Raw genomic sequence first — 56,657 nt, forward strand, 5'->3', positions numbered from 1 at the left:
CAGATTCCACCTCGCAGTGGACACCCTTGCCGTTAGCTATGGGCTTGTCGCTACTTACCGCCCTCGGGACTTTCACCCGTTAGATTAAGTGCCATGCCAGGCACACAAAATAGAGCCCTGGCAGCGAGTTAACTGTCAGGGCCTTTATTTTGATTAAAAGTAGGGAAAGAGTTAAAGAACCCGCTTCAAGAACGCGCGTGTACGGGCTTCTTTCGGATTAACGAGCACTTCTTCGGGCGAGCCTTGTTCAACAATGACGCCGCCATCCATGAAAATGACCCGATCGGCGACTTCACGGGCAAATGTAATTTCGTGAGTGACCACAATCATCGTCATTCCTTCTTCGGCGAGGCTTTTCATCACCGCCAACACTTCGCCCACTAATTCCGGGTCCAATGCTGATGTCGGTTCATCAAACAAAATCACCTTCGGATCCATCGCAAGCGTGCGAGCAATCGCCACGCGTTGCTGCTGACCGCCTGAGAGGCGCACGGGATACTGGTCGGCCTTATCGGCCAAGCCCACACGGGCGAGCGTTTCATGAGCGCGCTTTTCGGCCTCTTCTTTAGACTTGCCGCTCACCACCATTTGGCCCAGCATAACGTTCTCGAGCACGGTTTTATGCGGCCAAAGGTTAAAGCGTTGAAATACCATACCGAGGTGTTCACGCACCTTATTGATATTGATTTTTCGATCGGTAATTTCCTGACCCGAAACTTTAATTGAGCCTGAATCGGCGTCTTCCAGGGCATTGATGCAGCGAAGCATCGTAGATTTACCGGAACCCGAAGGTCCCAAAACCACCACTTTTTCTCCGCGACGAACCGTTAGGTCAATGCCTTTGAGAACTTCAAGATCGCCGTAGTTTTTATGAAGATCGGTAATTTGGACAACAATTTCTTCACTCATTTGTCATCTCCCTTGCCCAAACGTTTTTCCATTTCACGGATGAGATAAGCCAAAGCCAACGTCATGACCCAGTACATTAAGGAAATCGTGAGATACGGTTCCCAATAACGGGCCGAAGCACCCGCGACCGTACGGGCAGCGTAAGCCAATTCCGTCAAACCGATAGCGGAAACAAGCGAGGAGTCTTTCAAAATAGCAATAGCGTTGTTGCCGAGCGCAGGCAGCATCCGACGAAAAGCCTGGGGCATGATGATGTGACGCATGGTCTGCCACCAGGTCATACCGATTGAGCGGGCCGCTTCCGTTTGACCTTTGTCGAGCGATTGAATACCGGCGCGGAACACTTCACTCATATAAGCACCGGCGTTAAGGGTAATGGCCACAAAACCGGCAATAAACGCGCCGTAGTTGCTGCGAAGCTCACGAGCCAATTCGCCGTCAATGATTAAACCGTCGACCGGATGAATGAAAATCGGCAGCACGGCAAAGTACATGAGAAAGATCTGCACAAAAAGGGGAGTGCCGCGGAAAAAACTCACCCAAATGGTCACAGGCCACCTTACGCCGTAGTAGAGAATCGACTTCCAGGGATCGTGCCGAGCGCTCGCCATACGGGCCATACCCAAAATCATCCCGAGCACCACGCCGCAGCACACGCACCCGATTGTCAGTTCAATCGTAATCTGTGCGCCTTCGACAAACAGCGGCCAGTACTCAGCCAATACGTCAAAACGAAAACCGCCCATCGTTTCTTACCTCTTATTCGAGAAAAGCCCGACAGCGCAAGAGGCGACTGCCGGGTTTTCATTTAACGTGTCTGCAAATTACTTGATCGGCAAAACAGGAACGGGGGTGTTTTCACCGAACCACTTCTTGTAGACCTTGGCATAAGCGCCCGATTCAATGGTCTTCTTTAAGCCCGCATTGATCTGATCGAGTAATTCCTTGTTGCCCTTGCGGACAGCGATACCGAAGTATTGATCTTCAAAGCTCGGATCACGCGTCATATTAAATTGCTTATCGGGGTTTTGAGCAGCATAGTAGGCAAACACACCCACGTCACCGATAGCGGCATCGACGCCGCCTGCGGACAATTCTTCAAGAGCCAAGGGCGTATTATCAAAGCGCTTGATGTTCTTGCTTGCCTTGCCGAAAACCTTCGTAGCAGCGATATCACCGGCAGAGTTGGCCACCACGGAGATATTCTTGCCCTTTAAGTCATTAATCGAATTGACCTTGAGATTTTTTTGCGTCAGAATCAATTGGTGAGCAGCAAAGTAGGGGAGCGAAAAGTCCACCGCTTCCTGACGTTGCGGCGTAATCGTGATGCCGCTCATGATCATGTCGCGATCGCCGTTTTTAACCGATTCAAAAATCACACCGAAGAGCGTGTTGATGAATTCCACCTTAAAGCCTTGAGCCTTGGCGATTTCTTTCATCAAATCGATATCGAAACCGACGATTTCCTTGTTGGGCGTTTGGAATTCGAAGGGGCGATATGTTGCACCGGTGCCCACCGTATAGGTCGGAACCTTAGCTGCGGTTTCTTGGGCTGCGATCGCACCGCAAGAAAAACCCGCACACGCCAAAGCCACCGAAGCAGAAACGATAAAGTGTTTAAGCGACATGTTGAAAACTCCAAGATTGGTCATTTATAAATCCGATCGACAAACATTTTGTTTGTCCTGTCGGGAAAATTATGGTGATTTATAAAAATTGCTCAAGTGGAAATTTTTCTTACAGATCAAAAATTTAGGGAGTTTTGCCTAGGTCGGAAAATGAAAACAAATAGTCGATTTTTGTCGACTTTTTCGACTCTTTAGCCGTTAAATTATTTTGTTTTAAAAATGAATAGGTTAGCCTTCTATCTCTGTTATCCGAGTGCCATTGTTCGACAAATCTGTGCTACTGTGTCGACAATTCGAGATTGAATTTTTGAACGTTAAAACTGAAAACGTTCGAAAGAATTTTTATGGCTTCTCTGACAAATTCGGGCTACAAATCGGGCTTAGCTTCTGCAATCGGCGCGTACTGTATTTGGGGGACGATTGCGCTCTACTGGGCGTTGTTGTCGGCTGCGGGCGACGTGGAGATTTTGGCTCACCGCATCGTCTGGTCTCTGATATTTATCCTGGGCCTTTTGATAACGAAAAGACAGCTGGGAGCAACGTTTCGTCTTTTCATTGATCTATTTAAAAATCCGCGCGAAAACAATACGTTCCTTTTGATTCTGGCAACATTGTTTGCCTCGGGCAATTGGCTTATCAATATTGTCGGAGTCACCTCAGGGCGAGTCGTGGAATTAGGCATGGGTACGTTTCTCACGCCCCTTATGACGATGGCGATCGGTATTGTCTTTTTCTCTGAGCGTGTGAGCAAAGTCCGGGCCGCCGCCATTGCCTTAGCGGCAATCGGTGTTGCCGTCCTTGTTGCAGGACTGGATCGTTTCCCCTGGATTGCGATCCTGGTTTCAACGACCTGGGCCACCTACGGAGCATTAAAAAAGAAAATCATCATTGATCCGCTTAAAAGCGTCGGCATTGAACACATTCTGATGGTGGGCCCCGCGCTCATCTATCTTTTGAGTTTTGATGGGGCGCTCGTGAGGCACTTCCTTGAGAGTTTCACCTCGGGCTTAAGCTGGGCGCTGATGGGAACGGGGATTGTCACCTCGGTTCCCATGATTTTGTTTTCGCTTGCTGCGCAACGCCTTCCCATGACCGTCTTGGGCATCATTCAGTTTTTAAGTCCGGTTCTGACCTTTTGCCTGGGCGTTTTCGTCTTTAAGGAGGCCGTAAGTTTTGCCGAAGTCATCGCTTTGGGCTTTATTTTATCCGCCGTCCTTTTATATATCCTTGGCAACGTCAAACATCACAGAGGTCCTTAAAACCGCCAGGTTGCTTCAACACCGCCCGCAACCGCATGGGTATCGCTTGATTCCCACTGACCGTCGACTCGGGCGTTAAATGACAGTCCTTCTCGGTTTTCAATGCCGAGCTTCAAACCCGCACGGAATCGGTTCTTGCTGTCCCATTGAACCGTTCGGTCGAATGACCCCTTAAGATCAGAAGCCCTGAAAGCAGCTTTCATGTCGCCCGCGTCAGACAAAAGCTCTCGTCCATAAGAGGCATGTAAGCGCCAATAGGCCGTTTGCTCTGTGAAAGCAGCGCCTTCGGCTGTAACGCCCACTCTGGCTTCAAGCGTTCGATAAAGACCGGAATCCACGTCCAATGCAGCTAATCCCTCGGAATCTTCACTATAAGAGGGGGAGTACAGGAGGCTTCCTGCCAATTGAGCATAGGGTTCAAAGCGGAAATTGTCATTGACATTGAACGTAAGCCCTGTCTTAACTGATGCGCCGAATGACCAGCGCTCGATATCGGCTTGAGTTGAATCGTAAAAGTCGCCGAATGTTAGCGCACGTTTTTCATCGGCATTCATATAGCCCAAGCGAAGAGCACTTTCCCAAAAAACTTCAGGTATCGCTTGAACATCATTGCGAATGAAAGCAGATAACCAAAGCCCCTTGGCATCAAGTTCGTGCGCTTCCTGACTCTTGCCTTCACTATCTAAAGCGGCAACGGAGAAACCGACCGTACAGTGTTGAGACTTTTTAATCCAGCCGCCCGCAAGGCCCGCGACATCAAAACGGGTTTTATTGCCCGCCAGCACTGAAGCGGTTGCTCCGAAAGGATTCACCCAAACGTACTCGCCGTCGGCCTGAGCAAACGACAATTGCGGTCTCAAGGCCTCCTCAGCAATACGCTCAAGCATCAGGGTACCGGCTACGCCGTCCGTTACACCTTTACCGCTTAAAGCGTCTGCCGCCTCATTGATGGCTGCGCCCTCAGTATCAGACCAATCCATATAAGCAAAAAGCGTTTGAGTTAAATCATTACTTAAAGTAGCAGCTGAAGCATCAAAAATTTGAGCCACTTCACGAGCTTCTCCGCTCACATACTGTGAGTACGCGTTGTCTTTCCTTTTAATGACGAGACCGTCCGTTGTGTTCTCAATGCTCAGAGTCGGGGAGGGGGACACATTTTCTGCTGTAACCCAATCAAGCGTTATCTCTCCCAGGTTCATGTCATCTGCATTAATGATCGGGGAGTCTGCATCAACACTGATCAGCCCGTCGGCATGCCATCCGCCTTCAGGCGTTGCAATGATGTGAGCGTTATCTTCAACAGAAGCTTTACCTTCAACGGTCATCGGGACAAACTTTCCGTCGCTCACCGAAAGGGTTAAAGAAGCACTTGAGCTTTGGTGATAATTGCCGCTGATGACAACCGGACTTTTAACCGTGGACACAACCGTACCTGAATTTTGGAGACTCCCGGAATCAGCAACATTTTCTTTTTCACTAAGATTGAAGTAACCGCCTTCAAGCGTCGCTCCGGGTTTGACGCTCACGCCCAATACCGTGGCTGCGCCATTGAATTTCAAAGTGGTGCCCGAGACATTCATCACCATACTCTGGTTACTCCAGATGATGTCATTGAACTCAATGACTGACTCGTTTGATCTTTCCCTGGAATTTCCGAATGTCAAGGTGGTGATTAAGGGTTCCTTACCCTCATAGCCCATGTGTTCCGTCCCGTAAAGAGTGGAATCCGGGTTCCACAGCGACAAAATGTCGCCTTCGATCTCTGCACCCGGTGTCACAACAATCTCTTTTACATAGGCATTGGGGGAAATGTAAACGGAGGCCATGTCCCCTTTGACACTTCCGCTTAAAGTAAAGCTTTCAATGAGTGCGCCTTTTAATTCGTCGGGAATATAGTAGTTATTCTCAACAATACCCGTATCTTCGAAAAATCTCGTTGAAGTGTAAGAGCCCAGATAGTTCCAATTGTCACCTAATACATTGGAACCGAAATCAAAGGCAACGGCTACACCGTCTTCACCGAGTGCTGTCACAGAGGCTCCTTCTTCAATAGTGAGGCGATGATTCTTTCCCCAGGAAAAGAGGATCCCTTTGCCGCCGTAGCCGTTGGCTTCAACTGTTGTTCCGGAAGCAATCGTCAGATCGTTGCCCACACCGTCAACACGCACACCGATTCCATAGTGGCCGTCAGTCAGAATGTCAGCTCGTTGACGCACCGTATTGTCTGAGCCGTAAACATGAAGACCGATTCCCCAAGATTGATTGGAGGGCATTCCGTAGACCCAATCGGTTCCGTCTTCATTTCTTGCCCAATACCCGTGGTCATTGTCGATCGTAAGGCCGCTTCCGTAAACGGAATAACCGAAGAAGCGCTTACGATCAAAATTAAATCCCAGGTCCTGTAAAAGAGCGAGTTCTGCCTCCATGAGCACACCCCAATTTCTGTATGTCTGGTGGCTCATCAGACTGTTTTGAAGCTCTATATGTGAACCCTCAAAAAACACCGATCCGTCATAATTTAACTCCAAGCCGTTGATGGGTAAGCCGGGAACCGAGGTCATTGCTTCCTGATAATCGGTCAGATCATAATCCACATCCGTCGCCGAACCGATTTTTGCACCGTCAAGCGCGTCAAGAACATTCGGACCTGAAAAATACATCCCGCTGTAGCGACCGCTTGAATAGATATAAAAGCAGTCGGGTTCTAGGGGCTCGGTCGGTATCTCATCGCCGAGATAGAGAACCTTTACCCGTATACGGCGATCGGTTGAATTCATCTTTGCCAGATCGGCAACACTTCGACCGTAAGCATCGTGTAACAGCAACGTGTAGCGATTAAGATCGTCTTTATCAAAAGAATCGCCTAGCAAAGTGGTTCCCAGTCCAAAAGCGTGGAAAAGCTCATGTAGTATTGTTCCGGGCAAATCACTGTTGATTCCCTGAGCAGGCAAAACAGGCAATGTATCGGTATACCACTGATCGGCGTACATCGGCCTGTCGAGTCCGATCACTGCGACATTACCGTCCAAATCGGCTTCGCCCTTCCAAGCGGCTGCTAATTCAGTTAATTCAGAATAGTTCAGACTGAAAGCAAAAGCATTATCATCCCTGACTGAATAAGGAACTATCAGAATTTGAACCGGCTTTTGTGCTTGAAAATCCCCCTTGAGAATATCCCAAAAGTAACTCAAGCCCAAATTCATCGCTGAAAGCTCATCTTCAGAGACCTCACGGTCGGCCGATCCTAAGTCCTGATCGAAGTATTTTTCATCGTATTCTCCGGGTTCGAGAATATTTAAATCAGCAAAGTGCACCCTATCTTCTGAATGGACAGGCACAGTAATGACCGCTTGGGAAGCTGCAGGGAGCATCAGCATGGGAATGAGCGCCATCCTTACAGCCATTGAAACAGATTTCTTGTGGAATTTATTACAGAACATAAAACGACTCAGACATTTATCATCAATATTTCCCATTGTAATCGGCCTTCGCGATCGTCTACACAAAAAAGACTGAAAAGGTCGTTCGTATCAACCGTTTGGTGTAAGTGTTTTCCCACCTTGTATCTAAGCAAAAGTTCCTAGACAATAGTTCCGATCGGGAACATATTTTTTACCCCGTCTCAACTCAACAAACGAGGAGCTTATATGATGAAAAAGACTTTGCTTGCAGCTGCTCTGGCTTTATCCCTGGCCGGCAGCGCTTTTGCCGCACAATTACCCAATGTGGCTATTCTCGCCACGGGCGGCACGATTGCCGGTACCGCCTCTTCCAGCACCCAAGTGACGGGTTACAAGGCCGGTGACCTCGCCATTCAAACGTTGATTGACGCGGTTCCCGCTATTAAAGAATTTGCCAATGTCTCCGGCGAACAGATCGTGAAGATCAGCTCCAACAACATGACCGATGAAGTGTTGCTCAAGCTTGCAAAGCGCTGCAACGAACTTCTGGCCGATCCGAAGATTTCCGGAATTGTGATCACGCACGGCACGGATACCTTGGAAGAAACGGCTTACTTCTTAAACCTCACGGTTAAGAGCAAGAAGCCTGTCGTGGTTGTAGGTGCCATGCGCCCGGCAACGGCCATTTCTGCTGACGGCCCGATGAATCTCTTAAACGCCGTGAAACTCGCCGCTGACCCCAACGCTCAGGATCGAGGTGTGTTGATTGCCTTAAATGACCAAATCAATGCAGCACGAGAAGGCACCAAGACCAACACCACGAACGTCGATACGTTCCAGGCTCCAACCTTAGGTCTTTTGGGTGTTGTCGCAGGCGGCAAGAACTACTTCATGCGTGATACAACGATGAAGCACACGCACGAAACGGAATTTGACGTGAGTAAACTCGATAAACTTCCGCGCGTCGATATCGTTTACTCGCACGCAAGCGATGACTCCGTATTGGTCGATGCAGCAGTGGCTGCCGGTGCCAAGGGCATTATTTCTGCCGGTTCCGGTAACGGCTCCATTCACCAAGATGCTGAAGTCGGTTTAGCCAATGCCGTGAAGAAGGGTGTGGTGGTTGTTCGCTCAAGCCGCACGGGTAGCGGTATCGTCACCCCTGCCGGTGCTGACAGTGACTACGGTAAGGCAGGCTTCCTTGACGGTTATTCTTTGAATCCGCAAAAGGCTCGCTTGCTCTTGCAATTGGCCTTGACCAAGACCAACGATCCGAAGAAGATCCAGGAAATGTTCATGAAATACTAATTAAATCATATAGTTAGTATTTTATGCTATCACTGAAAGGGCTCGGAATCGAGCCCTTTCTTATTTGAGAGTTTTAATTTTTAAGGAGCGATTTCTTTAAATCTGAATCAATGGCTTTTTCTCCAAGCCAGATTTTCAATACAGTCCGGTAGAGCGCTTCTCCGCCGATCTTCTCACCAATTAATTTTCCATTCACAGTCACGCTGGTTTCATGTGTCTGTGAATAGTCGAAATCCACAATATCGCCTTTTTTAACGTCGCCGATTTTGTTCATCACTGCAATCAAGGATTGAAGTTCAGTACTTAATGCCTGACGTTCGTCTTCCGTTGTATTGTCGAGAATGCCTTCATTTAAGGCATCGACAAAGTCACCCGCATCCACATCACGCAAAAGTCCCAAACGAACGGTTTTGTTTCCGGCCATATTAATCACGTCCTCAGCTGTCGAGGAGCGCTGCGGGAGATAAAGGCCGGCCGCGTAGACATCGACTACAAAGATTTCACGAATACCGGCGCCGTTAAGCTGCAGTTGTGCACCGTCTTTTTTCAACGTATCGGCATAGACAATATCCGAAACAGTCGTTGAAGCCCAAATGGGCGAGAGGCTTAAAAGGCAGCCCAATGCAAAAATAGTCTTTTTCATATTTTTTGAAATGTATTGAAACAAAGTCATGATTTTAGAGAGGTTTTAAGTCAAATTCTCTGTTCTACAATCCAAAAAAAGAGGAGGCCAATCGGATGAGTACTCATCTTTTAGTGTCCGGGACACACTCGCAAAAAATTTCTCAATATACAACAGGAGAGGAAATTGCCAATGCCGTCACGCACGGTGTGGCTGCTTTATTGAGTGTGGCAGGATTGGCCATACTGGTCGGTTTCGCCGTTGCTTACTCCGGTACTCCGACGGTTATAACCGCGGTCAGTGTCTTCGGCGCAAGCATGATTTTTCTATATGTCGCCTCAACGCTTTATCACGCGATTCCGAATCCAAAAGTCAAACCTATTCTGCAACGCCTCGATCATTCAATGATTTTTGTTTTGATTGCGGGTAGCTACACACCGTTTTGCCTGATCACTCTAAAAGGAGTGACGGGGATTATGCTTTGCGTTGCCGTTTGGGTAATCGCCATCTTAGGCATCGCCTTGCAGGGTATTCTTCTTAAAAGGAGCAAGTGGCTTAATTCGCTTTTGTATTTAGCAATGGGCTGGCTCGTGGTTCTTGTCATTAAACCATTAATTAACAACCTTCCAACAGGGGGCTTGTGGTTGCTGGCAGCCGGCGGCTTAGCCTACAGTTTCGGCGTTATTTTTTATGTCCGGAAAGCGATTCCATTCAGCCATGCAATCTGGCACGTGTTTGTTTTTGTCGGAACAGTTTTGCAGTTCCTATCCGTGCTGTTGTACGTTATACCTGTATTTAGTTAAGAATCGTTCTGACTATTTAAACTGATTCCCAAGCAACAAAACGACGTTGTTCGGCAGAAAACACTAATGCAACGCGAATAAGTTCTTTGTTATCAGTTGTTTTGCCATAGTGATTGGATTGAACTTGAACAATCGCTTCTTTTAAAAGCCTGTCAGTTTCGTTAGATGATCTGGCGTATTTAAACTCGAAAACCCAATGCCGCCCATTCACTTCTACCTCCATATCACTGCGACCGAAGGCGTTGTGTACCTCAACTCGAGGCACTAAGGCTGCTCCAATTAAAAGAACCTGTAAATATGCCCGACAGGCCGCCTCGCTATCAACAGGATAGCGGACATAATCAATAGAGGTGAGTGCACGATTGAAATAATCGACCACTGTTTCCGGTGTCTCTGAAGTCAGAATTTTTGCAAGAATAGGAACGCCGGACTGGACGAGATTTTGTCCACGAAGCAGCTCAGACGCATAAAGTTGCGCCATTGAACGAGACACTTCTTCATTAGGATAACCTAAACGAACGTAATCACCGCCGACCTGTTCTTTAATAGTTAAATAACCAGCCTGAGTTAACAGTGCTTCGATGGATATTTCATCATATTGACGGCTAGCGCCCAAATCCGATAAAGACACTAAGACCGGTTCGTCATAAACCGTTGGAGATTTCAGTGCGTGACTGGTCAAGTACTTCATTAGAACTGTGGGCTGTCCGCCGCTCGTATACCAATAATTCTGAAATCCTTCCGATGGTTTAGCAAAAAAATTCAAGACCGACCAAGGGCAGTAAACATGAGTTCGAGCCTGTCTATCGAACGAAAATCCGTCATACTGCTCACGCAACAATTCCAATAATTTTTCTTTGCTTAATTTAAGTTCGTGAGCTGCACTGTCAAGATAGGAAGAGAAGCAATGACTAATTTCTTCCTCTGTATAACCCAAAAGTGAGCCGAACTGAACATCAAGAGAAATGTCCTGAAGATTGTTAAATGCTGAAAAAATACTGGTATTACTGAACTTAGTAATCCCTGTCATAAAGAAAAAGCGCAGACAACCTTCGTACTGTTTGACAGCGGTGTAAAACTCACCGAGGCAGTCACGAATTGTATTAAAAACTTCAGGGTCATCGAGATGATTCGTTAAGGGTGCATCGTATTCATCGATCAACAACACTATTGAGCTTGCCGGCAGAGAGGACAGCCACATTTTAAGTTGGTCAATGAAAAGAAGATCTTTATTGTCAGAGTTAAATTTAAAGCCTAGCGGAATAAAAGCTGATAACAGCAAACTGTGAAACGCTGTTTGAAACTGTTCCAAACTTTTGAATGTTTTTAAACTGGAAAAGTCCAGTCTGGCAACAGCGTAAGTTTTGTCTTCCCATTTATTTTCAATTGCAAGACCTTGGAAATGTGTAAGACCATTCTTAAATAACGATTCAAAAGTAGAGACTAAAAGCGATTTGCCGAAACGTCGGGGACGAGCCAGAAAAATTTTGCCGCGGTGTTGAGCCAAACGAAACACCAAATCCGTCTTATCGACATAAATTTCATTATTAATTCTCAAAGATCTGAAATCTGAAGTACCTAACGGCAAGGCTTGTTGCATGATTTTTTCCATTTAAGTCAAAATTGACTAACCTAGCCATTTTAACGAATTACAATCCTGGTGTTTAGCTAAAACAACTTTAATTTTTAGCTCTTCCCGCAAAAGTCAAGCAGCATTTCCGTGACTTCGCCGAGTCGGCGATTTTCCAACCAGATATCGACGACATCGGCCTCTAGACTAGGGAAGGAGCTTGTGATTCTCGTTATTAAGAAATTTCCCAATGGGGGATTGTGGCTCTTAACGGCAGGAGGACTTAGCTACAGCCTGGGAGTTATCTTCTATATCTGGAAGAGCATGCCATACAACCATGCGATATGGCATCTCTTCGTGTTTACCGGAACAATTTTGCAGTTTCTATCCGTACTGCTGTACGTCATACCGGTTTTTCGCTGACTGATACAATTCGGCCCGAACTTTTAAATGCTCGGGCCAAAATTAAATTACTTTTCAGGATGAATCGGTATAACCCGTTGATTAGTACTACCGAAATACTGTCCTTGTTCTTTGACTTTGAGTTTTTCTACAAAAGGACCATCCACCAAGGTATCAATATACTGCATGATTTCATGGTCCTTAAAGTGTTCATACTTGCGACCTGTCCACACCCAAATCGTTTTACCCGGGCAGGCAGCTTTCACTTTTTTGCAAAGTTCGGTAACAGGTCCGATATTGGCCTCTTCAAAAGGGTCGCCGCCCAAAACGCTCAAGCCTGACATGTACGGGCGATTGACAAGATCTGTTATTTTTTCAATCGTCTGATCCGTAAAATCCTCTCCGGCATTAAAGTCCCAGGACTCGGGGTTAAAGCAACCCTTACAGTGCAGGGTGCAGCCCGAGACAAAAAGCGAGACTCTGACGCCGGGGCCATTTGTTGTGTCAAATTCGCGCAATTGGGCGTACTTCATAGAAAAAGTTCCTTACTACATTGAGACGCGGCGCTTGATTTCAGCCATCTTGCCGTCGTTCATGCGGGATTGACCGTTCACGTTACTGTAACCAAGGTAGCCGCAGACACGACTGATCACGGACAAATTATCGCTGCCGCAATGCGGGCACTTAAACATCACGTTTGTGGAGTGCTTGCCGCAATTGTTGCAGTAGGCCGCATCAAAATTCACGCCCTGATAGAAGCCCATTTCCATACCACGCTCGATAATCGCTTTGTCGGCCTGGTAATTTTCAGGGTTGGTGAGGCGCACATACTGGATGTGGCCGCCTTCGCACAAGTGGAAGCACTTGAATTCGTGATCCTGCTTTTCAAAGGGCGTAATGTCCTCCGTTACGTTCAAGTGGAACGAATTCGTGAAGTACTCGGTGCTGTAGTGTTCAGCCGTTGCAAATTCGTTGACCAAGCCCATTTCCTTGCAGTAGTCATCGTACTGACGGGCCTGCGTGGCGCAAAGGCTTTCAGCAGGCGTGCCATAAATGGCATACAGGTAATGGTCTTCGGCCTTGAATTCGTTTAACTTTTGCTGCAGGTAACGCAGCACTTGAACAGCAAAGGCAGAATTGTCTTCAATCATGCGCTTACCGGTCCAAAGGTAAGTAGCATCATCCAAAGCGGTGATACCGAAACTCGCCGTCATGTAGTCGACCAAGTCACCCACGCGGTCATCGGGATCCTTCGTGCCCTTATAGAAGCCACCCTGCGTAAAGGCGAGGGGGTTGGAGGAGCAACGTTGATTGCGGATCACGTCATAGCGCTTCTTTAAGAAGTCGCGAATGACTTGGAGACGGTCATCCAACAAATCCCAGAACTTTTCACGCCAATCCAAGGGATGTTCGGTCATCGCCACCTTGATCATGAGCGGAATGTTTAAGCTCACGGCACCGATGTTGCAGCGGCCGATCGTTACATACTTGCCGGTTTCCGGATCCTTCCACGGAGAAAGGTAAGCGCGGCACCCCATCGGGCTCGTGATCACGCCTTCTTCACGGAAAAGACGCGAGACCGTACCGTATTCACTCGAAATACTCAAGTAGTCCGGGTACATGCAGGTCGATGAAGTCTTCACGGCTTCATCAAAAAGTTCGGCACTGTGCAGATCGTTTTGCACCTGGTTCTTGTCATAGAGGTACACGAGCTTCGGGAAAACGACGGGCTTGTGGTCAGGACCGTGGCCGTTACGACGAACACGAAGCATCACGGAGTTGATCAAAGCCATCAAGCGCTTATCTTCTTCAGGCCACTTCACATCCCACTGACCGAAAGAGATCGTGGTAAACGCAAAGTCACCGCGGCTGCAGGGCACCGTATTGAGCTTTAATTCAAGCGATTGAAAACCCTGTTCCAATTCACGCAAAAGGGTCTTATCGGCATAACGGTGAGCAACATCTTCGTTCACACCGAGCTCATTAATTGCATCGTTATAGGCTTTGTCCCAGGTCTTGTGTGCGTAGGGTAAGAGCACTTTATCGAGTTCAGCCAAGGTAAAGCCGCCGAACTGTTGAGCCGTGGCCACAAGCGTGATGTCACCGATCACCTGAAGGGCAGACAAGACAGTCTTCGGTTCCGTGTACTGCACATTGGACATTTCAAAGCCGCCCTCAAGAACGTGCTTGATGTCAAAAAGGCAGCAGTTCACGCAACCCAGAATCATGTCGCGCAGGTCATGGATGTAAATGTCGCCGCGTTCAATAAGCTCTTTTTCCTTAGCAGAGAGATAGAACTGCTTGTAGAGGCTCTTTGTTAAATAGCCTTTGATCAAGGAGCCCTTGGTGGAAACCAAGGAGCTGTCGAAATTGGCGTTTTCGCGGTCACCCAAGCGAAGCACGTCGTCGGCATCCTGGCGCAGCTTTTCAAAAGTCTTGGCGTAGTTGGTCTTATAGTAGCGGTACTCGGCGTAAGCCTTGGCTACGTCTTCAAAACCGGTTACGGACAAAACGGCAATCACCAATTCATGGAGTTCGGCCACGGTCACTTGATCGCGCTCTTTGATACGACGCAAAATCGCATCCACGATCTTTTGACAAGACGCTTCATCGACCGTCTTATCGCAGCGCATAGCGGCTTTATTCACGGCAACCGAAATTTTTTGCGGGTTGAAATCTTCAAGCGTCTGATCTTTTTTCACGACTTTCATGGCACATCCTTGGTGATTCGGCAGGCAACGCCGATAGAAGAAAATTTACTCAACGAGAGTGTGATTGTAATCGCATCGGCCCGAAAATCAAAGCTAAAAAATACAAAATTTTGGAGCATAAAAAAGTCATACCACTATATGTAGGATGTGTAGAAGTACTTCTTTTAGAAAAGTGAATGTGATCAAAGAGTTAGGTTTTTCGTTTAGTACCTAAAAATTTTTGTAACCGTCACCAAAACAGACCTTTGACTATCGAGTGCATAAGTCTTATCTATTGAGATAGCATTTTCACGATTGACAGATTCGGCATTGTCTTCAATAATAGTCTGAATGTATCTTAAAGCTTGATAACAGGTTGATTTTTATGGATTCCGGTACCGTATCCAACATTTTCAGTGCGATTCATCACGCTTTTATAGATCAAGACATTGAATGCCCAAACGAGGCTTATGCGCCGAGACTTATTGTCAATGATTCTCAAAGCGGTCAAAAACTACTCAGTGTCATTGAGCACGAACTCCAACACTGTACCGAATTTGCCTTTAGTGTGGCCTTCATTACCATGAGCGGGCTGGTCGGTCTGCTTCAAACGCTAGACGAGTTAAGAAAACAGGAAATCAAGGGTCGAATACTTACCACTGACTATCAGAATTTCACCGAACCCCGAGCGTTGGAAAAATTATTGGAATTTCAAAATATTGAGGTACGTTTTTTCCAAACCGGGACTAATCTGGGCTTTCACACTAAGGGGTATCTTTTCGACGAAGGCGAGGCGTTAAAAATCATCATCGGAAGCTCCAACCTGACCGATCATGCGCTCACTGTCAACAAAGAATGGAATATGCTGATGGTCTCCTCACACAAAGGAGCCGTAGCCTCAGCCATCTCAGACGAGTTTAATGAGTTATGGAATCATCCGGCCAGTGTTGAACTCACCCCAAAGATTATCGAGACCTATCGGGAGCGTTACATTCAAACTCAAAAACAAGGTTGAAACGTTCTCCGAGAAGTTATCGAAAGCAGTCAAAGTCTGGTTCCGAACTCGATGCAGCAGACTTTCATCAATGCGTTAAACGGATTAGTCATCAAAAAGGAAAAACGCGCGCTTTTGGTTTCTGCAACGGGCACCGGTAAAACCTATGCGGCAGCCTTTGCGATGCGAGACCTCGTCTATCCTCCCGAACGTGTTTTGTTTTTGGTTCACCGCGAGCAAATCGCCATTCAAGCTTTAAAGACCTTTTCCAAAGTGTTCCCGAAGGGGAAAAAACTCGGCTTGCTCAGCGGTAATCACAAGGACATTGATGCCGATTTTGTCTTTGCGACCATGCAAACCGTCAGTAAAGAGGATGTCCTCAAGCTTTTTACGCCCGAAACATTCGATGTCATCATTATTGACGAGGCGCATCGAGCGGGTTCTAAAAGCTACAGCGAAAAGATCATGCAATACTTAAAACCGAAGTTCTGGTTAGGCATGACAGCCAGCCCCTCGCGAACCGACGGTTTTGATATCTTCTCTTTATTTGATCACAACATCGCGCACGAAATTTCACTTAAACAGGCACTCGAAACCGATTTACTATGTCCATTTCATTATTTCGGTGTCACCGATCTGGATTTGGGAGAAAAAGAAGACGATCCTGAATACCGGGATTTCAATAAATTAACCAGCATTGTCCGGGTTGAACACATACTGTCAAAAGCGAAATATTATGGCCACGGTCAAGGACGACTCAAAGGACTGATTTTCTGCTCACGTAACGACGAAGCTCAGGAACTGGCGCGCCTGATGCGTCAAAAAAATATTCGTTGTGAAGCTTTAAGCGGTTCAGACTCTCAGGAAAAGCGGCTTGAGGCCATTGATCGATTAACCGGTGATGACAAAGATGAACAAGGTTTGGATTACATCATCACCGTGGATATCTTCAACGAAGGCGTAGACATTCCCGATGTTAATCAAATCATTATGCTGAGACCGACTCAAAGTCCGGTCATTTTCGTTCAACAATTAGGACGCGGTTTGCGAAAGGCTGAGAATAAAGATTTCTTAGTGGTATTGGACTTTATCGGAAATTACCGCAATAACTACATGATTCCGATTGCCTTATCCAGTGATCGGACCTATAACAAGGACAATATGCGCCGCATCGTCGCGACCGGTAACAGTATTATTGCCGGGCCGTCCACCATTCATTTCGACGAAATCGCACGAAAACGTATCTATGACTCCATTGATCGGGCCAAGACCAATGACACACGACTTATCCGTGAGGCCTACGAAAATCTCAAGTTTAAATTGGGTCGTATTCCAACACTTATCGATTTTGTTGAAAACGGAGCAATAGATCCGATTAAGATTTTCGATAAATTCGGGTCCTATTACAGTTTCCTATCTAAATTTGAAAAGGACTATGAGCTGAAAGGATCTCTGACAGACGATCAGGTTTTAATGCTGAAATGGGTCAGTCAGAAATTTGCCAAAGGTAAGCGCCAGACAGAATTACGACTGATTGAAGAAGCCATCTTCAAGGCACAAAGTCACGATGTTCGGCCTTTCAATTTCGCCCGTTGGGTGAATCAAATTGCGCAACAATACGGTTTCAGAACAGGCGTAAACCACATTCTTTGCCACACAAAACAACTGCTCGGTGAATTTAACGGCAGTAAAGAGAAAGACTTGGCATTCATTCGCCGTAACATCAATGGCGATTACGAACTCGATAGTCACTTTACCTATTGGATTCAAAACAATTCAGTTTTCAAAGAGAATCTCATGGAAACTCTTCGCTTCGGGTTAAGGCGAAATCAAGACAATTTTTGCAATCTCTACAAAGATACAGATTTTGTTCTGTACGAAAAATACACCTACGAAGACGTGCAACGACTCCTGGGCTGGAATCGCAACATGAACGCTCAAAATATCGGCGGCTATTTTTACGACAAAGACACAAAAACTTTACCTGTCTTTATCAATTACGTAAAAGAGCATGATGCCATCGCCTACGAGGACCGATTTATCTCACCTACAGAATTAATTGCCTTATCCAAACATCCTCGATCAAAATCATCTCCCGATGCTGATCATATGTTTAAACGAACAGCTGAGGATAGGGATAATCGGATATTTTTATTTGTGAGAAAGAATAAAGACGACAATGAGGCTAAAGAATTCTATTTTTTGGGAGAGATTAATGCGCATGGCGAACCCGAAGAGGTTACAATGCCGGCAACCCAAGACAAGGCCTTTGAAATCCAGTACAGATTAGAAGTACCTGTCCGAAACGACATTTACCAATATATTACGGAAGGATAAAAACAAAAATGAAAACAATTGAAGTCGTCGCTGCGGTCATTCGCCATGAAGACAAAATTTTTGCCACTCAACGCGGCTACGGTGATTTCGAAGGCGGTTGGGAATTCCCGGGCGGCAAGATGGAAGCAGGGGAGACGCCTCAAGAAGCTCTTGTCCGCGAGATCATGGAAGAGCTCGATACCGAAATTGAAGTGGGCGACTTAATTGACACAGTGGAATACGACTACCCGAAGTTTCATTTGAAGATGCATTGCTTTTTCTGCACCATCAAAAGCGGACACCTGGTGTTAAAGGAACATGAAGCCGCCAAGTGGTTAACGCTTGAAACGCTGGATAGCGTCGCGTGGCTTCCGGCCGATCAGGGGCTTATTGAAAAAATCCGCACTGTTTTGACAAAGAAAGCCTGATTTTTGAAGTGAAAGAGGCTTTTTCAGATAAGTATTTCGCCCAAAAATGTGATTGACTTCAGAAAAGTCGCTTGGAAAACGTTAAAAATTAAAAAAAAGTCGCTTTAGATAACCTATTGAAAAAGCACTACTTTTTGTAAGGCAAAAAAAAAACACCGTTCGAATAATTAAAAACAGGCAGGAGACTGAAACAATCCGCCTGCCTGATCGGCTCAATAATACGACTGATTATTGAAGAGACAACGTCACAATTTTGTTGTGATCAACGATTTCAAAGCGATCACCTTTCTTGACCAAACCGCGAATATCGGTTAATTCAGCAGGCAAACCGTAGGCAGCCGTGACTTCTTCACGGGCAATATCAATGACGATGAGCGTATTGAAGTTCTTAGAGACAGCATAGAGTTTGCCGTCTTCGTAAACCATACCCGTCACATACAGTTCGCCCAGCGTACGACCATCTTTGAGATCAGCAGCAGGAACGAATTCCCCCGAGAGCATCCAGTCAGCCATCAAAGCCTTGGAGATCACGAAAGTCTTCTTATTCTTATTATCCGGCAAAGAGGCCGTAAAGATATAACGACCGTCGGTTGCTGAAGAATGGATGTAGGAATACTTTGCACGTTCGGTATCGATACGGGCGCGTCCTAAGCCGCCCACGGCTTCAACCTGCGTGCGACCGGCCGTAAAGTTAGCCCAGCCTTTGACATCATCAGCATTCGGATTCAAACGAGCACGCAAAAGTGATTTATTCATACCCATAATCACGAAAGCATCCTCTTGATACTCGGTAATACCGACGATATCAAGAACATTGGCAGAGAACCAGGGGTCAATAGCAGCAGAGACAACAGGCTTTAATCCATCATCGAGAACCCAAAAGTCGTATTTAGAAGCCACAAAGTACTGACCGCGAACTTCGCTGATCATGTTAATGGGCTTATCAATACCTTGGATTTCACGGCTTTGAACCACTTTCATCTGTCCATTTAAAACGACAGGACTCTTGGCAGCATCATTATCAAAGGTAATACCAAGCTTTTTCGCATTGGGAGCATAGGCAAAGTCCGGATCCTTCACATCACGGCGACCCAGGAAGTTGATGCCACCCCACATGCCTTTCCAGCTCGAGTCGTCCCAGATGACGTATTTCGGGTTAAAGGAGAAACGCACCGGATCACCTTGACCCCAGTTAGGCGGAACACCGGTAGACCATAATGCCTGGAAGCAGTTGGAGGCAACGATGAAAGCCACAATTCCGAAAGACCACTTGTAGAAAGCGGTGAGAGGACGCCATGGTTTGCCTTTCATTTCGGCCAACAAAGCGTCCACGCGGGGAGCGAGGAAGCAAGCCAGACCGAACAGCATCACCACGCACCAGAAAACAATTTCAGCCCACATTTGGGTGTGAATGCCGAAAACGTCAAGACCGAAACCTTGACCGACGTCACGGGCGGCGTGATTACCCAAATGGCGGAAGCTGGAATAAAGCCCCAAAGCGGCCATCACGAGCATCGTGGCGAGATACTTGGGCTTAAAGCCGTAGCGCACCATGAAAAGTGCAACCACACCGATGTAGGCCATCTGTTGACGCTGCCCCCAGCAAAGTGTGCACGGACTGTCACCCATCATGTAACCTAAGATAATATTGGCAATACCGACAGGCAAGAGCACAATCAAAAGACCGCCCCAGCAGACAATATCGTAGAACGTTTTTGCTTTTTTCAAATCGCCATCATTAATCGGACGAGTATGGTCATACAAAGACATTTTTTCTTCCTTTCGTTCGATCAGAGGTTAAGAGAGCCCAAAATGGCGGTAGAGACGTGACCAACGTACATAAAGACAACTACAAACCAGCTGCCCACCGTAAGCCACCAGGCGAGTTTTTCTTTTTCCGGCTTCATAATGATTAACATCACGGCCGCAAAAAGAAGGAGAAATTCAAGAAATTCCATCTTGACGATCCTTTCAATTAATAATAATTCTCACTTCTAAAAAGAAGTGGCCTGATTGTACGCTATTGGAAAGAAAAAGATAAAGCTTTTCTGAATAAGCTTAAAAAAGTTTTCGATTGCCGAAAGCGTATAGGGCCGATGCACCCCAGAGGAATACCGCCGTCAGCATAAAGGTGGCAACAGGCCACCAATGGCCGTCACCTTGATAAAGCAGGCCGCAAATAAAAGGACCGAAACCGGCCAAAATATAGCCGATTCCCTGAGCGAGACTTGAAATAACCAAGAGTTCAGAAAGATTATTGGTCTTTTGTGCCATGAGAATCATAGCCATGCTGAAAGTAATGCCTTGAGGAACCCCAGCTAAGACGCAGCCGAGAAATGACCAGACTCCGCCCATAAGCCAAAGCATAATTCCTAGCGCAAAACTGACAGTCATGATGGCTGCTGCCTTTCGCTCACTGCCGACTACTTTGATAAAAGCAGCAGTCAAAATGCTTGCCGGTGCACTCACGAGTAAAAAGACCGCAGAGCCCAAACCCGCAGTGGAAGCAGAAAATCCTAAAGTACTCAGAATAGTCGGTAACCAGGCAACCGTCGTGTAAATGGTGAGCGACTGCATTCCCATCACAAAAATAACTGCCCAGGTAAGGGGCTTTTTCAGAAGCGACCATTCAAAGGCGCCGCCCGCCACCGAGATTTTTTTACCGCGCGGAGTCAAAAACCAGGCAATCAATCCCAAAGTGGCCATCAGTACCCACAAACCCAAAGGAGCTCTTAAAGATTCAAAGGCGTTGAAAAGGGGAACGGAAAAATACGCGCCGATTGATCCTGAAAATCCGATAAAGCCGGTGAAGACCCCCATCACGAGAGGGATATTATTCGGAAAGTAATCCCGAAGGAGGACCGGCATCAGTACATTGAGCACGGCAATACCAATTCCGATCAAAGCGGTGGCGATGAGCATCACGGGGTAGGAAAAAATCAGACGCCCCACCGCACCCAAAAGAATCAACACCAGACAAATCAGTACGGTGGTAAGAAGACCGAAGCGTTTGCTCATTGCGGGCGCTGCGGCACAAAAAAGTCCGAAACAGGCAATGGGTAGAGCAGAAAGGAATCCGTAAGCGGGATAGCCGATATCAAGTGCACGAATAACTTCATCGGCAACGGCACCCACACAGGTAATCGGCCCGCGCATGACCAGAATGGTCAGAAGCAAGGCGACAAAAACAATAATCGGCGGGTAGATTCTTCGTTGCTGTTCGGTCATCGATTCAAAAAAACAAAAAGACCCCGAAAGTTTAATCCCTCGGGGTCACGTTCTCAAAATGAACGGTTAATGTTCAAGCATCAGTAGAGCTTGGAGATCACCTCACGGGCAAAAACGTCCTGAGACTTGATCAGTTCGCCCAATTGCTTGTCATCCTTAAAGTCGATCGTCAGACCGCCTTTTTCGTGAGCTTCTTTCACAGCCGGGTCATTGAGCACTTTCTTAAAGGTGTTCACCCAATACTCAAGCACGTCGGCCGGAACGCCGGCAGGCGCGACAATGGCGCGGGCAGAACCGTACCACTGATCGTAGTAGCCCAATTCACCGAGTGTCGGCACATTGGGATAAGCTTCCAAGCGCTTCGTGTCAAAGACACCCAAGATGCGAAGCACGGGCTTATCGCCTTCGACGAGCTTGGCAACGTCAGCGATCTTAGCGCAGGAGAAATCCACTTCGCCTTGGCGCAAAGCCATCAATTGGTCAGCCGTGCCGCCATAAGGAACCGCTTTGTACTTAAAGTTTGCACTCTGAGCCAGCAATTGAGCAGCGGTATGGTTGGAAGCCTTCACGCCGTTGGTGGAGCAGCGAAGCTTGTCATTTTTCTGAGCTTCGGCCACCAATTCCTTCAATGACTGCCACTTGCTGTCGGCACGCACCACCACAACACCGGTTTCAGTGAGGTGGTTGGCGATCGGCGCAATCTGCGTTACCTTAAAGGCAGCGTTCTTTTCATTGGCAAGTGTCGTAAACGTCGGCAGGTTGATGTAACCGATCGTGTAGCCGTCTGCCTTGGATTTCACCAAGCGGGTCCAGCCGATTTTGCCGTCTGCACCGGGAAGATTATTGATGATCATGGCCTTGCCGATTTCCTTTTCGGTCAGGGTCATCAAAAGACGGGCTCCCGTATCGGTGCCGGAACCTGCCTTATAGGCCACAATCACGTTGACGTCCTTTTCGGGCGTCCAGGCCTGGGCAGAAAGCGGAATTGCCATGGCCACGGCCAATGCTAAGGCTAATTTTTTCATTTTTTAACTCTCCTTTGATGAGTCATCAATTCATTCTTCCGGGCCTGAAATGAGAAGCGTGCGATGAAGGTCCGGTATTCATAGCACGCCGCAAAAAGTTATTTATGTTTTTCCACCATGTCTTTTTCCACTCTGCCCATGAAGAGCGGCGAGAAGATACCGAGCACGCACAGAGCAATCAGCATCCAGCAAAGCGGTGTGGCAAAAAGAATGGAAGGATCGCCGTCACTGAGCATAAGCGAACGGCGCAGACCGTTTTCACCGATCGGGCCCAAAATGAGACCCAAGACGATAGCTGCAGCGTTTAAGTCAAACTTACGAACCAGATAACCGATCACACCGAAGATGCACATAATGATGACTTCTACAATGTTATTGTTGATCGCGTAAGAACCGACTACACAGAGCACCACAATCGACGGAATCAGGATGCTGTCAGAAAGGCGCGCAATGTTGGCAAAAATCTTGCAGCCCCAAAGACCGATCGCAAGCATGGCAAACTGCACAAGCACAAAGCCTGCAAAGAATGTATAGGTCATGTCGGCGTAAGTCGTAAAGAGTTCCGGCCCCGGTTGCAAGCCGTGAATAATGAGACCGCCCATCAAAACGGCCGTCACCGATTCACCCGGAATACCCAAAGTAAGCGTCGGAATGAGCGAGCCGCCCGTCACGGCATTGTTGGCAGCTTCGGAGCCCGCCACGCCTTCAATGGAACCCGTGCCGAACTCTTCTTTGTGTTTGGAAAAGCGCCGGGCTTCGTTGTAGCCCATAAAGCAAGCGATGGTGGCGCCGGCTCCCGGCAAAATACCCAGAATGTTGCCGATAATCCACGAACGGGTAATAGTTGGCATGATGCGTTTGACTTCACCCTTGGTAAGAGTGAGCTTATCTTTAATCTTGGCAGCCTTTGCGCGTTCCACAATCTTCTTTTCAGCCAGAATCAAAACCTGGGACATAGAAAAAAGACCGATCAAGGCGCAGGTCACATTGACACCGTTATAGAGGGTGCTCACGCCGAACATATAGCGCTCGACCCCTTCCATCGGGTCCATGCCGATAGTAGAAATGAGCAGCCCTAAAATACCGGACATCAGACCTTTAAGAATAGAGCGGCTCGAAACACCGGCAATGATAGTCAGACCGAAAATGGAGAGCCAGAAGTATTCCGGGCTCTTAAACTGCATCGTCAGTTCTGCCAACAGGGGCGAGAAGAAGTAAAGCGAAATGCAACTTAATAAACCGCCGCAGAATGAGGCAAAGCAGGCCACCGTCAGGGCTTTGGCTGCCTGACCTTTAAGCGTGAGCTTATAGCCTTCAATAGCGGTCGCTGCAGAAGCGGGGGTACCCGGCGTATGAATCAGAATTGCACTGATGGAGCCCCCGAAAATAGCCCCGCAGTAGATGCCGCCCAACACGATTAAACCCGTGGCCGGATCCATGCCGAATGTCACAGGCAATAAAAGTGCAACGCCCATGGCGGCCGAAAGCCCCGGCAAGCAACCGATCGTAATACCGAGAGCCGTTGAGGCGATCATCGCCAAAAGATTCATCGGAGAGCAGGCGCTGATAAAACCTGCACCCATCATGGATAAAGTCTCTAACATGTCCTGCTCCTTTTATCCGAAGAGAATGCCCGTCGGAAGCGGGACTTTGAGGAAATAAGAGAAAACCACGGCCACCATGATGATCATGACGACAATGGTCATCAGGTTGTAGCGAACCGGGACTTTGAGGAAAAGGAGTGAACCTGCCAGGTACAAGACCGTTGCAATGTAGTATCCGCAAAAATACATCAACACCAGATAGACGATGATTGAAAGGAATACTCCGAAAAATTGCTTGAACAGAAAACCGTTAAAGACAATCGGATAATCGTTTTCAATCCGGTGATCCTGACGGTACTTGAGGAATGTTCTGATCAGGTAAAGCGTGTTGACAAAAATAAGGGCGGTAATCAAAACCATCGGATAGACTTGAGCCGCCTCAGGCAGGTTTAACGTCATGATTAAAAATGCAATGGCAATTGCATAGATAATGCAAACGACCGGTACGTCAGATTTTTTCATGATGACAAGAAAGAGTTGACAGGATTAAACATCGTATTCGCACATAGCCAATTTCGATATATGACATGAATATGACACGAATATGACATTTGGGGCCCATTTTAGAGCAGTTTCGTGATGGATAACAGATAGATAACCCTAAAAGAAAGCGTAAAACATCCTCAATCACAGCTTCTTTGCCAAGAAAAATGTGAGTGAATGTTAAATCTTGTTACCGTCGCTACCAAAGAAAGAAGCTATAGAGACGCGTGATATCCCGTTTTTCAGGCCATTGAGCAGATTTATTTGATTTATAAAATAAAGTTATCAATATCTATGTTTATAGATTATTGGACTAGATATCAGATTTTCAGCAAGATTAACTTAACGATTGGTTTTAAAGCGAGTCTTTGCTATGAAAACAACAGTCTTAGTCCTATCCGCTTTGGCGGCGCTGTCCACCTCTGCCTTTGCCGAGCAAGCTCAGCCTACGGCTATTGAAATGGTCTCGATCAAAGGCGGGGAGTACATGATGGGCAGTCCCGATCAGGAATTTGAACGTCAAAAAGATGAAGTGCAACATAAAGTTAAAGTCAATGACTTCATGATTGCCCGCTACGAAGTCAGTCAAGCACTTTACCGTGACGTCATGGGCTCCAATCCTTCAGCGCATTCAGGAAATAATTGCCCGTTGAAAATATTTCCTGGTTTGATGCCGTTCGCTTCTGCAATGCCTTAAGTAAACGCGAAGGCCTCACTGAAGCCTACACAATCAACGAAAAAGACGGCCAGGTGGAAGTCAGTTGGAACCGCGCTGCCAACGGCTATCGACTGCCCACTGAAGCAGAGTGGGAGTACGCTGCACGAGCCGGAACGGCAACGCCCTTTAACACAGGGGAAAACATTTCTGCCCAACAGGCAAACTACTACGGTACCTACCCTTATAAAGACGGTCACTCGCAACTGTACCGCTCCGATACCGTTCCTGTAACGAGTTTTAAAGGCAACGCCTGGGGACTTTTTAATATGCACGGCAATGTCTGGGAGTGGTGTTGGGATCGATACGGGCGCTACAGCGCTCAGACTCTTGCGGATAATCCGACCGGAGCCGAAAACGGGCGCTTTCGCGTCAATCGCGGGGGCGGTTTCAATGATTTCGGCAAACACTTAAAAAGTGCTTATCGCGCTGCTCACAATTCGGATAACAAAACATTTAATATCGGCATGCGCTTAGCTCGCAATGCTCAATAATGAAGGAAAGACCATGAAAGCTACTCGTCGTCAATTTCTCAATATCGCTGCGGGTTTGAGTTTGTCTTGCGCCGCTGCTCCTTTGTTGGCACAGACCGCTGCATCAGGCAAAAAACTCATCGTTTATTTTTCCTGGTCGGGTAACACCCAATACGTGGCTAATCTGATTAAAGAGAAAACCGGAGCCGATATCGTTGAACTTGAACTCGTCAAACCTTATTCGAGTAACTACAGTCAGTGTCTTGATGAAGCCAAACGCGACCAACGGGCCGACGCCAGACCCGAACTTCGCACTAAAATTGACAACATTGCCGAGTACGACACTATTTTTATAGGTTATCCGAACTGGTGGACCTCGATTCCGATGCCGATTGCCACCTTTTTGGAAAGTTATGACCTCTCGGGCAAAACCCTTGCGCCGTTTTGCAGTCACGGAGGGGGGCGCCTCGGGCAAAGTGTCACGGCAATCAGTAAACTCGCTCCGGCTTCAACCGTCACCGAAGGCCTCTCGGTACATTATCGGGGCGGATCTTCGTTACCGAACGATATCGATAAATGGCTCGCAGCCAATAAACTTTTATAGGAATTAACCATCATGTCAGGCAACGGGATGAATTGGGTAAAAACGGGGAGTTTTCTATTGCTTCTCTTTGTCCTTTTCATCCTTTGCCTGGGTGCTCGGGTCACCGGAATCATTGAGCACGAAATCTTGGGCCTGCTGCTCTCTGTCGGTCTTCTCTTACACGCCATCCGACACGGCTCGTGGTTTTTTAACTTCGGTCAGGGTCAATGGGGGCTGAGACGGTTGCTATCCACTGCAGTCAATTGGCTCTTGGCCGCAGGCTTTATCTTTTTGCTCGTGACCGGGATTGCGCTCTCTCCCGATCTCTTCAGTTTTTTAGGCATTGAGTCCGGAATGCTCACGCGCCAGCTCCATTCGGGCGTGGCTTTCTGGCTATTAGTGCTGATGTCCGTTCATCTCGGATTACATGGGAAGATGCTCGCCAAAAAAATGGGAAATCTTCTCGGTCGCCAATGGCTTTTACCGCTGTCGATTTTTACTTTACTGCTAGGCGCCATCGGCTTTATTGACCGTATGCTTTTTGAAAAGCTCTTTTTGGGGTTTTCGTTCGACTTTTGGGATCCGGCCCGTCCTATCTCGCTTTATTTTATCTTCTATGCTGCAGTCGCTTTAGCGTTAACCGTCGTGGTTGACGTCTGCATTGCTTCACTTGAACCAAAAGATGCGCTTGTGCCTAAAAGTGCGAAGCATCACTGAAATCATTAATCCTGTTTTTCTTCGGAGCTTAAAACCAACCGACGGTTTTCCTCAATGATTTTCTTTCTCAGCGATTCGAGAAACACTTCAGTCACCAATCTTTTTGCACGTACCCGAGGCCAGGCAATCACACAACCGACCTGGAAAGCCGGCTCCAACGGCAAAAACATCAGCTCATCATCTTCACCGATAATTCCGTCCAAACATAAAGCGTGCTGTCCGCCCATCCTCACAATGCGCGATACGTTATAGAGCAGGTTGTACCGACCGATGATATTGAGTTCAGCAAAGGGATGACCCAACCATCCGGCAAAACGGTTCTCAAACGGTTGACGTGAAAAGAATAGGGGAATATCCTTGAGATCCTCTGCGTGGATTCTTGTTCTCCCTTTAAAGCAACCGTCTCGTCGGGTTAGCACTCCCCATTGATTCAATCGAGGAATTTCCAAATACTCAAAACCATCCAAATCCGAAGGCAACATCATTAATCCGAAGTCAGCCAGGCCCGTGCGAAGACGATCGGCCGTATCTTGAGAGTTGGCACTGATAAAGCGATACTGCACGGATGGATGAATCGTTAAAAACTCATGAATCACTTCAGCCACGATATCAAAAGACGGGGTCTCGGCTGCGCAGATTACAAGTTCACCCATGAGTTCACTTTTACTCATCGCTTCTTTTTTTGTCCGATCGAGCAGCGCCAGGATCGACTCAGCTTGACGCAAAAGGTATAGGCCTTTTTCCGTTAAAGTCACTCGGCGAGTGCTGCGGTCAAACAAAACCTGCCCAAGCTCTTCTTCAAGTTCAGCAATTTGGCGCGATAGAGTCGGTTGCGTAACAAAAAGACGTTCAGCCGCCAAAGTGAAACTTTTTTGATGTGCAATTTCAACAAAGTAGCGCAGTGTGCGAATTTCCATAGCTTTATTTATAGAAAATCATTATCAAATCTGTGATTAATAAATCATTGGTATTTATTCTAATCCACTTCTAAAATGGGTACAAAGGAAAGACTTCTTAGGAGAGACTATGTTATTGAATCGTATGATTTTTACAACCTTTTAGCCTTGGTATTTTTATCACCTTTGTCCGACGTCTCCGCCGCAAACAACTTGGAAACATCTCAAGGTGCAATCAACATCAAGCATTTGATTGAATCACAGATTGTGGCCGGTGAGAGCAAAGTACAGATTGCCGAAATCGATGTGGATCCGAGTCGTATTGAAGAATTCCGAAACCTTGTCTGGACAGTCGGCGAAATCAGCACACAAACCGAACCGGGCGTTTTGTTGCTCTTTGGCGCAAGCAGCAAGGAAAATCCCGCGCGATTTGTCGTGGTAGAAGTTTACAAGGATCAAAAGGCGTACCAATCAGAATAACCTGCAGTCAAATGGATAATCAGGAGTTTGGTAGAGATTGGCGGGGGCACTTGGAATCGAACCAAGATACCTCGGTTCAGAGCCGAGTACACTAACCATTGTGCTATGCCCCTACCGGAGATCTAACGAACGTTAGGGCGAGAATTTTATCAGGTTACAAACCATTTTTGTGCATGCGAACGAAGTTTTTTTTCTCAAAGTTTTAAACGCATGCGAATATGCGGAATCCCGTCTTCGAGAAATTCTTCGGATTCAGCGACAAATCCCAAAGACTCATACATCTTTCTGACATAAGTCTGCGCTTCAATTACGATTTCTTTAGCCTGAAGTTTTTCCTGAGCTATGCGGATCCCTTGCGCCACGATCTTGGTGCCAAGACCACAGCGGCGCTTAACGGCAATCACGCGTCCCAGAGAGACTTCCTGACGAGCGACTCCTGCAGGAATCAGCCTCAAGTAGGCCTGGATACCCTCATCGTCCTCGAACCACAGATGATAAGCCTGAGAATCGATATCATCGACTTCCTGATAGGCGCATTTCTGTTCAACCACAAAAACGGCCACCCGTAATTTGTAGATCTCAAAGAGCTCACGGGTGGTCAGTTCAGAAAAATGCTTGGCAAAAAATTGCATTTGAAAATACCGTTAACGAACCTGATCAGCAGCATGAAGTCCCAAATGATACGCTTGCTCCAGGGCACCTGTTTCTTCAATACTTCTAACCGCCAAGCCGGTCGCCAAGGCATGACCGCCATCGCGCCAATGCAAAAAGCGAAGGAAGCAGTCAAACTGAATCACGATGCCGTTCATGCTCCAGGGAGCCGGGCCCCCGCAGTTAGCGAGCAAAATCGCAGCCTTCGATTGCTTCATCAACTCTTCTCGTTTTGAATTGAAGTGATCGAGCACGGCTTTAAGTTGTGCGGTCATCCCGTAGTAATAAAGGGGAGTGGAGAAAACGACAACTTGAGACTCAAGGATGCTTGCCAAAATCTTTTGCATATCCCCGGTATCGGCCTCAACGCCTGCCTCGATCTTATCAAAATAAGCCTTGGTACACGGTTCGATATCCATTTCGGCAACGTTAAAACGCACGACTTCGTGACCGGCCTCCAAGGCACCTTTTGTAAAGGCACGAACCATTTTGTCATTGTTGCCGTCAACAAAGGGGCTACCCATTAACACGGTTATTTTCATGATGACCTCCTGAATTGAACAGCTCTATTATGACTCTGTTGAATACTAAATTCTTCTCGTATTGCCTTTCAAAGACAAATAGGCAGAAATTGGATTGAATTCAAACATTTTTTAAGAGCAGGCTGCGTAATAATTTTTCAATAAATATCAATATGAGAAGGAGAAGGTACCATGCCCGTGATTACTGTTGAAGCCATGCCCATGACAACCGATGCCAAACGAGAACTCGTCGCAACTTTAACGCACGACGCTTCCCGCATCATGCAGGTTCCTGAAACCTCAATCTATGTCTTTATTCGAGAAAATCCTTTTGACGACATCGGTGTAGCAGGAAAACTTTTAAGCGACATTAAAAAAGAGAACGCTTCAAAAAAATAGGAGAAAACCATGAGTGGTATTTCTAAAAGAAACTTTTTGAAAGCGGCCGCCGCTGTTGGAGGCGTGGGGTGCTTAAATTCCGCTTTTGCCGCGGGCGCTCAAAAAGCCTTAGCCCAAGAACCGGCTACGGTCTACTACATTAAAGACTTGAGTGTAGAAAGCCTCATCAAAGCTTTTAATGCCGTTAAAGCGCCTCTGAACGGCAAAATTGCCGTCAAACTCCACACCGGAGAACCCAACGGTCCCAACATTCTGCCGAGAGCTTGGATTCAAAAGCTTCTGCCCCATGTCCCCAATTCAACTATTGTAGAGACCAATGTTTTGTACGGCAGTCCCAGACAAACGACCGAAGGGCATAGGCAGACACTTAAAACCAGCGGCTGGACCTTTGCTTCAGTAGATATTCTCGATGAAGACGGAGACGTCAATTGGCCGATTGACGGCGGCAAACACTTAAAAGAAGTCGCTGTGGGTGCGCACTTGGCTAACTATGACTCCATGCTCGTGCTCACCCATTTTAAGGGACACGCCATGGCAGGTTTCGGCGGTTCGCTTAAAAATATCGCGATCGGCTGCGCCTCCGGCCGCAACGGTAAGCGTCAGATTCATCGCAATTGGGATACGGGCAGTCAGTTCCTTGAGCGCATGGTTGAAGGCGGGAAAGCCGTCACCGATCATTTCAAGAACAAGATTGTGTACATTAATGTGCTTCGCCGCATGTCGGTTGATTGCGACTGCGCCGGTACCTCTGCAGCTGAACCTACTGCGCCTGACCTGGGCATTCTTGCTTCAACCGATATTCTCGCCATTGATCAAGCCAGCATCGACATGGTCTGGGCGCTCCCTGAAAAACAAAAGCACGATCTTGTCGAACGAATTGAGTCCCGCGAAGGCTTGCGTCAGTTAAGCTACATGGAAGAGCTGGGGATGGGCAAGAGAGCCTACAGACTCGTTAAGCTCTAAATAGTTTTCGTGATTTTCACTAGCGGCAAAGCGCTTTGAGACTTTGCCGCCTGAGTTGTCCTCAAATATTAAATCAGTGGTGTCCCTTGTCCTCATGGTTAACAATTTTGATTGCTATTTGCGTCAATGTTGCTAAAATTGAATTTAGATTCGTATTACATTTGTATTACAGAGATCGATATGGCTACTGCAATAATATCTTTTCGAATTCCCACCGAAATTAAAAATTCTGTGAAGCCGATTCTTGAGGCTAATGGAATGAGCGTTTCTGAACTCTGTCAGAGTGTTTTGGAATATGTCGCTGAAACGGGAAATATTCCTGTTAAAAAAGAGTTACTGAGTGAAGAGGACAGAGAATTGGTCAAGCTTGCTCGAGAGCGTCTGTCAGAGATTGGCTCGATTCCTGTCAAACTTGAGGATCTCTGATGACTTATTTGCTTGAATTTAAACCAACTGCACTTAAGGAATGGAGCAAGTTGGACAATTCTGTTAAATCAGCTTTCAAGAAAAAATTGAAAGAGATTTTGGAGAATCCCAAAATTGAGTCGAATCGATTGTCTGGTTTACCGAACTGTTACAAAATTAAATTGCGTTCTGCTGGTTATCGGTTAGTCTATCAGGTCAATGATGATCGGATCGTAGTTTTGATATTAGCAATAGGAAAAAGAGAGCGTTCGGAAGCTTATGAAAAAGCAATGCAACGCTTGTAATATAGACAGAAAAACATCTGATAAACATTAAATCAGATAGCTTTTTCCTTTGGAATCAGTATATTACATCACTCGTATCCAAACCGAACTTTAAAAATGCAGCTAAATTCTGTTCGTCTCCGGTAAGGAAATTACGGACAGAAAAATGGCGGTTTTCTCTGTCGAGATTTTTGAAGTTTGTGAGGTTAAATCTTTTGAGGTATGAAAAATTAGATGTGTGGATTAATCGCCCGGATTTTCGAGTTCAGAAGCAATCTCTACCTAAAATGCAGCGACAAATGATGCTAAATTTTGATTGAGATGATCGGGAGGACCTACTTTTAAAGGGATCTTAGGGAAACCATATGTTTATCGAGAAGAGGCTCCCCAAACTACCCTACGCATATTTTTAATTTGGTCAGCACAGATATTAAATAGAGACAGTTTTCAAAAAAAACTCTTAACTGTCCGAAATCGAACGAATATGTTCAGATAGGCCCGAGTAAGTCAGATCCAACCAAGGTTTGATGTGGGAGTCCAAAAACTTCAGTGACAACTGATGCATTTGATTAACTATCATTTCAAAGCCTTTTGAAGGCGTCACAATCCACTGAGTTCGCTCAATATTAACAGTGGGAATAGGCAAAACCTGTATCTCTCGCGTCCAATGTCTTCCTTGCCAAATCCCTAAAGCCGGCATCAATGCCCAACCCAACCCTTGAGCAACGAGCCCGACCATCGTAAAACTCGATTCGACCCCGATAGATTCCGTCTGTTCAATATTGAGTTTTCTGAAAATTCTCTCGCTTTGTACCCGGTCGGTGCTGTCAACGTTATATCGGATATAGGCTAAACGTTGCGCTAAGTTTCTTAACTCTTTGAGTTGAGTCACCGGTTTTTCATTTTTCGGCAAAACCAAAAGATAGCGCTCAGACCATAAGGCTCGCCTGAAAAAACTTTGCTCATTATCGAATGACTCGGGAGAAATGAGGATATCGAGTTGCCGACTTTCCAGCTTCTCTTTCAATGTCTGAGTCATGGCGGTTTGTACGGAAAAGTTTTTGACTGTATTGAAAAGAGAGCCGCAAAGTAGGGGAGAGAGACTGTGACTGATTGATTCAGAAAAACCGATTTTCAAATGAATATTTTCAAGATTACTTGTGCGAAGAGTATCGGTGAGGCGATAGGCATTTCTCAAGAGTATTTCGCCATCATTGAGAAGCATTCGTCCGGCTAGGGTCAGTTCCAAGGGGCGAACCTTTCGATTAAAGAGTTGTACGCCCAGCTGTTTTTCGAGGTTCGTGATAATTTGCGAAACCGCCGAGACAGTCAAACCAAAGTGCTCGGCGGTCTTTTTCATGCTTTTTCGAGAACTGAAGACCAGAAAAACTTTTAAGCCGTCCAGATCAATCAAGTGAGAACTAATACTCATATTAAAAATTTTAAAGTCTAATTTAAGAATTATTAAAGTCAGTATACAGATCATTATCCGTTCAACACAATAGACATACCTGTTTAAAAAGGAACTCAACCATGAAAACCCGAATTGAACGAGATTGTTTAGGCGAAATGGAGATTGATGACGCCTCCTATTTCGGTATTCAAACACACCGCATGATGAAGGTCTCCGGCGCCGCAGGCTATCCTGTTATCGCTTATCCCGACCTGCATCGGGCACTCTTTCAAATCAAAAAAGCCTGTGCTAAGGCTAATGCTGAGGTAGGAGCGCTTGATGCACAGGTAGCTCAAGCCATTGTCAGCGCCTGCGATAAGCTACTTGAAGGCGGCTACGAAAAGGAATTTCCGCTTGATATGTTGCAAGGCGGCGGATACACGTGCGTTAATATGAACGTCAATGAAGTGATCGGAAACCTCGCAAACGAAATTCTCACCGGCCACAAAGGCAGCGACCAAGTGCATCCGAATACTCACGTCAATATGGCGCAGTCGACCAATGACACCATCCCTTCGGCCACTCATTTGGCTATTGCTCCGAGGCTTGATGTAATCATTGAAAGACTTCAGGCTCTGCATTCAAGTTTTGAAAAGAAAGCCGATGAATTTAAGGACGTGGTTAAAGTGGGCCGCACCTGCTGGCAGGATGCTCTGCCTTTGACGCTCGGTCAGGAATTCGGCGGATACGCCTCCTTAATTGCAAGACTTATTAAAAAACTTCAGGCAGTCAGACCCGGTTGCTTTGAACTCGTGATGGGCGGCAGCGCGGTCGGCACCGGTTTAGGGGCTTCGAGCGGTTACATGCAGGCGTTCTATAAACATATCAGCTCAGATTTAGGTGAAAAAGTCAGCCCGCAGGCCAATATTTTTGACGGTTTTCAAAACCCTGACTTTTTTGTCACAGTCTCGGGATTGATTAAAGAAGTGGCGACATCGCTATCTAAAATCAGCAAAGATCTTCGACTGATGAGCTCGGGCCCTCGCTCAGGTTTTATGGAAATCACGCTTCCCGCATTGAGTCCCGGAAGCTCCATTATGCCGGGCAAAATTAACCCCACCGTTCCGGAAATGGTCATTCAGATTGCCCACCAGGTAGTCGGAAACGATGTGGCGATTGCCATGGCCTACGATGAAGGGGAGCTCGACTTAAATGTTTGGGATGCGACCTTCTACAAGTGCCTTTTTGAAAACCTTCAGTTGGTCGGCGAAGAAATTTTGATTCTCAAGCGCGACTGTATTGACGGCATCACAGCCAACCGCGATCGCTGCCGGGATGAAGCCCAATCGAGTTTGGCCATATCCACGGTTGTCGCGGCGACCCAAGGTTATCCGTTGGGTGTTAAGGTGGCCCACTATGCTAAAGAAAAAGGTTTGACTGTCAAAAAGGCCGTGCTGGAGATGGGACTCATGACCAAAGCCGAGGCCGATCATTTACTTGATCCGATGCTACTGGTTGATCCGGAAAAGATGGCACAAGCCATTGCCGAATGGAGAGCCGGAAAACATTGATTGTGTCGGAGATACGACTTTAAATCATCCCATATCTGAGAGCGGCACATGGCCGCTCTCAGTCTGCCAGACCTAATTTGTTCTTATTTTTTGTAATGGTTTGACTCCACCAATCCAAAATTTCCGGACTGACTTCGCCTCTTTTACTGCGCAATACCAAACGTTCGGCTTCAAGCGAGAATGGGGAAACGATAGTCTTGACCGCTGCCCGGAAAGCAGACTGTCCGACCAAAAGAAATTTCGGCAATATGGCCCAACCGACCCCTCGAGCGGCCAGTCCCAACGCCCATAGACCGCTATCGACTTCCCAGTGATCGGTGTTCACAATGCGGGGCGCCACAGAGTCGGGGTCACGCGCATAGACCACAATCTGACGGTACCGCCTTAAATCATCGACAGTGGGATTTTCCAGAGCTGCGAGCGGATGATTTTTAGCCACCACAATCGATAACGGGGAGTGACCGAGCACCCGTTCATCACTTTCAAGTGCCGGTTCTGAGGAGAAAACCAAAGCCAGATTCATGCCGGTTTTCGTAAAAAACCAACGTGCCTCCGATGCTGAAATGTTTTCCACCTGCAATCGTACTGATGGGAAACTCTTCGCAAAGAGTCTCAGCCAATCGATCATGACAGGGGCTTCAAGCGCCAAGTCAATCCCCATATATAGAGAGGGAGTTCGGGCATCGGACAAAGCCAGGGCACGATTTTGCAGACGATCGGCTTCAACCAGAACACGTCTGGCACTGATTAAAAGTTCCGCACCTTTTGCGGTCAGCACAGGCTTGGGTGTTCTTTCAAAAAGCTTATAACCGAGCTCGGCTTCAAAACCCGATATATGCATGGACACTACCGATTGAGCCCGGTGCAACAATCGGGCGCCAGCCGAAAATGAGCCCGTATCAGCCACGGCCACAAACGAGCGAATCTCATCAATTTTCATACTCATGACCACTTTTCCAATCTATCAATATATTGATAGATTCTAACTCGAATATTCAGATTTTTGATGAAATAATACCTCTCAAGATAAACTCCGTTTCAAGTGTATATGGCTCTCGACTCTTTAAAACGCAAACCGGCCGGTGTCTCCAGTGCCGTTGAGCACGACTTATCCGCTCTTCACACTCATCAAGATGACATTCCCTTCAGTGACAAAACCCATGCGGCTAACCGCTCCGCTTCTCAAGCAGTCTCAAAGCGCGAACTTTGGGCTGCCCGTATCGGTTTTTTCACAGGAGGCTTTACCGTTGCGTCCTGGGCTCCTTTAATTCCGTTTGTTCAATCCCACCTGGCACTCGAACCTTTTGTATTGGGGATTCTGCTCTTAGGCTTGGGAGTGGGCTCTTTTGTCGGCATGCCGTTAGCCGGAACCCTGACACAAAAAATCGGCGCTCGAAATGCCATCGCAGCCTCAGGACTCCTTTCCTGCCTACTTCTGGTCCTATTGGCCCTCATGCCGGGGTTTTACTTTGAATGTGCAGCGCTTTTACTTTACGGTGTAAGCCTGGGCTGCCTGGAAGTGAGCGTCAACATTTACGGCACCTATCTGGAAAATCGCAACAAGGCCCGATTAATGAGCGGCTTACATGCGGCTTACTCAATAGGGGAAGTGGCCTCGGCCGCTGCGTTAACGGCACTTTTTGTGAGCGGTGCCACGCCCTTGGGTGCCGTCACCACGTTAATGCTGATCCTGGGTATTGCACTCATTACGATCCTTCGCCGGATTAAAAATCACAAAATTGACACCCCTAAAAAGGAAAAGAAACAAAAGAGCGCCTTATCTTTAAAAGGTCCGGTCGGCATTTTGGCCATTATCTGCGCAGTCATTTTCCTGACCGAAGGCGCCATGCTTGACTGGAGCGCCATTTACCTTCGGGATAACGCAGGTGTTCCCCAAGAAGCGAGCGCTTTCGGCTATACATTGTTTGTCATCGCCATGGCGATTTCGCGACTGATCGGCGATCGTCTCACGACCCGACTCGGTGCTCTTAATATGCTTTTGATCGGTACGACGATCATGTTGGCAACGCTCTTGACCTTAGTTTTCATTCCCCATGCCGTGACAGCTTTTGCCGCGCTTTTTGTCATGGGACTGGGCATTGCCAATCTGGCTCCGATTTTGATTTCTGCAGCCTCAAGAAGCACGACTATGGATAGTGTGAAAGCCATTACGACTGTCACCACGGTCGGCTACGGTGGGCTCCTTGCCGGTCCTGCTTTGATCGGTGCCATCTCATCGGCCATTTCTTTGCAAGGTGCGTTTCTCTTTATTTGTGCCCTGTTAGTAACGGGATTGGTACTGATTTCGCGCCATCGAACGGTTTTTAATTAACGAACACATGGCTCTCTTTCTGATGATCGGGAGCCATTTTTCGATACCTCTCTGATTCAGTTAACATTTCTAAACAACTTCAACAAAAAATAGCCTTTTGGTCAGCTTTTTAACTTGGTACTAACCCTAATATTTTTTATACTAAAGGCAATGGAATGATCCAATTCCCCCTCATATGCCCCCAAAGTCAAGCGAAGCTTTGTCGGGGCATTTTTTTTGAGCCTTCATAGTCTTCTGTTGGAGCTGAATTTTCAAAATTTTCCCCAAAAATTAAACGACCGCCTCCTGCCGGAAACGCGGTCCCATTAAGAAAAAACAGACAAATTCAATCCCGTACTGACAGACCGAAGCGTCGAGCAGCCTCAGGATAGCCGGAAGCTTTAGTCATGGAGGGCGTTCCGCAGCCGGCGCCCAGGATCATGCCTTCGTCCCTGAAGTTCAGATAGCGCACCAACGTTAGATAGTGCGCTTTAAGCGCATCAAAGGTCCAATCAGCGCTATTCCATTCTGCTGCAATCAGTGCCGAGCGCATATGCTTGGCGTGCAACGAGGAATTAAACGCACAAAAGCGGTCAATTACGATTTTGAGTTGTGAAGAGAAGCCGTAGTAATAAAGTGGAGTGACAAAAACCAGCATATCCGACTTCAAAATGTCTGCTTTGAGTTTTTTCATGCCGTCTTTTTGTGCACAAGGTCCTTTGTATCCGCAACGAATGCAACCGAGACACGGATGAATATTGGCATGGGTCACGTCAACAAGACGCACGTCGTGTCCGGCTTCGCTCGCTCCGTCCGCAAAAGATTCGGCGAGTATCGCAGACGAGCCGTGGATATTCGGACTGCCTTTTAACATCAAGATTCTCATCGTCGCACCTCAAGCGAATTAAATATCGAGCGACCGGACCCACTGCGCCGCCGCACGACTTGAAGTTAAAAGCTTGACGCTTTCAACATGGAGTTGGGGGTAGCGGGACTTAAGGTCTTTAAATGCCTCCGAAGAATCGCTGCCACCGGAAGTACAGAAAGCTATGACACGTTTTCCGTCCGTTTGAATACTGTCAAGGAATGTATCCACCGGACGGGGCGCCACGCCCCACCAAATCGGAAAACCGACGATCAACACGTCATAGTCGGTCAGGTCAGCCGTCTTAAAGGCCAGAGCCGGGCGACAGTCAGGATCCTTCATCTCTAAAGAGCTTCTGCTTTGAGGATTGGTCCAATTTAAATCAGCCGAGCTATAAGCTTGAGCAGGTTTGATTTCAAACAGATCCGCCCGACAAGCGTCCGCCACCGCACGAGCGGCTTTAGCCGTCGTGCCGGTCGCGGAAAAATAAGCAACCAAAATCTTGCTCATCAGAGGCTTTCCTTTAAAACCTTAACGATTTCGCCATGATCGAGCACCTTGTAGCCGCCTTTGAGAATCAATGTAGCGCCCGCAATGCCTTCAATCATGTCTTCAGTTGCACCCAATTCCGAGATGCTCATCGCCAGACCCAATTCACGCATCCAGCTTTCCATAGCTTTCAAACCTTCTTCGGCCACTGCCTCATCGGTCTTACCGTCAGCGCTGACACCCCAGACGTTGATGGCAAAGCGCTTGAATTTAGCCAAACCGTAAGGCAGGATGTGACGATAGTAAGGCAGTGACACGGCAGCAAGCGTCATGCCGTGCGTAGCATTAGTATGGGCACCAACGGCCTGACCCAACATGTGAACCATCCAGTCCGTGCTCTTACCCTTGGCAATCAAAGTATTCAATGCCCACGTGGCCGTCCACATAATGTTGCTGCGGGCTTCATAGTTTTGGGAATCCTTATTGGCAATACGGCTTGAATGCACAACAGACTTCATTAAAGCTTCGGCAATGTAGTCGCTTGTATTGTCATCGGTGCCCGAAAAATATTGCTCACAGATGTGGTTGAAAATATCGTAGATACCGGCCACCATCTGGTAGTGGGGCAGGGTGAGCGTGTAGCGGGGATTGAGGATAGAGAAGCGAGGCATGATTTTTTCATCAGAAAAAACATGACCGACTTTCATCTTCTTTTCGGTATTGGTAATCACCGAGCCCGCATTCATTTCTGAGCCCGTGCCTACCATCGTCAATACGCAACCCACTGGAATCGTTTCACAATCAGGCTCTTCAAAACGAACGAAATATTTTTCCCAAGGATCGTCAGAGCAATTGACAGAAACCGAGACGGCCTTCGCGTAGTCGCAAACAGAACCTCCGCCCACGGCGAGCAGTAAATCAGCCTTATGAGCACGGGCAATTTCAATGCCTTCATAAAGTTTAGCCAACGTCGGATTGGGCATTACGCCTGCAATTTCTGCAACATTTTTACCCTTAGCCTTCAGGATTTCGATCACTTCATCGTAAATGCCGTTTTTCTTAATCGAGCCGCCGCCGTAAACCAAAACCACATTCTGACCATACTTTGGCAATTCAGTATTCAGATATTGAAGAGATTGATCACCGAAATAAAGCTTGGTGGGATTGCAGTAAGAAAAGTTTCCTAACATTGATTCTCTCCTAAAAAAACAAACTCAATGACACTAAGAGACGCTGATTACTATAGTGCAAACTGCCAAATCAACTGTGACTGTTTCTCTAAATTGTTTGCACAAAAAAGGCATTTTTCCGGGAATAATTTTTAAGTTATAGATGCTCAAAGAGAGAATTCATCAATAATTCGGTGCACTTATGGAAGAATGATTTCAGCTCTTAGGAGAAAATAAACTTGAAAACGATCTCAATAGGAGAATTCTGATGTTCAAACACATTCTCCCTATCGCTTTAGCAATGTCTTTAGCAGGAGAAACCATGGCTGCAACAATTGAAATGGTTGTAGACGATAAAGTCTATAACGTTGAATTAGCCGATCACGCTGCGGCTCAAGATTTAATGAGCCGGCTGCCGATGACGCTCACCTTTGAAAACTTCGGACAAACCGAACGTATTGCTTATTTAGAAAATGCACTCAAGCTCGGCAATGCGCCGACTTCAACGACACCCGTCGTCGGTGATTTTGCCTACTACATTCCCTGGGGCAACGTTTGCGTATTCATTAAAGACTTCCGTCATTCTTCTGATTTAGTGCCGATGGGGAAGATGTCCGAAGAGGCCACCGAAGCCGTTCGTAAAAGCGAGGATCGGCCGGTGACTTTCAGAGCGATCCAAAAGTAACTCTATAAATATAGAGGTCAAGAGCTATGAAAAGAAGAACTTTCATTAAACAAACGGCCGGATTGGTTGCGGCAGCAGGACTGCCGGGACTGTCGTTAGCCCAGACGAAATTCACTGTTGATCCTATCGGTCTTACCCATAGGGTAACGGACGCCAAAGCGCCTGTCGTATTTTTTATTCCGGAAGTTTCTCAGTCAGCCATCGTTAAGGTCTACGATGCACTCAAACAATCCCTAAAGGGTAAAGTTGGTCTGAAAATGACCTTTGAAACACCGGGTGGACCGCATTTGGATCCTCAGCTTGTCAAAGCTTTAGCTCAACATACCCAGGCAACACTTATTGACAACAATTGCTTCTCGCCCAGAGACACAACGGAAAAACACCTGGCGGTTGCTAAAGAAAACGGCTTTGACGCATCCATCGCTCCGATTGACATTTTGGACGCTGACGGCCATATGGATCTACCGGTCTCCAAGGGCTACCACCTGAAGTTTTTGCGTACAGGCAGCCACTTTGCCAATTACGACACATTAATTTCAGTGGTTCGTTTCAAGGCTCATTTCCTCGATTTCTACGGCGGCACACTCAAAAATCTCTCGATTTGTATGGGAACCGGGGTTGAAGGAAAGTGTCACATACATAGTGCCGGCGAAGTGATGGATCATTTTTCTTCCCGTGACGATCAAACAGCCTGTGAATCCATGTCTGATGCGGTGAAAGCCTCGATGGAAGCTAAGCCCGGTCGCTGGGTCTTCATTAATGTCATTGATGCCTTTGAACCGCAGGACGGTTGCCAAAGTGCACAAAATTTAGGCAATGTGGGTATTCTCGGAAGCTATGATCCCGTAGCTGTCGATCAGGCCGCCATTGACATTACGTTCGGCGCTGCACCCAATGCGGAAGTCAGAGCTCAGTGGGAAGAACATCATTCAACGATGCTCACAGCGATTGCTGAGCGTAACGGTATAGGAAAAACTCATTATCGACTGAGTGTTATTCAATAGGAGATAGGAGGTCGCGGATTTCCGGAATCTGCGACCTCTCTGCCTAACAAATTAAATTTCATCGCGTTGCGGTTCAGGCAAAAAGAACGCACCGATTGTGCAAAGAGCCGCAATCACTACCAACAACCACATCACGAGCGTAATACCGTAGGCGTCAGCCACCATACCAAGCAGGGGAGTGAAGATTCCGCCTAAACTGCTCGATAGTCCCAGCGTCACTCCGGAAGCAAGGCCGACATTTTTAGCCAAATAGGATTGTCCCAACACTACAAAAGCGGCATAGGTACCGTTCAGCGTAAAGGCGATCACCACAATGATCGGATACACCCACCAGACAGACGGTGCAAATAAGAGCATGGCAAAAGCCGGAGCCATCAGAATGTAACCGAATTTGCAGGCTCGAACCAAACCGATACGGTCAGTGATCCATCCGCCCAACACCGTCATGAAAATGCCGACAATGGAAAGAAACGACAAAAGGGTGCCGGCCATGCCTTCAGAGATTCCGAAGCGGTAAATACAAAAGAGGGGAAGGAAGGCCAAAATACTGGTGCTTGCCACACTTCTGAAAAGAATGGTGATTGCTAAACGGGAAAAACCATGCCAATCGTTTTTTGCACCTTCTCTGGCTTTTTGGATGGATGATCTTGTTTGAGTTTCAGCAGTCTGAACAAAACCGAGCATCTTGGGTACCGCCCAAAGCATCACCGCTGCCATCACAATACCAAATACGGCAAAAATCACTGTAGCCGGAGTTCCCCAGGCGGTTAAGGCCGCCGCAGCAATCAAGGGACCTACACCGAAACCGGCATTTCCGCCCACCGAGAATATTCCCATACCGGTCGCGCGGCGAGCACCGGAGGTGCGATTGACAATGCGGGCCGCCTCAGGATGAAAGATTGAACTGCCGACTCCCATGAACGTAATAGCCAGAAAAAGGAACCAATAGTTGGTCACTAAACCCGAAATACCTAATCCGATACCGCTCATGGCGATACCCAAAGCCATAAACCAGTGTTTGGAACTTTTATCGGCCCAATAACCAAAAGCCGGCTGAACAATTGAGGAGAGAAACGAGGAAGCAAACATGAGGCCTGCGACTTCTGTGTAAGTCAGGCCGTTGTGCAAAACGAAAAAGGGGAGGATTGCAGGCAGCGCTCCCGGAGCCAGATCAACGCATAAGTGTCCTAAAGACACCAAATAAACAAAAAACTTTTGCACAGGTAAGCCCCTGATATAAATGACTCAATATTGCTAGCTTAGCAAAAATCACAAAAGAGAATGCATGTTTTTAAATAATTTCATCACATTCTAATAGAATGCTTAAATTTTATTTGACTTTTAAGATCGTCATATGATACACTTCTATCAAAAGAAACAGGAAAAGAATAGTTTGAATCGGATGGATATGAAGAACAAATAATTTTCAGTCCGCTATGCGTACAATTGAACGGTATCTTGAACTGAATCTGCCTGACTGCCATTTTGTATGTCTAATATTAATAAGAGCCTTTTAACTGAAAGTTTTCGAAACCTGTCAGTTTGCCTTTGTTTGTTGCCGTTAAGCGTCGGACTATCGTTTGCGCAGACTTCAGAACCTCAAGCGGAGCCGTCAGAGGATGTCATTGAAGTCACGGTTCAGAATGCACCATCAACGGTTTTCAATTTAATTAATACCAAAACGTACAAAAACTCTGAAGTTCGAGAACTTCTGGATTTGATTCTGACATTTCCAAGACCCGAAGTCGGAGAAATCCAAATGGCCGAACAATTAAATAGCTACGGAACAAAGGCTTTCAGTGAAAAGAATTATTCATTAGCCGCAAAACTTTTCACCCGTGCAGTAAAAGCCAATCCTTCGAGTACGGCCTTTTGGTGCAACCTGGCAACAGCCTCTATAAAGGCCGGAGATTTTCAGACAGCACAGTCTGCAGCTTTGCAAGCTCTGGTTTTACATCCGTACCATCGAGACACTTGGGACTTGATGAGACAGGCTTGCGAGGGTACAGGCAATGAAACTTGTCGGAAAAATGCAGAGCTGATATTTCAAGCGATGCAACCGGTAAGTTAATACTTGATTATTGACATAGGAAAAAGTTTCCTACATACAATTAAAATATCTCCTAATTCAACGCAACATAATAATAGTTATGTTGAATTAATGATTGGATTAGTCCAACTCTCTGACGGTTTTTGAAATGACTAACGTGCTGCGAGTATTTTTTTCAAAGCTTTGCTTTGGGCTTCTAATTGTTTCGGGGCCACACCCTGAAGTTGTTTAATTGTGTGCTCGTATTCTGTCAAAAAAAGCTCTTTGTACTGTTTAAAGTCGCCGGTTTCATAATAGTTCAGCAACGAGATTAAGTAGCCCTGCACAGCCCCTTCTCTTAAAAAAATGGGAGTAACTTTATGTGCAGCCATGATTGCTGTTTGAACCAATCTCGCTGTACGCTTGTTGCAGTCTTTAAAATACTGCAGATAAGCTAAATTGCAGTGAGCAAACACTGCCTGTTCAAACGGATCATTAATCGTTAAAGCCACATCCAGCAAACGTTGCAACTGTTCTTCCAATAAGTAGGGATTATCCAACGGCACATAGTCGGATCCGGATATTGTCACGTAATTTCGGCGAACTTGTCCCCTATCATGAGACTGCAAAAGCTTGTCAGATACTTTTGAATGTATTGTACAAACGTAGTGTTTAGTTAAAACGGATTCAATTTTTTCGTCGGACGACAATGTAACGTCAACAAAAGCATCCCTCAAATTGATCAGCATCATTGCGTCTTGCATCGTTTTACCGTTCTCGGTAAACCCGTATTTCAACAGTAACGTAGCACCTTTTTTCGAATACTGATTACCTTCAATCTTGCTGGAGACAAAAGCATAATAGATAGAACGTTCTTCAAACGTTTGATGATCTGAAACAAACTGTTCAAGTGAATACTGTTTTGACAATGCCCGCAAATATTGTTTCTCTTCAGAAGAGAAAATCGGACGATAGTCAAAATACTCGGGAGAAAATTCCATCATTCTTTCCTTAAAACGCTCCGCACACTATCGTAACTTGTTTGAATGTACTTTGTCTTGAGGTCTATTTCATTTTAATTTGAAATCAATTTTGCAGACTTCACTACAATAATGGGACATATCAAGATTGCTACTTTTGCGAGCGAAAATAACTCTGATAGGAACTTTTTGGGAAGGTTATGAAATGAGAATCCTGATCACCGGTTTTGATCCGTTTGGCGGAGAGAAGATTAATCCCGCCTGGGAAGCTGTCAATGCTCTACCCGAAAAAATTGACGACGTTGAGATCATCAAAGTTCAGTTGCCTACAGTTTTTAAAACCTCTACGTTAAAGCTTTTTGAGTCAATTAATCAGCTCAAACCTGACGCTGTCATTTGTGTCGGTCAGGCCGGCGGTCGCTACAACTTTAATGTTGAACGTGTTGCAATCAATATTGATGATGGCCGAATTCCCGATAACGAAGGCTATCAACCGATTGATGAAACTATCTTTGCAGACGGAGAAAATGCCTATTTTTCCAACCTTCCGATCAAGGCGATGGTTGAAGAAGTTAAAAAAGCCGGCATCCCCGCCTCCGTTTCCAATACAGCCGGGACCTACGTCTGCAATCACATTATGTATTCTCTTTTGTACTATATCCAGAAAAATCAATTACCTGTACGAGGAGGGTTTATCCATGTCCCCTATATTGCTCAACAGGTCATTGGCAAAAAGAACGTACCTTTCATGGAATTGACGACCATTACAAAAGGCCTTGAAGCAGCCATCCGTGCTATTAAAAATTACGAAGTTGATCTTAAAGTCTCCGGTGGCAAGGAGTGCTAAAGAGCAAAGACATTAAATCAACGGCCTTCAAACTTCGGAGGGTCGTTGAAAGGCGGATAGAGATTTTTCTAATTCAAAAGTGGGAAAAGACTGTTTTGAAAACTATCTAACCACGTTTTTCGGTTCTCTTATTTGCTCAGGCGAAAATGTCTTGTCTGAAAACATCTGCCCCTCCCCCTTGCTGAGATTAGCACTGCACACACAGTCTACCGAGGTTAGTATACCAAGATTGCGTTTTTCTCAAAGTGTGCGCCAAGCTTTAAATCGCCGTTCTTCTTCAGAAAAGACCAACGCTACTTGAATGAGTTTCTTACCATTAACATTTTCTCCATAGTGCCTTGATTTGATTTGATCAACTGCAATGGCAAGTAATCGGTCTACTTCAGAAGATTTCTGAGCATACTTAAACTCAAAGACCCAATGTCGGCTACCCACTTCGACTTCCATATCGCTACGTCCTAAAGCGTTGTGCACTTCCACTCTGGGTATCATCGCTGCACCAATCAAAAGTACTTGAAGGTAGGCTTTACAACTAGCCTCATCGGTGATTGGATAACGTTGATAATCAATGGCGTTGACCGCGTTATTAAATTGCTCGACAACTTCGTCAGTCGTTCCTTGAGCCATCACAGTTGAAAGAGGAGAAGTGCCTGGAATACGAAGACGTTTGCCGTTGAGCAATTCATCGGCATAGAGTTGAGCCATAGAGACTGCGACCTCTTCATTCGGATAACCTAAAACGGCATATTGATCCTCAGTAACTTCCTTAATCGTGTAGTAACCTGCTTGAGTTAACAGAACATCTAAACCAATTTCTTCGTACTGTCGTGCAGAACCTAACTCAGAAAGTCTCAACTCTTTATGTTCGCCGTAAGAAATGGGTCTGGCCAAAGCATGATTGACAAGATACTTCATGAGTACAGCAGGTTGACCACCACTCGAGTACCAGTAATTCTGAAAACCACGATCCGGGCGATTAAAGAAATTCAAAACCGACCAAGGACAATAGACGCGATGTTGTGCTTTTTCATCAAAACAAAACCCATTGTAATTTTGTTTGAGTTTGTTTAAAACGTCCTCTACTGATGTCTGCAAAGTTGACGATGCATTTAAGAGATAGTCGTGAAAATTCGTTTTAATTTCTTCTTCGGTGTACCCGAGCAATGAGCCATAGAGAGGATCTAAAGAAATATCTTGAAGATTGTTAAAAGCCGAAAAGATACTGGTATTGCTGAACTTAGTGATCCCCGTCATGAAGAAAAAACGTTGGCAACCTTCGTTAGATTTCAAAGTCAGAAAAAATTGACTCATAAGCGAACGCACGCCTGCAAATAATTCCGGTTGATCCAGGCACGCCGTAAGAGGCGCATCATATTCATCAACGAGAATCACCAATGAGCTTGGTTTAAGACCGGAGAGCCAGTTGGAAAGCTTAAGGATTAAGAAAGGTTCATTTTTCTCACACAGAAAACCTGCAGCAGAGAATTTCAAACGAAGCATTTCAGTAAAGTTCGTTGAAAATTGGGCCACACTGTTAAATTCTTTAAGTTCCGAAAAATCTAACCGGACTACTGGATAGGTTTTATCGTTCCAAAGCTTTTCAATAGCTAAGCTCTGGAAGTCTTTGAGACCACTTTTAAACAAGGACTCAAAGGTAGAGACTAATAACGACTTACCAAATCGTCTTGGTCGAGCTAAAAAAATCTTCCCTCTGGTTTGAGCTAAACGGTAGACCAAGCTGGTTTTGTCTACATAAATCTCGTTGTTTTCTCTCAGGGTGCTAAAACTTGATGTTCCAAGAGGAAGGGCTCTCATGACTAATCTCAACAAACAAAAGTTATCATCGCCTCAATTGTATCGTAGCTGATTTGAATTATGAACTAGCTTGATTATGAGGATTGAGATAACCTGACATCGAAATCCAATTTCGACTAAAGACAAAAATAACTAATGTTTAATGCCAACCAATTCAACGCAATGCAAATGTTTAATTTTTTTTTGACATTTGATATTTCTAGCAAATCTCAAAAATTAATTTTTCCACAATTTTGCCTTAATACAAGCATTTTTTACGAAAGAATTCTCATTTTTTTGAATTTTTTCAATACGTTGGGCCCGTTCACATTCCCAAGCGTCTACCGGATACATTTTGTCCCATGCCGTCATAAGTTTTCTTTGTTGATCACTTAACCGGAATCTCGGATAAGCTGCCGCCATATAAAGATGTGTTCTGGCAATCTGTCCTCGAGCTCTTTCGGGCGGCTCGGCACGTCTTCCTTCGATTTTCATTTCACACGTACCGAAACTACTCTTGGCGTGAGGCAGCATTTGGAAATTGTAATTTTGACGGGCTGCATTCACCGCCCCGATGGCCGGATAGAGGTTATACATATCCGCCTGCATAAAACGATAGTCAAGATTGGCTCGTTCTGCGCATCGCCGACCCTTATAAGCCTTCCCCTTATTGTTGATGCAAACCGGATCACCCTCTCGCCACTCTTTAAAGAAACGCCCGAAGTTTTCCGCTGCAACAACGTGTTCCCATTCGACTCTTGTTGCCCGCTTCTGATGCTTTTGTGCAATAAAGCCGGCAGGCAACGTTATATTTTTCTTTTCGTCAAATTCCGCTCCGCAATAAAGTGTGACACGATGATCGTAATAAACCTGACGCTCAAGCAACTGCTTGGCTTTGTTAAAGGAATCATTAACTGTATTGCCTTGGGAAAAACTTAGTGTCGGAATAAGCGCAAAGACAAATGCGGCTAGTTTTAAAGATGATTTCATTTCAAATATTTTAAACTTTTCAAATGGTTATACAATTCAACCCAAAGCAAAGAATCGTTGAGCGATCCGTGTTTATTACGATCGATCGGCCGTCCGAAGACGGCTGAGATTTTAGTCGTCATAGGTGGAAATAGCCGTAAACAGTACTTCCGTTCCTAACATGAAATCATCCAACTTCATCTTCTCCTTCCAATTGTGCGAACCGTCCTGATTGGCCACAAAAATCATCGTGATGGGAACACCCATATCGGCCATAACTGCAGAATCGTGTCCGGCGCCGCTCGGAATATCCATGACTTCAATGTCGGCTTTTTTGGCGGCAGCCTTTAAGTGTTCAAACAGTTCCGGATCCACATCGGCCGCTTTGCAAACAAGCGTACGGTCAAATTCAAATGTGACGCCCCTGTCAGCCCCCGTTGCATTAGCTTCAGCAACCAAAAGCTTATGGAAGCGATCAAGCGTATCCATGGATAGACTTCTCATGTCCACACTGAAGCTCACCTCTCCGGGGATAATTGCAATGGCTGCCGAAGGTGCAGTATTAAAGACGCCGACCGTGAATACCAGATCCTCACCTCTGACCAACCACTCCGCCCAGTGACGCTCCATCTTCATTAAGAGATCACTCATGGCCAACACCGCATCATGTCGATATTGTTTGTCCACCGCACCGGAGTGCGCCGTCACACCGATACAACGACACGTTTTGTGCCGCAGGTTACCGCGAATACCCGTCACGATACCGACGCGGGCTTTCTTTTGAGAGTCCAGGGTCGGTCCCTGCTCGATATGAAGTTCAGTGAAAGCTGCGATCTTAGAAAAATCGATAGCCGGATCCGTGCGGACCATATCCTCCGGATTAAAGCCTGCTTCACGCACGGCCTCAGCCAAGGTCTGATCTTTTGAACGATGTTTCAGAGCCAAGTCTTCTGCAGTCAATTGACCGGCCATAGCTAATGAGCCGACATAGGCTTTGCCGAACCAGGAACTTTCTTCCATACGGAAGACAACCATTGTCACGTCGCGTTGAGGCTCAAAACCGATCTTTCTCATCCACCACAGAGTGGTTATTGCGGCCACAACTCCTGCCAGACCGTCATAATGTCCGCCTTGCGGCACACTGTCGGCGTGCGATCCGGTCATATAGCAAGGAAGCGATCGATCTTTACCCGGCAGAGTTAAGAATAAATTGCCGCAACGATCAACCTTAATTTCCAGGTTGAGCTCTCGGGCTATATTTTTCAGGTATTCATGAGCCTGATTTTCAAGAGGCCCATAACCTTGGCGGGAAATGCCTCTGACGGGATCCTTGGAAAATTCACGGATATCGTTAAATACCTTCTCAGCAAAAGCGCGTGCACCTTCGCGCAAACGTTGTTCAGACATAGCGGCTCTCCGCAGAAAGAAAAAACACCTTCTATTGTCCACGCAAAAAAGATCAAATACAAGTACTCGACTGCGTTGACTTCTCTAGGTTCTTATTTCTTAGGAAAGACATCCTCTAATCTCAAAACAATATTAATTAAATATCAAATAACTGTTTAATTAATAGTTAATTAATATCTAGAATCTTTTTAATTTCTGAGAGATGCTCAATTTCAAAATCAGGTTTGATATCCGTCGTGTTTGGTTTGTGACTTGGGTTATACCAACAGGATTGAATCCCGGCGTTTTTAGCGCCCAATATGTCACTTGTGAGTGAATCGCCGACAATCAGAATACGTTCACGATCGACGGTCGGGATCGTCTCAAACACCTTGTCAAAAAACAAAACAGAAGGCTTTTCTGCGCCCAGTTTCTCTGAAAGGAAAACACCGTCAAGAAGATGAATCAAACCGGAACGCGTGAGTTTCCCGGTTTGAGCAACAATGGTGCCGTTAGACGCTGCGTATTGAGGAATAACCCCCTTGAGGGACTTCACCAATTCGTAACTGTTGTCACGGAAAACGACAGTCTCCCCCAGCCGCTTTTGATAAGCTTTGTCAAATGCGTCGCAATCAACCGAACGAATACCCACCTGACTGAAAAAAGTTTCAAAGCGCTTGACGAGTATCTCCTTTTTGCTCATCTCGCCTCTTTCCAAACGTTTCCAATAGTCTGCATTAATGGCGCTGTAGAGACAAAGCATCTCATCGGTGCACACACCTAAATCAAAGTCTTTAAATAATGAGCGGATGGAAATGTCCTCGGCTGCTAGAAAATCGAGCAACGTTCCGTCAACGTCCCAAAGCAGGATATCAAAGGGTTTGGTCATCGGTGGGAATCCTTTCCTGAAAGATACCGACTATTGTACTGAGCGTTGAGAAGATTTTGTCTCGGGAGGCTCACCAGGCTGCCTCCCGAAAATTTCAATGCCAAACGCGTTTTAAGAAATCCGCTAATAGGCGATAATGTTGAGCGGTTTCCGGTGCTTTCGGATTCAGATAATACTGAACGTGAGATTGAGCCTCGTAAACGATGAGTTCACTGGGCACATGATTGAGCAACAGGCGTGTATGCATTCTTACCGTGTTACTTAAGAAAAGATCACGCGTACCGGACAAAAGAAGCGTCGGAGGAAATGATTTCAGAGCAGAATCAGCAGCATAGACCGGAGAAATCAAGGGATCTTTCAAATTGTGTCCGTTGGCGTAAAGTCGAGCGGCCGTTTTAATCAGACGGTCATAACTTCCGAGGACATTATCCACGCCATCGTTGACCCAATAGCTGTCACCGATCTTATCCATATCCGCCCAGGGGCTGCCCGCAATCAGCGCAGCGGGCATCTGAACGCCTGCGGCATGTGCTTGAAGCGCCAAAACCAGCGTCATGGCGCCGCCCGTGGAGCTGCCGAACACAGCAATATTGTCCGCACCGTAAAGTTTGACCGCTTCCCGATAGGCCGCAAAAGCATCATCGATAGCGGCCGGGAACGGAAATTCAGGCGCCATACGGTAGTCAACGCAGATCACCTTATAACCGTTTTGTGCTGCCATCGGAATGGCTTCGCCGATACAGGACACGCCGTGCCCTAATATATATCCGCCACCGTGAATATAGAAAATGACTTTGTTTTGAGCTTCCTTGGCAATTGTTTTAGGTGTGAGGACGAATACCGGAATACCAGCTAGTTTGCTTTCCTCGACCTTTACCCCTAACGCTCGGGCCGATGCCAAATAAGCCTGCCCGGCACTCTGGGCATAATTTTTAGCTATCTGATGAACCTCTTCGGCAGTCTGGACTTTTGACTGCCACAAATCGGGAGCCGGAGCATTGACCGAGGCGGCCATTTCCTCACTTAGGGTTGGAGGAGCCGGAAAGTGACGGTTCTGAGGAAGAGCGACAGCTACCGCTGTCAACGATAAGCAACTGACGGCTACTAAAATTTGATTGATACGCATATCGACCTCCTGATATCAGGAAACAATGTAGCAGATGTTTGCTTTTGTATTGAGTCAGCAAGTGCTTGTTTTTTGCCTATTTCAGGAAACTGATGTTACAGACAAGACAAAGGCCTGAGTCTGACTCAGGCCTCGGGAAACACTTTAGCGGGTTAAACCGTTTTTGAGCGCCGTCGATACGGCTGCATTGATATAGGCTGCGCGAGACAGTCCCAGTTCGTGAGCAGCTTCATCAACCGAATGCAAGAGCGACTCTGAAATGGTGAGCGTGATTTGCTTTTTCTTTTTAGAGACAGCTTCCTTTTTGACGCCGGAGGCGGAATCTAAAAATTGATCAACCGCTTTCTCGTCGAGCTCTTTTCTGTCACCCTGCGGCTTTTTACGCAACATAGTAATGGCCATATCAAACCTCTAAGTAACCATTAATTCAGAATGGTTTTAATATTAAATTAATCACATTTAAATATCAATTAGAGATTGTATATTGCCTCAGCCAGCGCCTTTAATTCAGAGCAGGCTTTCGGATCTTTCGGGCGCATTTCAAAAACGCTCAACCCGGCTCCGCCCGCAGTCGCAAAGGCTTTTCGTCTGCCGATTGCGCGATCCAGGAACTTCATCTCCTCGCATTGCTTCATCACCTCGGCGGCTTCCTGGTTATCGGCCCCCTGACTGTCAGCACACGAGAGGAAACAATAGGCATCAAAATCCGCGCCGATATCCCTTGCATCACGGATGATATCTTCAAGCTTTGACAGGGCCCAGACGTCATAACTTCTAGGTTGCACCGGTACCAACAAAATATCGCAGACCAAAAGTGCCGCACGAAGAGCTCCAGTGTCACGACCGCCCACATCAATAATGATGTCTTCCCATTTATTGATCTGGGTCTCAATCTGGGATTTGAGCGTTCTCGCGTCCGAATACGCCGAACAGGCCAAGGCGGGTTTCACTCCGTTTTCAGAGCGGATGCTCACGGCCGTCAGAGCCGACTGCTGCTCGTCCCCGTCCACAAGCCAGACCTCATGTCCGAGACTTTGGCGGTAAAGAGCAAGCTGAACAGCGGTTGTGGTTTTACCCGTTCCGCCTTTGGTATTCGCAACTGCAATAATCATAATTGTCTTCCACTATTTATTTAATTGTGAATTAATATTAAATTAATCTTGTTTTAATTTTTTTATTGCCCATTGGCGAGCGATGGAAAAAAGAATGTCGGAAGCCTTATCCATGCTCTCGGAGCGACTCGTCGCAAAAGATGTGAGCGCAAAAGCTTCGGAAAATCCCAACTTTTTGACCTCACGAGAAGGAGTCAGTATTTGCCCGGCAACCAAAATGACATCTTTGCCCAGTAAGCGCGACCGCTTTAACACCCCGAGTGGCGCTTTCCCGCCCAACGATTGAGCATCAAAAGAGCCCTCGCCCGTAATAACATAATCCGCATCAGCGGCATACCGATCAAAAGAAAGCGTATCCAAAACCGCCTCAATACCCGACCGGGTCCGGGCGTTAAAAAACCACATTAAGGCTGCGCCCATGCCGCCCGCAGCACCGGCTCCGCGTTGATCGGCCACGCTGTGCCCAAAATGAGAAGTCAAAACTTCCGCCACATGGCTCATGGAGGATTCCAGTTGATCGAGTTCGTCTTCACGGGCACCTTTTTGAGCCCCGAACACACGTGTTGCTCCCCGCATACCCAAAAGCGGGTTATCAACGTCACACACGGCGGTGACATTAATGTTGGGATAGCGGCGATTGAAAAGATCGGTTGAAAGGGATCGGATTTTAGAAAGATCTCGCGCTTTAATGGGAGAGAGAAGTTCTTTTCCTTCAGAATCGAAAAACCGGACACCCAACGCCTGCATGCACCCCAAACCCAAGTCATTCGTGGCACTGCCTCCCAGACCGATGCGAAGCTCGGTTGCCCCCGCATCAATGGCAGCGGCTATGGTCTCTCCCAGACCGAAAGAGGTTGCCTCCAAAACGTGTCTTCGCTGATTGTCAACCAACATCAGGCCGCTAGAGCGTGCCATTTCAAGAACTGCTTCGTTGCCCTTTATCAAAAAAGAGGCCGTCACCTCTTTTGCATCCGGGCCGGTTACTTTTACCTTGTGCTCTGACCAACCTTGAGGCAAAAGAGAGTCTTTGAGACAGTCAATCAATCCCTCACCGCCATCGGCAATCGGCATTTCAATGACGTCAACGGAACTTACCGAGCGTACCCCCTCGGCAAACGCATGACAGGCATTGCGGGCAGAAAGGCTGCCTTTAAAAGAATCCAGGACAATCAAAACCGACATAAATAACTCCTTTCGGAATCGTACCAATGCGAAAGCGAGAGCACAAGAAATTAATATTATGTCAATATTGTTTTAATAGATATTATCGATTGAAATAGTTAAAAGTTAATATTAAAAAGGCAATTGTCTTAAAAGATCGCTCTTCTCGTACAATTAAGAAAACGGTATCGGAGGCCGATATGGTTCGGGAAGATTTTTTCAAAATGGTGCACGATCAATTTCAGGTTGAACCCGATTGTCCTTTTGAGGGCGATTTTGTCAGTACCGTTTTCAGACGTCCTGACAATCTCAAATGGTTTGCCATCGTTTTAACCGTTGATGCACAAAAATTAGGCATTGGTGCTTTCGGCGATCTGGATATCGTCAATCTGAAAATTTCTCCTGAAGATCGGGAGAAATTCCGATATTACGAAAATGTTCTGCCTGCTTATCACATGAGCAAAAAGCATTGGATCAGTATTGTTTTGGATGAGCAGGAAGATTTTGATGAACAGCTAATCGATTTAACACGAAAAAGTTTTCTGTTGACGGCGCCGGCTGCAAAAAGAAGAAAAGACTCTTCAAAAGCGGTGTAGGATAGGTTTAAAAGTTCTCCGGGAGAATGACTGTGGATTTACTGAACATCGATACACCTGCTTTGATATTGGATGAAACCAAGATGGATGCCAACATCGCCCGAATGAGGGACAAAGCGAGATCCTTGGGCGTAACGTTAAGGCCACACCTTAAGACAAGCAAATGCTGGGAAGTCGCCAAGCGCCAACTTTGGACTCCGCAAGGCCCTGCAACAGTTTCGACGCTGAAAGAAGCCGAAGAGTTTGCGCTGCACGGGGTCAAAGACATGATTTATGCCGTAGGGATTGCCCCGCAGAAGCTTCCGAGGGTTGCTGCGCTCGTCAGACGCGGAGTTGATTTGAAAATTATTCTCGATAGCGTTGAAGCTGCAAGACTTGTGACTCAGTACTGTCAGAAAGAATCCCTTGAAATCAAAGTGTTAATCGAAATCGACTGCGACGGACACCGTTCGGGACTCACTCCGGATAGTGCAGAAATCATCAATGTCGCTCGTGCTCTTGAAGCCCCGGCCAGACTGGTCGGCGTTCTCACCCATGCGGGAGGCTCCTATGATGTCGACACGCACGAGGCTCTTTTAGTGCGATCCAGAGGAGAAAGAGACGGGATTTGTCGGGCGGCCAAGAAGCTCAGAGACGCAGGCTATGAGCTTTCCATCGTCTCAGTAGGCTCTACCCCCACGGCGCTGACCGATGAAGACTTAACGGGCGTCACGGAATTAAGAGCCGGCGTTTATGTCTTTTTTGATCTGTTCCAGGCCGGTGTCGGTGTATGTCAAATCAGTGATATCGCGCTTTCATTATTGGTTACCGTCATTGGGCATCAGATGGAAAAAGGATGGGTGATTACCGACGGAGGATGGATGGCTTTGTCACGTGATCGAGGAACAGCCAATCAAAAAATTGACCAAGGCTATGGCCTCGTTTGTGATGTGCATGGTCACTTGATTGACGACTTGTGGGTAAGCGGTGCCAATCAGGAGCACGGCATCATTTCTGCCAGAAACGGCAGAAAAATTAACCCCAAAGATTTCCCGATCGGGATGCGTTTGAGAATTCTACCCAATCATGCTTGTCCGACCGGCGCACAACATCCTTGTTATTACGTAGTCAATAACAGTTTGGAGATTAAAGACTGTTGGAAACGTTTCTACGGTTGGTAAAATCGTCATAACAAATCTTTCATTTTGATTTCAGACCGGACAAAAAACATATTGTCCGGTCTTTTTTTTTGTCAATCATTATAATTTAATTCAATGATATTTTTTGAATTTTTATTTCTATTTTTATCATATCTAAAACTTTAATCGGTCGTTGATTTTTTTCATCCGGCCAGAGCAATAGCTTTTTTCAATTTACATTTATTCAAATTATCCTTTCATTTATTGTATCAATCGTCCGTTGATTTTGAAGATCACTATTTAAAGTAAACAATCGGATCATACGCCGAGGCTTTGGAACAAAAATTAGACCTTTAAATTTTTGTTTAGTCGTCTTATATTGAGTGTTATTTACGTTTTATCATTATTATCTTGCGTTTTATCGTTAACTTAAAGTAATAAAAATAGGATTTTAAATCCCTTGACTTTAAAAAGATGATCCTCTTGACAATAGAAGTTTTAATCATCATAATAATGGGTATTAAATGACTATTTCACCATTATTTTGAGAATAATATGCGTCCGTCTTTAGCCGTCGAAACCTCTTTAAAGGCTCTTGGAGCAAATCTAAAAATTGCCCGACTGCGCCGTCGTTTGCCGCAATCGCAGGTTGCAGAACGTGCCGGCATCTCGCTCAACACCCTAGCGAAGGTAGAAGCCGGTGACCCCGGTGTGGCTATCGGTAACGTTGCCGCGATCATGCAGGCTATCGGTTTAGGGGTTCCTATGGCCGATATCGCCTCTCCTTCTGATGACACTTCGGGATTACGCCTCGAATCCGAGCGTTTACCCAAAAGAGCGAGAGCGCCTCGTCGCCTGATATAAAATGGCCTCTCAATTATTAAACCTTTACTTTAAAAGTTCTCTCAATCCCCTGCCAATCGGCCAATTGAGCATTGAGGATACGAGTCGTGAGGATTCTGTCTGCTTCTTTGTATACGATTCCCAATGGCTTGAATGCGGCTACAGTCTGAGCCGTGACTTACCTTTAATAGCCAAGGTTTTTAAAACTGATCTCGCTCACCCCTATTTCGGGTTCATGTATGACTTGATTCCGGGCCTCGGAGCCCGTAAGGCTACTCGTTTTATCTATAAAAAAGACTTAACAAACATACAGTTATTGCTTTTATCTCAAGAAGTACTTCGCCCGGGTGCCATAGGCTTTAAAGAACCCCTTGAAGAAGCCCTCCAATACCGTCAGGTAGGTCCGGTTGCACTCGATTTAGAGCGTTTGATGATGGGTCACTTGAATATTTCCGACATAGATTCACTCTATCGAGGCCTTTCCTCGCTCCCCGGTACCCGTTTTAAGCTCGGTTATCAATCTGGTAAAAATAAAAATTTTATTTCAAAATTTAATATTCCCG

58 protein-coding genes (1 of these 58 running past the window's edge) are annotated in these 56,657 nt (G+C 46.4%); 26 read left to right on the plus strand and 32 right to left on the minus strand.

The window, feature by feature from the left end; genetic code table 11:
* Positions 1-171: 171 nt before the first annotated feature.
* From H5985_RS05660 to H5985_RS05670, 3 genes are all read right to left on the minus strand, one after another.
* Entirely contained in the window at positions 172-909 is a 738-nt protein-coding gene (locus tag H5985_RS05660) for an amino acid ABC transporter ATP-binding protein (RefSeq protein ID WP_205050343.1), read from the minus strand.
* Positions 906-1,655, minus strand: a complete 750-nt coding sequence (locus tag H5985_RS05665) for an amino acid ABC transporter permease (protein ID WP_205050344.1) — start codon at positions 1,653-1,655, stop codon at positions 906-908. The genes H5985_RS05660 and H5985_RS05665 overlap by 4 nt, the downstream gene beginning before the upstream one ends.
* 78 nt (positions 1,656-1,733) lie before the next feature.
* Positions 1,734-2,537, minus strand: a complete 804-nt coding sequence (locus H5985_RS05670; RefSeq protein WP_205050421.1) for a basic amino acid ABC transporter substrate-binding protein — start codon at positions 2,535-2,537, stop codon at positions 1,734-1,736.
* A gap of 344 nt (positions 2,538-2,881) precedes the next feature.
* Here H5985_RS05670 and rarD point away from each other — a divergent pair, with 344 nt between their 5' ends.
* The gene (gene rarD, locus H5985_RS05675) at positions 2,882-3,796 is read left to right on the plus strand and encodes an EamA family transporter RarD (RefSeq protein WP_205050345.1); all 915 of its coding nucleotides are present in this window, start codon (positions 2,882-2,884) and stop codon (positions 3,794-3,796) included.
* On the opposite strand, the gene H5985_RS05680 is transcribed toward rarD, so the two are convergent.
* The gene (locus H5985_RS05680; RefSeq protein WP_205050346.1) at positions 3,793-7,200 is read right to left on the minus strand and encodes an autotransporter family protein; all 3,408 of its coding nucleotides are present in this window, start codon (positions 7,198-7,200) and stop codon (positions 3,793-3,795) included. The genes rarD and H5985_RS05680 overlap by 4 nt on opposite strands.
* A gap of 243 nt (positions 7,201-7,443) precedes the next feature.
* On the opposite strand from H5985_RS05680, the gene H5985_RS05685 reads away from it, so the two are divergent.
* Complete coding sequence (locus H5985_RS05685; RefSeq protein ID WP_205050347.1) at positions 7,444-8,505, plus strand: type II asparaginase; 1,062 nt, start codon at positions 7,444-7,446, stop codon at positions 8,503-8,505.
* A gap of 73 nt (positions 8,506-8,578) precedes the next feature.
* On the opposite strand, the gene H5985_RS05690 is transcribed toward H5985_RS05685, so the two are convergent.
* Positions 8,579-9,148, minus strand: coding sequence for a chalcone isomerase family protein (locus H5985_RS05690; protein WP_205050348.1), 570 nt, complete (start codon positions 9,146-9,148; stop codon positions 8,579-8,581).
* Between the two features lie 95 nt (positions 9,149-9,243).
* Between H5985_RS05690 and trhA the strand changes: the two genes are divergently transcribed.
* A complete protein-coding gene (gene trhA / locus H5985_RS05695; RefSeq protein WP_205050349.1) occupies positions 9,244-9,930 on the plus strand; it encodes a PAQR family membrane homeostasis protein TrhA in 687 nt (228 codons plus the stop codon).
* Between the two features lie 16 nt (positions 9,931-9,946).
* On the opposite strand, the gene H5985_RS05700 is transcribed toward trhA, so the two are convergent.
* Positions 9,947-11,530: an AAA family ATPase gene (locus tag H5985_RS05700; protein WP_239481638.1), complete on the minus strand. Its 1,584-nt coding sequence runs from the start codon at positions 11,528-11,530 to the stop codon at positions 9,947-9,949.
* A gap of 192 nt (positions 11,531-11,722) precedes the next feature.
* Here H5985_RS05700 and H5985_RS09445 point away from each other — a divergent pair, with 192 nt between their 5' ends.
* Positions 11,723-11,923: a hemolysin III family protein gene (locus H5985_RS09445; protein WP_338124958.1), complete on the plus strand. Its 201-nt coding sequence runs from the start codon at positions 11,723-11,725 to the stop codon at positions 11,921-11,923.
* Positions 11,924-11,970: 47 nt separating this feature from the next.
* On the opposite strand, the gene nrdG is transcribed toward H5985_RS09445, so the two are convergent.
* Positions 11,971-12,435 (minus strand): anaerobic ribonucleoside-triphosphate reductase activating protein, encoded by a 465-nt coding sequence (gene nrdG, locus H5985_RS05710; protein WP_205050351.1) that lies wholly within the window; start codon positions 12,433-12,435, stop codon positions 11,971-11,973.
* 15 nt (positions 12,436-12,450) lie between these two features.
* Positions 12,451-14,613 carry an anaerobic ribonucleoside-triphosphate reductase gene (nrdD, locus tag H5985_RS05715; protein ID WP_205050352.1) on the minus strand — a complete coding sequence of 721 codons (2,163 nt, stop codon included), beginning with the start codon at positions 14,611-14,613 and terminating at the stop codon, positions 12,451-12,453.
* Positions 14,614-14,977: 364 nt separating this feature from the next.
* On the opposite strand from nrdD, the gene H5985_RS05720 reads away from it, so the two are divergent.
* The 3 genes from H5985_RS05720 to H5985_RS05730 are packed head-to-tail and all read left to right on the plus strand — an operon-like array spanning position 14,978 to position 18,330.
* Positions 14,978-15,607 carry a phospholipase D-like domain-containing protein gene (locus H5985_RS05720; protein ID WP_205050353.1) on the plus strand — a complete coding sequence of 210 codons (630 nt, stop codon included), beginning with the start codon at positions 14,978-14,980 and terminating at the stop codon, positions 15,605-15,607.
* Between the two features lie 51 nt (positions 15,608-15,658).
* The gene (locus tag H5985_RS05725) at positions 15,659-17,923 is read left to right on the plus strand and encodes a DUF3427 domain-containing protein (RefSeq protein ID WP_205050354.1); all 2,265 of its coding nucleotides are present in this window, start codon (positions 15,659-15,661) and stop codon (positions 17,921-17,923) included.
* A gap of 8 nt (positions 17,924-17,931) precedes the next feature.
* Positions 17,932-18,330 (plus strand): (deoxy)nucleoside triphosphate pyrophosphohydrolase, encoded by a 399-nt coding sequence (locus H5985_RS05730; RefSeq protein ID WP_205050355.1) that lies wholly within the window; start codon positions 17,932-17,934, stop codon positions 18,328-18,330.
* A 228-nt stretch (positions 18,331-18,558) separates the two neighbouring features.
* Here the strand turns inward: H5985_RS05730 and dsbI are convergent, their stop codons facing one another.
* The 6 genes from dsbI to H5985_RS05760 all read right to left on the minus strand — a co-directional run bounded on the left by dsbI (position 18,559) and on the right by H5985_RS05760 (position 24,649).
* Positions 18,559-20,100 (minus strand): disulfide bond formation protein DsbI, encoded by a 1,542-nt coding sequence (dsbI, locus tag H5985_RS05735; protein ID WP_239481640.1) that lies wholly within the window; start codon positions 20,098-20,100, stop codon positions 18,559-18,561.
* A 20-nt stretch (positions 20,101-20,120) separates the two neighbouring features.
* Entirely contained in the window at positions 20,121-20,288 is a 168-nt protein-coding gene (gene dba, locus H5985_RS05740) for a disulfide bond formation protein Dba (protein WP_205050356.1), read from the minus strand.
* 100 nt (positions 20,289-20,388) lie between these two features.
* Positions 20,389-21,558: an MFS transporter gene (locus H5985_RS05745; protein ID WP_205050357.1), complete on the minus strand. Its 1,170-nt coding sequence runs from the start codon at positions 21,556-21,558 to the stop codon at positions 20,389-20,391.
* 80 nt (positions 21,559-21,638) lie between these two features.
* Entirely contained in the window at positions 21,639-22,583 is a 945-nt protein-coding gene (locus H5985_RS05750; protein ID WP_205050358.1) for a tripartite tricarboxylate transporter substrate binding protein, read from the minus strand.
* A gap of 98 nt (positions 22,584-22,681) precedes the next feature.
* On the minus strand, positions 22,682-24,187 hold the full coding sequence (locus H5985_RS05755; RefSeq protein WP_205050359.1) for a tripartite tricarboxylate transporter permease: 1,506 nt from the start codon (positions 24,185-24,187) through the stop codon (positions 22,682-22,684).
* A 12-nt stretch (positions 24,188-24,199) separates the two neighbouring features.
* On the minus strand, positions 24,200-24,649 hold the full coding sequence (locus H5985_RS05760; protein ID WP_205050360.1) for a tripartite tricarboxylate transporter TctB family protein: 450 nt from the start codon (positions 24,647-24,649) through the stop codon (positions 24,200-24,202).
* A gap of 394 nt (positions 24,650-25,043) precedes the next feature.
* On the opposite strand from H5985_RS05760, the gene H5985_RS09555 reads away from it, so the two are divergent.
* From H5985_RS09555 to H5985_RS05780, 4 genes are read left to right on the plus strand one after another with little or no spacing between them, the layout of a single operon-like run.
* Positions 25,044-25,367, plus strand: coding sequence for a formylglycine-generating enzyme family protein (locus H5985_RS09555; RefSeq protein ID WP_205050361.1), 324 nt, complete (start codon positions 25,044-25,046; stop codon positions 25,365-25,367).
* Positions 25,313-25,879 (plus strand): formylglycine-generating enzyme family protein, encoded by a 567-nt coding sequence (locus H5985_RS05770; RefSeq protein ID WP_205050362.1) that lies wholly within the window; start codon positions 25,313-25,315, stop codon positions 25,877-25,879. Before H5985_RS09555 ends, H5985_RS05770 begins: the two co-directional genes overlap by 55 nt.
* Before the next feature lie 13 nt (positions 25,880-25,892).
* Positions 25,893-26,462: a flavodoxin gene (locus H5985_RS05775; RefSeq protein ID WP_205050363.1), complete on the plus strand. Its 570-nt coding sequence runs from the start codon at positions 25,893-25,895 to the stop codon at positions 26,460-26,462.
* A 12-nt stretch (positions 26,463-26,474) separates the two neighbouring features.
* Positions 26,475-27,158 (plus strand): DUF4405 domain-containing protein, encoded by a 684-nt coding sequence (locus tag H5985_RS05780; protein ID WP_205050364.1) that lies wholly within the window; start codon positions 26,475-26,477, stop codon positions 27,156-27,158.
* 5 nt (positions 27,159-27,163) lie between these two features.
* Here H5985_RS05780 and H5985_RS05785 read toward each other — a convergent pair whose 3' ends face one another.
* Positions 27,164-28,075 carry a LysR family transcriptional regulator gene (locus tag H5985_RS05785; protein WP_205050365.1) on the minus strand — a complete coding sequence of 304 codons (912 nt, stop codon included), beginning with the start codon at positions 28,073-28,075 and terminating at the stop codon, positions 27,164-27,166.
* Between the two features lie 192 nt (positions 28,076-28,267).
* On the opposite strand from H5985_RS05785, the gene H5985_RS05790 reads away from it, so the two are divergent.
* Positions 28,268-28,534, plus strand: coding sequence for a putative quinol monooxygenase (locus H5985_RS05790; protein ID WP_205050366.1), 267 nt, complete (start codon positions 28,268-28,270; stop codon positions 28,532-28,534).
* Positions 28,535-28,728: 194 nt separating this feature from the next.
* Here the strand turns inward: H5985_RS05790 and H5985_RS05795 are convergent, their stop codons facing one another.
* Both H5985_RS05795 and H5985_RS05800 read right to left on the minus strand, forming a co-directional pair.
* Positions 28,729-29,166 carry a GNAT family N-acetyltransferase gene (locus H5985_RS05795; RefSeq protein WP_205050367.1) on the minus strand — a complete coding sequence of 146 codons (438 nt, stop codon included), beginning with the start codon at positions 29,164-29,166 and terminating at the stop codon, positions 28,729-28,731.
* A 12-nt stretch (positions 29,167-29,178) separates the two neighbouring features.
* The gene (locus H5985_RS05800; RefSeq protein WP_205050368.1) at positions 29,179-29,727 is read right to left on the minus strand and encodes a flavodoxin family protein; all 549 of its coding nucleotides are present in this window, start codon (positions 29,725-29,727) and stop codon (positions 29,179-29,181) included.
* A 171-nt stretch (positions 29,728-29,898) separates the two neighbouring features.
* Between H5985_RS05800 and dmpI the strand changes: the two genes are divergently transcribed.
* The 4 genes from dmpI to H5985_RS05820 all read left to right on the plus strand — a co-directional run bounded on the left by dmpI (position 29,899) and on the right by H5985_RS05820 (position 31,778).
* Positions 29,899-30,105 (plus strand): 4-oxalocrotonate tautomerase DmpI, encoded by a 207-nt coding sequence (gene dmpI / locus H5985_RS05805; protein ID WP_205050369.1) that lies wholly within the window; start codon positions 29,899-29,901, stop codon positions 30,103-30,105.
* A gap of 9 nt (positions 30,106-30,114) precedes the next feature.
* Complete coding sequence (locus H5985_RS05810) at positions 30,115-31,068, plus strand: DUF362 domain-containing protein (protein WP_205050370.1); 954 nt, start codon at positions 30,115-30,117, stop codon at positions 31,066-31,068.
* A gap of 180 nt (positions 31,069-31,248) precedes the next feature.
* A complete protein-coding gene (locus tag H5985_RS05815; protein ID WP_205050371.1) occupies positions 31,249-31,494 on the plus strand; it encodes a type II toxin-antitoxin system RelB/DinJ family antitoxin in 246 nt (81 codons plus the stop codon).
* The gene (locus H5985_RS05820; protein WP_205050372.1) at positions 31,494-31,778 is read left to right on the plus strand and encodes a type II toxin-antitoxin system RelE family toxin; all 285 of its coding nucleotides are present in this window, start codon (positions 31,494-31,496) and stop codon (positions 31,776-31,778) included. Before H5985_RS05815 ends, H5985_RS05820 begins: the two co-directional genes overlap by 1 nt.
* Positions 31,779-32,217: 439 nt before the next feature.
* Here the strand turns inward: H5985_RS05820 and H5985_RS05825 are convergent, their stop codons facing one another.
* Entirely contained in the window at positions 32,218-33,243 is a 1,026-nt protein-coding gene (locus H5985_RS05825; protein WP_338124959.1) for a LysR family transcriptional regulator, read from the minus strand.
* Positions 33,244-33,290: 47 nt separating this feature from the next.
* On the opposite strand from H5985_RS05825, the gene H5985_RS05830 reads away from it, so the two are divergent.
* Positions 33,291-34,721: an aspartate ammonia-lyase gene (locus H5985_RS05830; protein ID WP_205050374.1), complete on the plus strand. Its 1,431-nt coding sequence runs from the start codon at positions 33,291-33,293 to the stop codon at positions 34,719-34,721.
* Positions 34,722-34,779: 58 nt separating this feature from the next.
* Here H5985_RS05830 and H5985_RS05835 read toward each other — a convergent pair whose 3' ends face one another.
* Complete coding sequence (locus H5985_RS05835; protein WP_205050375.1) at positions 34,780-35,667, minus strand: LysR family transcriptional regulator; 888 nt, start codon at positions 35,665-35,667, stop codon at positions 34,780-34,782.
* A 102-nt stretch (positions 35,668-35,769) separates the two neighbouring features.
* Here H5985_RS05835 and H5985_RS05840 point away from each other — a divergent pair, with 102 nt between their 5' ends.
* Positions 35,770-37,053, plus strand: coding sequence for an MFS transporter (locus H5985_RS05840; protein WP_205050376.1), 1,284 nt, complete (start codon positions 35,770-35,772; stop codon positions 37,051-37,053).
* 325 nt (positions 37,054-37,378) lie between these two features.
* Here H5985_RS05840 and H5985_RS05845 read toward each other — a convergent pair whose 3' ends face one another.
* From H5985_RS05845 to H5985_RS05855, 3 genes are read right to left on the minus strand one after another with little or no spacing between them, the layout of a single operon-like run.
* Positions 37,379-37,918, minus strand: a complete 540-nt coding sequence (locus tag H5985_RS05845; protein WP_205050377.1) for a flavodoxin family protein — start codon at positions 37,916-37,918, stop codon at positions 37,379-37,381.
* Between the two features lie 18 nt (positions 37,919-37,936).
* Complete coding sequence (locus H5985_RS05850; protein WP_205050378.1) at positions 37,937-38,407, minus strand: flavodoxin; 471 nt, start codon at positions 38,405-38,407, stop codon at positions 37,937-37,939.
* The gene (locus H5985_RS05855; protein WP_205050379.1) at positions 38,407-39,576 is read right to left on the minus strand and encodes an iron-containing alcohol dehydrogenase; all 1,170 of its coding nucleotides are present in this window, start codon (positions 39,574-39,576) and stop codon (positions 38,407-38,409) included. The genes H5985_RS05850 and H5985_RS05855 overlap by 1 nt, the downstream gene beginning before the upstream one ends.
* 247 nt (positions 39,577-39,823) lie before the next feature.
* On the opposite strand from H5985_RS05855, the gene H5985_RS05860 reads away from it, so the two are divergent.
* Both H5985_RS05860 and H5985_RS05865 read left to right on the plus strand, forming a co-directional pair.
* A complete protein-coding gene (locus tag H5985_RS05860) occupies positions 39,824-40,240 on the plus strand; it encodes a cyclophilin-like fold protein (protein WP_205050380.1) in 417 nt (138 codons plus the stop codon).
* A 26-nt stretch (positions 40,241-40,266) separates the two neighbouring features.
* Positions 40,267-41,244, plus strand: coding sequence for a DUF362 domain-containing protein (locus tag H5985_RS05865; protein WP_205050381.1), 978 nt, complete (start codon positions 40,267-40,269; stop codon positions 41,242-41,244).
* 51 nt (positions 41,245-41,295) lie between these two features.
* On the opposite strand, the gene H5985_RS05870 is transcribed toward H5985_RS05865, so the two are convergent.
* On the minus strand, positions 41,296-42,465 hold the full coding sequence (locus H5985_RS05870) for an MFS transporter (protein ID WP_205050382.1): 1,170 nt from the start codon (positions 42,463-42,465) through the stop codon (positions 41,296-41,298).
* A 268-nt stretch (positions 42,466-42,733) separates the two neighbouring features.
* On the opposite strand from H5985_RS05870, the gene H5985_RS05875 reads away from it, so the two are divergent.
* Positions 42,734-43,315: a tetratricopeptide repeat protein gene (locus H5985_RS05875; protein WP_205050383.1), complete on the plus strand. Its 582-nt coding sequence runs from the start codon at positions 42,734-42,736 to the stop codon at positions 43,313-43,315.
* Positions 43,316-43,446: 131 nt separating this feature from the next.
* On the opposite strand, the gene H5985_RS05880 is transcribed toward H5985_RS05875, so the two are convergent.
* On the minus strand, positions 43,447-44,277 hold the full coding sequence (locus H5985_RS05880) for a Fic family protein (protein WP_205050384.1): 831 nt from the start codon (positions 44,275-44,277) through the stop codon (positions 43,447-43,449).
* Positions 44,278-44,458: 181 nt separating this feature from the next.
* On the opposite strand from H5985_RS05880, the gene pcp reads away from it, so the two are divergent.
* Positions 44,459-45,100 (plus strand): pyroglutamyl-peptidase I, encoded by a 642-nt coding sequence (gene pcp, locus H5985_RS05885; protein WP_205050385.1) that lies wholly within the window; start codon positions 44,459-44,461, stop codon positions 45,098-45,100.
* A gap of 240 nt (positions 45,101-45,340) precedes the next feature.
* Here pcp and H5985_RS05890 read toward each other — a convergent pair whose 3' ends face one another.
* The 8 genes from H5985_RS05890 to H5985_RS05925 all read right to left on the minus strand — a co-directional run bounded on the left by H5985_RS05890 (position 45,341) and on the right by H5985_RS05925 (position 53,558).
* Positions 45,341-46,915 carry an AAA family ATPase gene (locus H5985_RS05890; RefSeq protein ID WP_205050386.1) on the minus strand — a complete coding sequence of 525 codons (1,575 nt, stop codon included), beginning with the start codon at positions 46,913-46,915 and terminating at the stop codon, positions 45,341-45,343.
* Between the two features lie 216 nt (positions 46,916-47,131).
* Entirely contained in the window at positions 47,132-47,884 is a 753-nt protein-coding gene (locus tag H5985_RS05895) for an endonuclease (RefSeq protein ID WP_205050387.1), read from the minus strand.
* Between the two features lie 111 nt (positions 47,885-47,995).
* The gene (locus tag H5985_RS05900; RefSeq protein WP_205050388.1) at positions 47,996-49,270 is read right to left on the minus strand and encodes a Zn-dependent hydrolase; all 1,275 of its coding nucleotides are present in this window, start codon (positions 49,268-49,270) and stop codon (positions 47,996-47,998) included.
* A gap of 166 nt (positions 49,271-49,436) precedes the next feature.
* Positions 49,437-50,138, minus strand: coding sequence for a YjjG family noncanonical pyrimidine nucleotidase (locus tag H5985_RS05905; protein WP_205050389.1), 702 nt, complete (start codon positions 50,136-50,138; stop codon positions 49,437-49,439).
* 94 nt (positions 50,139-50,232) lie between these two features.
* Positions 50,233-51,264, minus strand: coding sequence for an alpha/beta hydrolase (locus H5985_RS05910; protein WP_205050390.1), 1,032 nt, complete (start codon positions 51,262-51,264; stop codon positions 50,233-50,235).
* 144 nt (positions 51,265-51,408) lie between these two features.
* Positions 51,409-51,666, minus strand: coding sequence for a CopG family transcriptional regulator (locus H5985_RS05915; RefSeq protein ID WP_205050391.1), 258 nt, complete (start codon positions 51,664-51,666; stop codon positions 51,409-51,411).
* A 68-nt stretch (positions 51,667-51,734) separates the two neighbouring features.
* Positions 51,735-52,376, minus strand: a complete 642-nt coding sequence (locus H5985_RS05920; protein WP_205050392.1) for an AAA family ATPase — start codon at positions 52,374-52,376, stop codon at positions 51,735-51,737.
* 42 nt (positions 52,377-52,418) lie between these two features.
* On the minus strand, positions 52,419-53,558 hold the full coding sequence (locus H5985_RS05925; protein WP_205050393.1) for a glycerate kinase: 1,140 nt from the start codon (positions 53,556-53,558) through the stop codon (positions 52,419-52,421).
* A 179-nt stretch (positions 53,559-53,737) separates the two neighbouring features.
* On the opposite strand from H5985_RS05925, the gene H5985_RS05930 reads away from it, so the two are divergent.
* The 4 genes from H5985_RS05930 to H5985_RS05945 all read left to right on the plus strand — a co-directional run.
* Positions 53,738-54,133 (plus strand): MmcQ/YjbR family DNA-binding protein, encoded by a 396-nt coding sequence (locus H5985_RS05930; protein WP_205050394.1) that lies wholly within the window; start codon positions 53,738-53,740, stop codon positions 54,131-54,133.
* 32 nt (positions 54,134-54,165) lie between these two features.
* Complete coding sequence (locus H5985_RS05935; protein WP_205050395.1) at positions 54,166-55,293, plus strand: alanine racemase; 1,128 nt, start codon at positions 54,166-54,168, stop codon at positions 55,291-55,293.
* Positions 55,294-55,806: 513 nt separating this feature from the next.
* Positions 55,807-56,115 (plus strand): helix-turn-helix domain-containing protein, encoded by a 309-nt coding sequence (locus H5985_RS05940; RefSeq protein ID WP_205050396.1) that lies wholly within the window; start codon positions 55,807-55,809, stop codon positions 56,113-56,115.
* 1 nt (position 56,116) lies between these two features.
* On the plus strand, positions 56,117-56,657 hold the 5' end (the start) of the coding sequence (locus tag H5985_RS05945; RefSeq protein WP_205050397.1) for a type II toxin-antitoxin system HipA family toxin. It continues 635 nt past the right edge of the window; only the first 541 of its 1,176 coding nucleotides appear in the window; the start codon lies at positions 56,117-56,119; the stop codon falls past the right edge of the window.

It is taken from the genome of Parasutterella secunda, from assembly GCF_016901835.1.
In the GTDB taxonomy this organism is placed as follows: domain Bacteria; phylum Pseudomonadota; class Gammaproteobacteria; order Burkholderiales; family Burkholderiaceae_F; genus Aphodousia; species Aphodousia faecavium.

Excerpts from the sequence above, each read along its gene's own strand:
- H5985_RS05925 (WP_205050393.1), bottom strand. The coding sequence starts at position 53,558 with ATGTCGGTTTTGATTGTCCTGGATTCTTTTAAAGGCAGCCTTTCTGCC.
- H5985_RS05760 (WP_205050360.1), bottom strand. The coding sequence starts at position 24,649 with ATGAAAAAATCTGACGTACCGGTCGTTTGCATTATCTATGCAATTGCC.
- H5985_RS05795 (WP_205050367.1), bottom strand. The coding sequence starts at position 29,166 with ATGCAATTTTTTGCCAAGCATTTTTCTGAACTGACCACCCGTGAGCTC.
- H5985_RS05930 (WP_205050394.1), top strand. The coding sequence starts at position 53,738 with ATGGTTCGGGAAGATTTTTTCAAAATGGTGCACGATCAATTTCAGGTT.
- H5985_RS05850 (WP_205050378.1), bottom strand. The coding sequence starts at position 38,407 with ATGAGCAAGATTTTGGTTGCTTATTTTTCCGCGACCGGCACGACGGCT.
- dsbI (WP_239481640.1), bottom strand. The coding sequence starts at position 20,100 with ATGTCTTTGTATGACCATACTCGTCCGATTAATGATGGCGATTTGAAA.
- H5985_RS05810 (WP_205050370.1), top strand. The coding sequence starts at position 30,115 with ATGAGTGGTATTTCTAAAAGAAACTTTTTGAAAGCGGCCGCCGCTGTT.
- dba (WP_205050356.1), bottom strand. The coding sequence starts at position 20,288 with ATGGAATTTCTTGAATTTCTCCTTCTTTTTGCGGCCGTGATGTTAATC.
- H5985_RS05680 (WP_205050346.1), bottom strand. The coding sequence starts at position 7,200 with ATGGCTGTAAGGATGGCGCTCATTCCCATGCTGATGCTCCCTGCAGCT.
- H5985_RS05660 (WP_205050343.1), bottom strand. The coding sequence starts at position 909 with ATGAGTGAAGAAATTGTTGTCCAAATTACCGATCTTCATAAAAACTAC.
- nrdG (WP_205050351.1), bottom strand. The coding sequence starts at position 12,435 with ATGAAGTACGCCCAATTGCGCGAATTTGACACAACAAATGGCCCCGGC.
- H5985_RS05825 (WP_338124959.1), bottom strand. The coding sequence starts at position 33,243 with ATGATCTGTATACTGACTTTAATAATTCTTAAATTAGACTTTAAAATT.
- H5985_RS05745 (WP_205050357.1), bottom strand. The coding sequence starts at position 21,558 with ATGACCGAACAGCAACGAAGAATCTACCCGCCGATTATTGTTTTTGTC.
- H5985_RS05730 (WP_205050355.1), top strand. The coding sequence starts at position 17,932 with ATGAAAACAATTGAAGTCGTCGCTGCGGTCATTCGCCATGAAGACAAA.
- H5985_RS05900 (WP_205050388.1), bottom strand. The coding sequence starts at position 49,270 with ATGTCTGAACAACGTTTGCGCGAAGGTGCACGCGCTTTTGCTGAGAAG.
- H5985_RS05785 (WP_205050365.1), bottom strand. The coding sequence starts at position 28,075 with ATGGAAATTCGCACACTGCGCTACTTTGTTGAAATTGCACATCAAAAA.
- H5985_RS05855 (WP_205050379.1), bottom strand. The coding sequence starts at position 39,576 with ATGTTAGGAAACTTTTCTTACTGCAATCCCACCAAGCTTTATTTCGGT.
- H5985_RS05690 (WP_205050348.1), bottom strand. The coding sequence starts at position 9,148 with ATGAAAAAGACTATTTTTGCATTGGGCTGCCTTTTAAGCCTCTCGCCC.
- H5985_RS05750 (WP_205050358.1), bottom strand. The coding sequence starts at position 22,583 with ATGAAAAAATTAGCCTTAGCATTGGCCGTGGCCATGGCAATTCCGCTT.
- H5985_RS05815 (WP_205050371.1), top strand. The coding sequence starts at position 31,249 with ATGGCTACTGCAATAATATCTTTTCGAATTCCCACCGAAATTAAAAAT.
- H5985_RS05670 (WP_205050421.1), bottom strand. The coding sequence starts at position 2,537 with ATGTCGCTTAAACACTTTATCGTTTCTGCTTCGGTGGCTTTGGCGTGT.
- H5985_RS05865 (WP_205050381.1), top strand. The coding sequence starts at position 40,267 with ATGAAAAGAAGAACTTTCATTAAACAAACGGCCGGATTGGTTGCGGCA.
- H5985_RS05880 (WP_205050384.1), bottom strand. The coding sequence starts at position 44,277 with ATGATGGAATTTTCTCCCGAGTATTTTGACTATCGTCCGATTTTCTCT.
- H5985_RS05845 (WP_205050377.1), bottom strand. The coding sequence starts at position 37,918 with ATGAGAATCTTGATGTTAAAAGGCAGTCCGAATATCCACGGCTCGTCT.
- H5985_RS05890 (WP_205050386.1), bottom strand. The coding sequence starts at position 46,915 with ATGAGAGCCCTTCCTCTTGGAACATCAAGTTTTAGCACCCTGAGAGAA.
- H5985_RS05755 (WP_205050359.1), bottom strand. The coding sequence starts at position 24,187 with ATGTTAGAGACTTTATCCATGATGGGTGCAGGTTTTATCAGCGCCTGC.
- H5985_RS09555 (WP_205050361.1), top strand. The coding sequence starts at position 25,044 with ATGAAAACAACAGTCTTAGTCCTATCCGCTTTGGCGGCGCTGTCCACC.
- H5985_RS05835 (WP_205050375.1), bottom strand. The coding sequence starts at position 35,667 with ATGAGTATGAAAATTGATGAGATTCGCTCGTTTGTGGCCGTGGCTGAT.
- H5985_RS05685 (WP_205050347.1), top strand. The coding sequence starts at position 7,444 with ATGATGAAAAAGACTTTGCTTGCAGCTGCTCTGGCTTTATCCCTGGCC.
- H5985_RS05665 (WP_205050344.1), bottom strand. The coding sequence starts at position 1,655 with ATGGGCGGTTTTCGTTTTGACGTATTGGCTGAGTACTGGCCGCTGTTT.
- H5985_RS05700 (WP_239481638.1), bottom strand. The coding sequence starts at position 11,530 with ATGCAACAAGCCTTGCCGTTAGGTACTTCAGATTTCAGATCTTTGAGA.
- nrdD (WP_205050352.1), bottom strand. The coding sequence starts at position 14,613 with ATGAAAGTCGTGAAAAAAGATCAGACGCTTGAAGATTTCAACCCGCAA.
- H5985_RS05860 (WP_205050380.1), top strand. The coding sequence starts at position 39,824 with ATGTTCAAACACATTCTCCCTATCGCTTTAGCAATGTCTTTAGCAGGA.
- pcp (WP_205050385.1), top strand. The coding sequence starts at position 44,459 with ATGAGAATCCTGATCACCGGTTTTGATCCGTTTGGCGGAGAGAAGATT.
- H5985_RS05775 (WP_205050363.1), top strand. The coding sequence starts at position 25,893 with ATGAAAGCTACTCGTCGTCAATTTCTCAATATCGCTGCGGGTTTGAGT.
- H5985_RS05905 (WP_205050389.1), bottom strand. The coding sequence starts at position 50,138 with ATGACCAAACCCTTTGATATCCTGCTTTGGGACGTTGACGGAACGTTG.
- H5985_RS05840 (WP_205050376.1), top strand. The coding sequence starts at position 35,770 with ATGGCTCTCGACTCTTTAAAACGCAAACCGGCCGGTGTCTCCAGTGCC.
- H5985_RS05920 (WP_205050392.1), bottom strand. The coding sequence starts at position 52,376 with ATGATTATTGCAGTTGCGAATACCAAAGGCGGAACGGGTAAAACCACA.
- rarD (WP_205050345.1), top strand. The coding sequence starts at position 2,882 with ATGGCTTCTCTGACAAATTCGGGCTACAAATCGGGCTTAGCTTCTGCA.
- H5985_RS05725 (WP_205050354.1), top strand. The coding sequence starts at position 15,659 with ATGCAGCAGACTTTCATCAATGCGTTAAACGGATTAGTCATCAAAAAG.
- H5985_RS05720 (WP_205050353.1), top strand. The coding sequence starts at position 14,978 with ATGGATTCCGGTACCGTATCCAACATTTTCAGTGCGATTCATCACGCT.
- H5985_RS05800 (WP_205050368.1), bottom strand. The coding sequence starts at position 29,727 with ATGAAAATAACCGTGTTAATGGGTAGCCCCTTTGTTGACGGCAACAAT.
- H5985_RS05915 (WP_205050391.1), bottom strand. The coding sequence starts at position 51,666 with ATGGCCATTACTATGTTGCGTAAAAAGCCGCAGGGTGACAGAAAAGAG.
- H5985_RS05820 (WP_205050372.1), top strand. The coding sequence starts at position 31,494 with ATGACTTATTTGCTTGAATTTAAACCAACTGCACTTAAGGAATGGAGC.
- H5985_RS05910 (WP_205050390.1), bottom strand. The coding sequence starts at position 51,264 with ATGCGTATCAATCAAATTTTAGTAGCCGTCAGTTGCTTATCGTTGACA.
- H5985_RS05875 (WP_205050383.1), top strand. The coding sequence starts at position 42,734 with ATGTCTAATATTAATAAGAGCCTTTTAACTGAAAGTTTTCGAAACCTG.
- H5985_RS05940 (WP_205050396.1), top strand. The coding sequence starts at position 55,807 with ATGCGTCCGTCTTTAGCCGTCGAAACCTCTTTAAAGGCTCTTGGAGCA.
- trhA (WP_205050349.1), top strand. The coding sequence starts at position 9,244 with ATGAGTACTCATCTTTTAGTGTCCGGGACACACTCGCAAAAAATTTCT.
- dmpI (WP_205050369.1), top strand. The coding sequence starts at position 29,899 with ATGCCCGTGATTACTGTTGAAGCCATGCCCATGACAACCGATGCCAAA.
- H5985_RS05895 (WP_205050387.1), bottom strand. The coding sequence starts at position 47,884 with ATGAAATCATCTTTAAAACTAGCCGCATTTGTCTTTGCGCTTATTCCG.
- H5985_RS05830 (WP_205050374.1), top strand. The coding sequence starts at position 33,291 with ATGAAAACCCGAATTGAACGAGATTGTTTAGGCGAAATGGAGATTGAT.
- H5985_RS05780 (WP_205050364.1), top strand. The coding sequence starts at position 26,475 with ATGTCAGGCAACGGGATGAATTGGGTAAAAACGGGGAGTTTTCTATTG.